This window comes from Paraburkholderia sp. RL18-085-BIA-A (assembly GCF_046027075.1).
In the GTDB taxonomy this organism is placed as follows: Bacteria; Pseudomonadota; Gammaproteobacteria; order Burkholderiales; family Burkholderiaceae; genus Paraburkholderia.
The window spans coordinates 55,391-110,969 of sequence record NZ_JARESU010000019.1 but is presented as its reverse complement, the minus strand read 5'-3'; the positions used below and the strand labels follow the sequence as shown (position 1 = coordinate 110,969).

The following is a 55,579-nucleotide window of genomic DNA, read 5'->3' as shown; positions in this document are numbered from 1 at the left end:
GTTATTGGCTAGCTGGAAAGGTGTGAAATAGGCTTCGAAAAAGGCTCGCGCGCTGGTGACGTCGAGATCGTCGATTTGTGCCGCCGCCGCGCAGGCCCGCGACCAGTTCGGTTGACGCGCGAGCCTCACGCAGTTCTGCCGCAGTGCGGCGGTCGCGCCGATCAGCGAGTCGTCCTGCCAACCCGGCACCTGCCGCCACGCGACCGCCGTGAGGCGCGTCGCGGCGATCTGACCAGGTATGATCGCCGCACCCGTGGGCGGCGAAACCGACGGCCGGACCGCGCCGCCCCCGCCGCACGACGCCAGCAGCACCGCAACCGAAAGCGCTCCGAGCCAGGCCCCGGCTGTGCGGACAAAACGCATACAATGTTCGTTCTTGATGGAAACCGCCATGTCTGATCTGTTCGACGAATACCCGATGCTCATCTTCGCGCTGGAGTCGCTCGTCGCGCTCTTTCTGCTCGTCTTCATCGTTGTGTGGACATCGTCCGGCAAGAAGAAAGCAAAGCGCGCCAACGCGAATGAGCAGCCCAGGCAGCAAAAACCGCAGTAACGCGCTGCGTCAAACCGCGGATTGAACCTCGTGTTGAGCCTGTCACGCATGCGCTCAAAACGCGTTTGACTGTGTTTAAAGACCGTGGGCCCGCGCCCCGGTTCAATGCAGCGTGCGCGGCATACGCAGAATGAACTCCGGCACCGGCGCGTCGAAACGCTCGCCGTCTTCCGCGACGCAGAAATAATCGCCGCGCATGGTGCCGACCGGCGTGGCGATGACCGCCCAACTCGTATATTCGAAATGCTCGCCCGGTTTGAGCAGTGGCTGATGGCCGACCACGCCGAGACCCTTCACTTCCTGCACATGATTCTCGCTGTCGGTAATCACCCAGTGGCGCGCTATGAGTTGCGCGGGCACCTGGCCGGTGTTGCGGATAGTCAGCGTGTATGCGAACGCATACTGGCGGCGCTCCGGGTCCGACTCTTCAGGCAGGTATTGCACCTGCGCCGAGACGCTGAATTCGTACTGGCTCATCCTGATTCCGGTCTGACAAAACTGGGGTGGGGAAAATCGCGGGAAGCCCCGAACGCCAATGGGTTGCGGCGCATTGGCGAAGCGGCGCGCATGGATTGGCATTCTCCTTGATGCGCGGCATGCCCGCAACCCGCTAAAACCTTTGGCCAGGGTCCGTTAGGACACTGGGGCGCCTGCGCGGCTCGGACGAGCCGCTGCTGAACGCCCGCGCTCCGCTCCAGACCCGCGCAAAACGGTAAAATGGCGCTTTCCCGCTTGCATCCGCTCACCGCCATGACGCAATTCCGCATCGCTCCCAGTATTTTGTCGGCCGACTTCGCCCGTCTCGGCGAAGAAGTCCGCAACGTCGTCGCCGCCGGCGCCGACTGGATTCACTTCGACGTGATGGACAACCACTACGTGCCGAACCTGACCATCGGCCCGCTCGTGTGCGAAGCGATCCGCCCGCACGTGGACGTGCCGATCGACGTGCATCTGATGGTGCGTCCGGTCGACCGCATCGTGCCGGACTTTGCCAAGGCCGGCGCGAACCTGATCAGCTTCCATCCGGAAGGCTCGGACCATATCGACCGCACGCTGTCGCTGATTCGCGACCACGGCTGCAAGGCCGGCCTGGTGTTCAATCCGGCCACGTCGCTGAACTATCTGGATCACGTGATGGACAAGCTCGACCTCGTGCTGATCATGTCGGTCAACCCGGGCTTCGGCGGCCAGTCGTTCATTCCTGAGGCGCTGAACAAGCTGCGCGAGGCCCGCAAGCGGATCGACGCGTACAAGGAGCGAACCGGCCGCGAGATTCATCTGGAAGTGGACGGCGGCGTGAAAGTCGACAACATCGCGGAAATCGCGGCGGCCGGCGCGGACACGTTCGTGGCCGGTTCGGCGATCTTCGGCCAGCCGGACCACAAGGTCGTGATCGACAAGATGCGCGCGGCGCTCGCCAACGTTCAGCACTAAACAGGCACGCTCAATGACCGCTCCGTTTCCCGCCCCGACCTTCACCGGCCCGCGCCTGCAAGGCGCGATCATCGACCTCGACGGCACGATGATCGACACCGCCGACGACTTCACCGCCGGCCTGAACGGCATGCTCGCGCAACTCGATGCGGAGGAAACGTCGCGCGAGGAAGTGGTCGGCTATGTCGGCAAGGGCTCGGAGCATCTGATCCGCAGCGTGCTCGCGCCGCGCTTCGAAGCAGACCATGCGCAAGACCGCTTCGACGAAGCGCTCGCGATCTATCAGGCTGAATACGCGAAGATTAACGGTCTGCACACGCGGCTTTATCTCGATGTCGAAGCCGGTCTGCGCGCGATGCGCGATGCCGGCCTCAAGCTCGCGTGCGTGACCAACAAGCCGCATCGGTTCGCGCTCGAACTTCTGCAGCAGTACGGGCTCGCGCAGTATTTCGGCGTCGTGCTCGGCGGCGACAGTCTCGCGAAAAAGAAGCCTGACCCGCTGCCGATGCTCACCGCCGCGGCCCAACTGGGCGTCGAACCGCAGGCCACCGTCGCGATCGGCGATTCGGAAAACGATGCGCTGGCGGGCCGTGCGGCCGGCATGGCGACGCTGACCGTGCCCTACGGCTACAACCACGGCCAAGCTATACAAACGATAAAATCCGATGGTATAGTTGCCTCGCTGCTCGACGCCGCCAAGGCGATCGCAGCGCACCAATCCACGACTTGAAAAGTCCTTCATCCTCATGTTTCTGAATAAAAAACGGAGTCTGATTAGCATCGACCGGGGAGCCTGGCCCTGGCGTCGCTGGTCGCGCTAACCTCGCCTGAGGTACGCTGAAGCTCGTCTTCGGCAACCGTTTTTTACTTCGCTGCGCTCACGCGTTTTTTCCATCATCTTGTTTCGCTGCACCGGTTGATTCGGCCTGCGAGTACCCGCAAAGTACAGCTGTGCGCTGAAATCCGCTGCTCGCGCCGATGGGAAACTCGCGCCGGTCCGTATCATCGTGTCGACGAACGCCCTGACCGGTCGCGCAACGCCCCGCTTTGTCCGGCGCACGCTGCCGCCGGACCACCGTACAGGATCGGAACATGACCGAACTCGAATTCCAGTCCCTCGCCAATGAGGGCTTCAACCGCATTCCGCTGATCGCCGAAGCACTGGCCGACCTCGAAACGCCGCTCTCGCTGTACCTGAAGCTCGCGCAGAGCGAGCGCAACGGCGCCAACTCGTTTCTGCTGGAATCGGTGGTGGGCGGCGAACGCTTCGGCCGCTATTCGTTCATCGGACTGCCCGCGCGCATGCTGCTGCGCACGCGCAACGGCGTGTCGGAAGTGGTGTGCGACGGCAAGGTCGTCGAAACGCACGAAGGCGATCCGCTCGAGTTCATCCAGCAATTCCAGAGCCGCTTCAAAGTGGCGCAGCGCCCCGGGCTGCCGCGTTTCGCGGGCGGCCTCGCCGGTTACTTCGGCTATGACGCGGTGCGCTACATCGAGAAAAAGCTCGCGCACACCGCGCCGAAAGACGATCTGAATCTGCCCGACATCCAGTTGCTGCTGACCGAAGAAGTCGCGGTGATCGACAACCTCGCGGGCAAACTCTATCTGGTGGTGTACGCCGATCCGACGCAAGCCGAGGCATATACGAAGGCCAAACAGCGTCTGCGTGAACTGCGTCAGCGCTTGCGCACGACCGTGCAGCCGCCGGTCACCTCGGCCAGCATGCGCACCGAAACCTATCGCGAATTCGCGAAAGACGACTATCTGGCCGCCGTGCGCAAGGCGAAGGAATACATCGCCGCCGGCGAACTGATGCAGGTGCAGGTTGGCCAGCGTCTGACCAAGCCGTACCGCGACAATCCGCTGTCGCTGTATCGCGCGCTGCGCTCGTTGAATCCGTCGCCGTACATGTACTACTACAACTTCGGCGAATTCCATGTGGTCGGCGCGTCGCCGGAAATTCTGGTGCGCCAGGAAAAACGCGGCGAGGATCGCATCGTGACGATCCGCCCGCTCGCCGGCACGCGTCCACGCGGCAATACGCCGGACCGCGACGCGGAACTTGCGACCGAACTGCTCAACGACCCGAAGGAAATCGCCGAACACGTGATGCTGATCGACCTCGCGCGCAACGACGTGGGCCGCATCGCGCAAATCGGCTCGGTGGTCGTGACCGACAAGATGGTGATCGAAAAGTACTCGCACGTGCAGCACATCGTGAGTTCGGTCGAAGGCAAGCTGAAGCCCGGCACCACCAATTTCGACGTGCTCCGCGCGACGTTCCCGGCCGGCACGCTGTCAGGCGCGCCGAAGGTCCGCGCGATGGAACTGATCGACGAACTGGAACCCGTGAAGCGCGGGCTGTACGGCGGGGCGGTCGGCTATCTGTCGTTCACCGGTGAAATGGATCTGGCCATCACGATCCGCACCGGCGTGATCGCGAACGGCAATCTGTATGTGCAGGCGGCCGCGGGTGTGGTCGCGGATTCGGTGCCGGAATCCGAATGGCAAGAGACCGAGAACAAGGCCCGCGCCGTGTTGCGCGCTGCCGAACAGGTTCAAGACGGCCTCGATAGCGACTTCTGACCGGAGACACACCATGCTGCTCATGATCGACAACTACGACTCGTTCACCTACAACCTGGTGCAGTACTTCGGCGAACTCGGCGAAGACGTGCGCACCTACAGGAACGACGAAATCACGCTGGACGACATCGCGAAGCTCAACCCCGAGCGCATCTGCCTGTCGCCCGGCCCCAGCAACCCGCAGCACGCGGGCATCACGCTCGACGTGCTGCGCGAATTCGCCGGCAAGATGCCGATTCTCGGCGTCTGCCTCGGCCACCAGGCGATCGGCGAGGCGTTCGGCGGCCGCGTGGTGCGCGCGCAAACCATCATGCACGGCAAGGTGAGCACGATCGAAACGGACTGCAAAGGCGTGTTCGCCGATCTGCCGAAGCATTTCGTCGTGACCCGCTATCATTCGCTTGCGATCGAACGCGAATCGCTGCCGGACTGCCTCGAAGTCTCGGCATGGACCGATGACGGCGAGATCATGGGGGTGCGCCACAAGGAACTCGCCGTCGAAGGCGTGCAGTTCCATCCGGAATCGATCCTGTCCGAACACGGCCACGCGCTGCTCGAAAACTTCGTGAAGCAGTCGAAGCTTGCCCAACGCAACGCCTGATAAAGAGAGAGACGAGATCATGTCGATTACGCCCCAGGAAGCGCTGCAACGGACTATCGAGCACCGCGAAATATTCCACGACGAAATGCTGCATCTGATGCGGCTCATCATGCGCGGCGAACTCTCGCCCGTGATGTCGGCTGCGATCATCACCGGCTTGCGCGTCAAAAAAGAGACCATCGGCGAAATCACCGCAGCCGCCACGGTGATGCGTGAATTTGCCCGGCACGTGGACGTGCAGGACAACTCGAACTTCGTCGATATCGTCGGCACCGGCGGCGACGGCGCGCACACCTTCAACATTTCCACCGCAACCATGTTCGTGTCGGCGGCCGCCGGCGCGAAGGTCGCGAAGCACGGCAATCGCGGCGTGTCGAGCAAGTCGGGCAGCGCGGACGTGCTCGAAGCGCTCGGCGTGAATATCGATCTGCAACCGGACCAGGTGGCGGCGTCGATTGCGGAAACCGGCATGGGCTTCATGTTCGCGCCGAACCATCATCCGGCAATGAAGAACATCGCCGCCGTGCGCCGCGAACTCGGTGTGCGCACGATCTTCAACATTCTCGGCCCGCTGACCAACCCCGCCGGCGCGCCGAACCAGTTGATGGGCGTGTTCCACGCGGACCTCGTCGGCATTCAGGTGCGCGTGATGCAGCGTCTGGGCGCAAAGCACGTGCTGGTCGTGTACGGTATGGACGGCATGGACGAAGTGTCGCTCGGCGCGGCGACGCAAGTCGGCGAGTTGCGTGACGGCGAAGTTCGCGAGTACGAGATTCACCCGGAAGACTTCGGCATGCAGATGGTGTCGAACCGCACGCTGAAAGTGGCCGACTCGAACGAATCCAAAGCGATGCTGCTCGACGCGTTGGACAACAAGCCCGGCGTCGCGCGCGAAATCGTCACGCTGAACGCGGGTACGGCGCTGTATTCGGCGAACGTGGCGTCGTCGATCGCGGACGGCATTCAACTGGCGCGCGAAGCGATCGCGAGCGGCAAGGCCCGCGCGAAGGTCGAAGACCTGATCCGCTTCACCCAGCAATTCAAGCAGTAATCAAGTAGCGAGACACTTATGAGCGACATCCTCGACCGCATCATCGCGGTCAAACGCGAAGAAATCCGCGCGGCCGAACAAAGTGCGCCGCTCGAAGAGTTGCGCCTCGAAGCGTCGTCGCGCGATATCCGCGATTTCGTCGGCGCGTTGCGCGCCAAGCACGCGGCGGGTCTCGCCGCGGTGATCTCCGAAGTGAAGAAGGCGAGTCCGTCCAAAGGCGTGCTGCGCGAGAACTTCGACCCGGCCGAGATCGCGCGTTCGTATGAGAAGCACGGGGCGGCCTGTCTGTCGGTGCTGACCGACGTGCAGTTCTTCCAGGGCAGCGTCGCGTATCTGCAGCAGGCGCGCGCCGCGTGCAAGCTGCCGGTGCTGCGCAAGGACTTCATCGTCGATCCGTACCAGATCGTCGAAGCCCGCGCGATGGGCGCCGACGCGATCCTGCTGATCGCCGCCGCGCTCGACACCGCGCAGATGCAGGACCTCGAAGCGCTCGCGCATTCGCTCGGTCTCGCGGTGCTGGTCGAAGTGCACGACAGCGACGAACTGAAGGAAGCGCTGACGCTGAAGACGCCGCTAATCGGCATCAACAATCGCAATCTGCGTACTTTCGAAACGTCGATCGACACCACCATCGGCATGCTCGACTCGATTCCCGACGACCGCATCGTCGTCACGGAATCGGGCATTCTGTCGCGCGCCGATGTCGAGCGCCTGCGCGCGATGGACGTGCACACGTTCCTGGTCGGCGAAGCGTTCATGCGCGCCGACGAGCCGGGCGTTGAACTGGCGCGGATGTTTTTCTAGGCACCGGGCCGGCAGAGCGAGCGAAGCAGATCATGGGCATGGAACGCGAAATCAAGCTGGCGCTGCCGGCTGAGCGGGTGCAAGAGGCGACGCAATGGTTCGTCGCGCGTACCGGTGTTGAGGGACGCCCCGTCAAGCTGGTGAATATCTACTTCGATACGCCCCAGCTCACGTTGGCGACGTCGAAGAGCGCGCTGCGCCTGCGTCAGACGCCGGACGGCTGGCTGCAAACCTTCAAGACGGTGGGCCATGCGATCAATGGCTTGCACAGCCGGCATGAATGGGAAATGCCCGTGGCCGGTGCGAAGCTGGAGATCGACGCCTTGCTGCGCGCCTGCGACGAGCCGGCCGCAGCCGATGCATTGCGCGAGGCGGCGCACACGTTGATCGACCTGTTCCGCACGAATTTCACCCGCACGCTGTGGCATGTAAAAGCGCACGGCGCGGAAATCGAAGCAGCGATCGATCTGGGCGACGTGCTTGCCGAAGTCGACGGCAAGACCCGCCGCGCGCCGATCTCCGAAGTCGAACTCGAACTGAAGTCCGGCGACGAAGCCGCGCTGCGCGCGCTCGCCGCGCACCTTGGCCAAGAAATAACCGGCCTCGCGCCCGACAACATCAGCAAGGCGCAGCGCGGCTATCGGCTGCGGGCGGGTTGAGCGGCTTCGACAAACGCAGCTCGCCGCACCTTGAGCCAGAGCGCGTTTGCTGCGACACTCCCCCGCCATGACCTCTGCTTCCCGAAACCGCCCCCAGCCGTCGCAGGCATCCCTGTTCGGTGACGCCGCAGCCGTACCGTCCAGCGACATGACCACTCAACCACAAAGCGCCGACGCCCCGCCGACACTCGAAGCCCAATTCGCCGCATTGCCTCCGGAATGGCGCGCGCATCTGAAGCCGTTCATCGAAAGTGACACGTACGCGCCGCTCTGCCGTTTCGTCGACGGGGAGCGCGCGGCGGGCAAGACCGTTTATCCCGCCGACGTGTTCCGCGCGCTGCGACTGACGAGCCCCGACGAGGTCAAAGTGGTGATCCTAGGCCAGGACCCCTATCACGGCGAAGATCGCGGCACGCCGCAAGCGCACGGACTCGCGTTTTCGGTCGCGCCGAACGTGCGGACGCCGCCGTCGCTGCGCAACATCTTCAAGGAAATCGCCACGAGTCTCGGCCACGAGCCGCCACGTCACGGCTGCCTCGACACATGGGCCAAGCAAGGCGTGCTGCTGCTGAACACGGTGCTGACCGTCGAGCGCGACAACGCGGCGAGTCACGCGAAACGTGGTTGGGAAAAGTGCACGGACACACTGATCCATGAACTGGCGATGCGCCACGACGGCCTCGTGTTCATGCTGTGGGGCGCGCATGCACAAGCCAAACGTGCGCTGCTCGGCGGAAAGTCCCATTTCGTGCTGGAGGCGCCGCATCCGTCGCCGCTGTCGGCGCATCGTGGCTTTCTCGGCTGCGGGCACTTTGCCAAGGCCAACGAATATCTCGTGAAGCACGGCCGCGAACCGATCGACTGGCGCTTGCCGGACGAAGCGCAAATGCTTGCGTAACCATGCGAACCGCGCCGCAATAAGAAAACGCCACGAACTCACGTCCGTGGCGTTTCTCATTGCACCGCTACCTGCCGCGTTGAAGCGGCAAGACCTTACGCAGCGGCGATCGCTTCGCGCGCGGCAGCCAGCGCTGCGTCCGCTGCGTCCGCGCCCATGTTCAGGCCTTCGGCGTAGATGAAGTTCACCTCGGTCATGCCGAGGAAGCCCAGGAAGCTCTTCAGATACGGCGTCTGGCTGTCGTTCGGCGTGCCGAGGTACTTGCCGCCGCGTGCCGACACGACGTGGACCTTCTTGCCCTTCACGAGACCTTCGGGGCCGTTCGCCGTGTACTGGAACGTGATTCCGGCGCGGGCAATGAAGTCGAAGTACGTCTTGAGCTGCGACGAGACGCCGAAGTTGTACATCGGCGCGCCGATCACGACGATGTCGGCGGCTTGCAGTTCGGCGATCAGCGCTTCGCTGCGCGCGGCGATCGCGGCTTGCTCGGCGGTGCGCTGGTCGGCCGGCGTGAAGAACGCGCCGAGGACCGCGTCGTCCAGATGCGGCAGCGGTTCGGCTTGCAGATTGCGGACGACGACTTGCGCGCCCGGATTCGACTGTTGCAGCTTTTCGGTCAGCTCGTTGACGAGCAGCGTCGAGTTCGCGCCTTGCGAGCGGGCTGCCGAGTTGATTTGCAGGATCGTGGTCATGTTTGACTCCAGTAGGGGCGCGCAGTGTTGCGCGAGTGGAGTCATTGTGTTTTTTTACCGGCTCGGGAAAAAGCCATCCAGCGACGACGGATTGTTGCACTGGTAGAACAATCCGCCGCCCTCGCGCGTTAATTGACGGCAGCGCCGATTACGATCAGCTTGCCAGCCAGCGCTCACGCGCCTTACGCGGGGCTGGTCGCTTGTCGCTGACCGCGAGCTTGTAGCGCGCCACCTCAGGCCCGTCCAGCTTGACTTGCGTGTTGCGCAGCTCGTCGCGGCGGAACGCGTGGATCTCAACTTTCGCGCCCGGCTGATAGCGCGTGAGCAGTCCGTCAAGATTCGCGCCGGTCACGCGCAGGCCGTCGAGCGCGATCAGCACGTCGCCGGCCGAGAGTCCCGCTTTCTGCGCCGCGCTGCCTTCATGGACCGCCGCCAGCGTGCAATCCGCGCCGCCGCGCAGACGCACGCCGAGCGACGGCTTGCCGTTCTTGTCGAATTCCGGCGCTAGCGAAACGCCGAACGGCGCGAGCAGCGCGTCGAGCGGCAGATCGGCCGTGCCGTGTACGCCATCCGCGAACAGTTCGCCTAGTTGAGCGCCGGTCGCTTCCGCGAAAATCGCCTCGATCTGGCTCTCGTCGACACCGACCGGTTTACCGCGATAGAAGTCTCGGCCGAAACGCTGCCACAGCAGACGCATCACGTCGTCGAGCGATTTGCGGTTGCCGGTCTGCTCGCGGATCGTCAGATCGAACGCGAGCGCGACGAGCGAGCCCTTGGTGTAATAGCTGACGATCGCGTTCGGCGCGTTCTCGTCCTGCCGGTAATATTTGACCCACGCGTCGAACGAGCTTTCGGCGACGGTTTGCTTGAGCCGCCCGCTGCCGCGCTGCACGCCGCCGATCACCTTGCCGAGCATGCCGAAATAGTCGTCCTGCGAAATCAGGCCGCTGCGCACCAGGATCAGGTCGTCGTAGTAGGACGTAAAGCCCTCGAACAGCCACAGCAGCGACGTGTAGTTTTCGACGCTCAGGTCATAAGGCGCGAACACGGCCGGCTTGATGCGCTTCACGTTCCATGTGTGGAAATATTCGTGGCTGCACAGGCCGAGGTAGGTTCGGTAGCCTTCGCTCATCGCGTCGCGGCCTTGCACCGGCAGATCGCCGCGATTGCAGATCAGCGCCGTCGACGCGCGGTGCTCCAGCCCGCCGTAACCGTCGGTGACGGCCTGCGTCATGAACACGTAGCGATCGACCGGCGCTTTCTTTGACTTCGGTTCGAACAACGCGATCTGCGCTTCGCAGATGCGCTTCAGGTCGGCGCAGAGGCGCGCCATGTCCAGCCCGACCACGCGACCCGCGATCACGATGTCGTGCGGCACGCCATGCGCGTCGAACGTCGCCAGCTCGAATTCGCCCAGCGTGACCGGATGATCGATCAGCTCGTCGTAGTTCTGCGCGCGGTACTCGCCAAAGCCGTAGCGCTTCGTGCCGCGCGCTTCCGGCAGCGCGGTCGCGACGCGCCAGTTGCGATATGCCGTGCCTGCCGGCTTCTGGATCTCCACTACACACTGCGCTTCCTCATGCCCGAGCGGCGACAGGAACTCGCTCGTGCCGTTGAAGAAACCGGTCGTATCGTCGAGATGCGCGGCGCGTACCGACAGGTCCCACGCGTACACCTCGTAGCGCAGCGTCAGCGCACCCTTGACCGGCGCGGCCTGCCACGTGTGCTTGTCGGTTTTCTCCACGGGCACCTTGCGGCCCGCGTCGTTCACTGCGCGCAGCGTGACGATGTTGCGCGCGAACTCGCGCACCATGTAGCTGCCCGGAATCCACACCGGCAGCATGAAACGCTGGCCGGCCGGATCGGGATCGGCGACGGTCACGGTGACTTCGAACAGGTGGGCGGCGGGTTGCTTCGGAACGATGGTGTAGCGGATCGGCTTCATCGGCGGCGAGTAGGAGGTGTGAGGCTGGAATATGCGGGGCTTGATGCGAAAGGAGGCGCCCTGCGCGCCTCCTTGTTTTTACGTGTGCCGCGTGCTCAATGCACGGCGGACATTTCCTTGTCCAGCCGGTCGGCCGGGACGGCGCCGGGCAGGCGGCGGCCGTCGGCGAGGAACACGGTAGGCGTGCCCTCGACGTTCATCGCGTGACCGAGCGCCAGGTTCTTGTCGATCGCGGCGGTGTCGCAGGTGGCGGCGGCGGTGGGCGCCTGATGGTCCTGCATCCACGACTCCCAGGCTTTCGCGCGATCCGCCGAACACCAGATCGACTTCGACTTGGCCGTCGAATCCGGCGACAGAACCGGATACAGGAACGTGTAGACCGTCACGTTGTCGAGCGACTTCAACGACGTTTCGAGTTGCTTGCAGTACGGGCAGTTCGGATCGGAGAACACAGCGATCTTGCGCGCGCCGTTGCCCCGCACGACCTTCACCGCGTTCGCAAACGGCAGGCTCGCGAAATCGATACGGTTGGTGTCCGACAAACGTGCTTCGGTCAGATTCTTGCGGGTCTTCGCGTCGACCATGTCGCCGAGCAGCAGATAATCGCCGTTCGCGTCGCTATAGACGATCTGCGTGCCCAGGTTCACTTCGTACAGCCCGGCGATCGGCGACTTCGTGATGCCCTTGATCTGCACGTCGGCCAGACGCGACTGCAGCGTGGCTTTGAGCTTGTCGGTGGTCTGGTCGGCCTGCGCCGAGCAGCCGATCGTGAAGGCGGCGATCGCGAGCGCGCCGGCCATCATGCGGAAGGTCTTTTTCATGCTGAATTCCTGGGTTCGATCGCGCGTCGTGCGCGGTGTGTCACGTGTCAGGTCCGGCTGGAACGGTGTCAATCTGTCCATGATACCTGTGTTGCAGGCCGCGGCCGCCGGCGCCGCGCTTTAGCCCAGCGCGGCCGACACCAGCCAGCGCTTGATGAACGGCTGCGCGCCGACAAACGCCATGCCGCTATTGCGCAGCGCCTTGGCGAGCGGACCGGGGACCGCGAAGAGTTTTTGCAGGCCATCCGTGGCAATCATCAGCGCGCGGATGTCTTCGCGGCGAGCGCGTTCGTAGCGGCGCAGCAGCACCATGTCGCCGAGATCGCGGAACGATTCCTTGCCGGCGACCGTGTCGGCGAGCGCCGCGACGTCGCGCAAACCGAGGTTCATGCCTTGCCCCGCCAGCGGGTGAATCAGATGCGCGGCATCGCCGACCAGCGCGACGCGCGGCGCCACCAGCCGGTCCACCGTTTGCAGCGCGAGCGGGAAGCCTTGCGCGGGCGTTACGCACTCGAGCGCGCCGAACTGGCCGCCGGTCACGCGTTCCACTTCGGCGGCGAGCTGCGCCGGATCGAGCGCGAGCAGTTGCCCGGCGTGCTCGGTGCGTGCCGACCAGACCAGCGACAGATGACCGTCCGGCATCGGCAGCAGCGCGACGATCTCGCCATCGCGGAACCATTGGTAGGCGGTTTCGCCGTGCGGCTTGCTCGCCTTGAAGTTAGCGACCACGCCGGTTTGCCGGTAGTCGCGCCGAATCATCTTCGCGCCGATCTGCGCGCGCACCCACGAATGCGCGCCGTCCGCGCCGACCACCAGATCGGCTTCGACGACGTTGCCATTCGCGAGACCGACGCTCGCGCTCTCGGCGGTGAAGTCCAACGCCTGAGCGCGCGTGTCGATCCACGTGAGATTCGGCTGGAAGCGCAGCGCCGCATCCAGCGCGCGCTCGATCACCGACGATTCGACGATCCATGCCAGCTGCGGCACCGACGCCTGGAACGCGGAGAAATGCAGTTCGGCGTGCGCGTCGCCGTAGACGCGCATGTCGTAGACGGGCCCGAGCCGCGACAGATCGAGCGCCTGCCAGACCCGCAAGCGCTCCAGCAACGCCTGCGAACTCGCCGACAACGCGTAGACCCGCGAGTCGAACACGGTGCCTGCGGGCAAGGCCGCGCAAGGCTGCGCGAGCAGCGCCACGCGCAGGCCGCCTTGCGTGAGCGCGAGCGCCGCGGTCTTGCCGACGAGCCCGCCGCCGATCACGGCGGCATCAAAGGTCTGGTGATGTGCGTTCATCCGCGCATTATAGCCGCGGGGGTTGCGGGGGACGGATCGGCGCGTGCAGCCTTCGCGCCCGGAAAAACAGCGGGCGCAGGCTAATGCGCACCCGACGTCAGCGCCACATTCGCCTCGCGCAGGCGCATGAAGTTGCGGTCCGATTGCAGAATGCTCCACGCGCTCGCTTCGAGCTGGGCTTTGCGCTCGCGCTGATCGCCTCGCACGGCGCAGTCGGGGAACACGCGGTCGTACACGCGCCACAAGGAATCGAAGTCGTTTTTATCGGCGAATTGCGCCATTTGGACCCGGTCTTCCGAGGTCAGGTGGTTCGTGAGGCATTCGACGGTCTGCCGGTCTGTGTTGGCCTGAGCTTCGTCGAAGCCCGGCGCCAGCCATGTGGCGACAATGCCGCCCACCAGCACCACGGCCAAGCCCGTTCCCAACCATCCAACTATGCGCATGCCTTTTCCCCGGAGAGAGTTCTGGCGGCCCCGAGCGGGCGATTTTACAGTGACCTTAAAGAAATCGGCTGAGGAAATCGATTGCGGCCGGGGGCCGGCAGCGTAGTGTTGCGGTCGCGCCTGCTGCCCGGCCAGCCTCGCTTTCCCGCCGCCGCACCGGTAAGCCGATCCGAACGGGTTACAATTGCGCTTTCCGTGAACACTCGCACTCAATCGTTGAGCCAACGCCCCGATTCGGTGACCTGTCCCGCTCCGCTACGATTGCCGCGCCACGCCAAACGCGCTGGCTTCCCGAATCCGCACACGGCGTCGAGCGCATCACGCAACTTACTGATTCACTGAAGGATTCCCATGAGCCTCAAATGCGGCATCGTCGGCCTGCCTAACGTCGGCAAGTCCACCCTGTTCAACGCACTGACCAAGGCGGGCATTGCCGCCGAAAACTACCCGTTCTGCACGATCGAGCCGAACGTCGGCGTCGTCGAGGTGCCGGACGCGCGTCTGAAGGCGCTCGCCGACATCGTCAAGCCGGAGCGCATCCTGCCTGCGGTGGTGGAATTCGTCGACATCGCCGGTCTCGTGGCGGGCGCCAGCAAGGGCGAAGGCCTCGGCAACCAGTTCCTCGCGAACATCCGCGAAACCGACGCGATCACGCACGTGGTGCGCTGCTTTGAAGACGACAACGTGATTCACGTCGCGAACAAGGTCGATCCGCTGTCGGATATCGAAGTGATCAACACCGAACTGGCGCTGGCCGACCTCGCCACCGTCGAAAAGGCGCTGACGCGCTATTCGAAGGCCGCCAGGTCGGGCAACGACAAGGAAGCCATCAAGAACGCCGCCGTGCTGGAAAAGGTGCGCGCGCAGCTCGACCAGGCCAAGCCGGTCCGTGCGCTCGATCTGACGGACGAGGAAAAGGCGACGCTCAAGCCGTTCTGCCTGATCACCGCGAAGCCGACCATGTACGTGGCGAACGTGAAGGACGACGGTTTCGAAAACAACCCGCATCTGGACGCGGTGAATAAATTCGCGGCGACGGAGAATGCGCCGGTCGTGGCCGTGTGCGCGGCGATCGAAGCGGAAATCGCCGACCTCGACGAAGCCGACATGGAGGTGTTCCTCGCCGACATGGGCATGCATGAACCGGGGCTGAACCGCGTGATCCGCGCGGGCTTCAAGCTGCTCGGCCTGCAAACCTACTTCACGGCCGGCGTGAAGGAAGTACGCGCGTGGACGATCCATGTCGGCGACACCGCGCCGCAAGCGGCGGGTGCGATCCACACCGACTTCGAGCGCGGCTTCATTCGCGCGCAGACGATCGCGTTCAATGACTTCATCACCTACAAGGGTGAGCAAGGCGCGAAGGAAGCGGGCAAGATGCGCGCGGAAGGTAAGGAATACGTCGTGCACGACGGCGACGTGATGAACTTCCTGTTCAACGTCTAAAAGTTGAAGGTTCAGCTGCGCAGCATGCGCGTTCAGGAAAGCCCGCTTCAAGCGGGCTTTTTTATTGCCGCCGCCCGATTGCGCAGGAGCGCGAACAACCCTCACGCGGGCCGCGACAAGCCCCCAGCGGCCGCGCGCCGCTACATCCCATCCCCCATCGCCGCGTGCCCCGATTGTTTCCGTTTCATAACAGCCGATGTTACATTGCCGCTTCCGACGCACATCGAACGCGGCCCGCGCCGCCTGGCCCATGACGCCGGACTGTCATCGAACACAAATAGAATCGCGCGATTCGCATTCGCGCCCGTTCCATACCATCTGGGGAGACAATCGATGAATTGCAAGCCGCTGTTCCGTTCGCTATCCGTTGCCGCCGTATTCGGTATCGGCATTAGTCAGGCTGCCCAGGCCGCCACTGAAATCCAGTTCTGGCACGCGATGGAAGCCGCCCTGGGCGAACGTCTGAGCGACATCGCCAACGACTTCAACGCGTCGCAAAGCGACTACAAGATCCTGCCGGTTTTCAAGGGCACCTATGACCAGACGCTCGCGGCCGGCATCGCCGCGTATCGCAGCGGCAACGCGCCGGCCATTCTGCAAGTCTACGAAGTCGGCACCGCAACGATGATGCAGGCGAAGAAGGCCGTGGTCCCGGTCACGGAAGTGTTCAAGCAAGCGGGCGTGCCGCTCGACCAGAAGGCGTTCGTGCCAACTATCGCAAGCTATTACAGCGACGCCAAAACGGGCCAGCTGATCTCGATGCCGTTCAACAGCTCGACACCGGTGCTCTACTACAACAAGGACGCGTTCAAGAAAGCCGGCCTCGACCCGAACCAGCCGCCTAAAACATGGGCCGAGTTGCAGACCGACTCGCAGAAGCTGAAAGCGTCGGGCATGGCGTGCGGCTATTCGTCCGGCTGGCAGAGCTGGATTCAACTCGAGAACTACAGCGCGTGGCATGCCGCGCCGTTCGCGTCGAAGAACAACGGCTTCGACGGGCTCGACGCGCAGCTCGAATTCAACAAGCCGCTGCAGATCGCGCACATCCAGTTCCTGCAGAACATGCAGAAGGACGGCACCTTCACCTATGTCGGCCGCAAGGACGAACCGGTGTCGAAGTTCTATAGCGGCGACTGCGGGATCATCACGAACTCGTCGGGCTCGCTCGCCACGATCAAGAAGTACGCGAAGTTCAATTTCGGCACTGGCATGATGCCGTACGACGCGAACGTGAAGGGCGCGCCGCAGAACGCGATCATCGGCGGGGCGAGCCTGTGGGTGTTGTCGGGCAAGGACCCGGCGGTCTACAAGGGCGTGGCGAAATTCCTCGCGTATCTGAGTTCGCCGCCGGTGGCCGCGAAGTGGCATCAGGACACGGGCTACCTGCCGGTCACGACCGCCGCGTACGACCTGACCCGCCAGCAAGGCTTCTACGAGAAGAACCCCGGCAGCGACACCGCGATCCGGCAGATGCTCAACAAGCCGCCGCTGCCGTTCACGAAGGGCTTGCGTCTGGGCAACATGCCGCAGATCCGCACGGTGATCGACGAAGAGCTCGAACAGGTGTGGGCGCAGAAGAAGACGCCGCAACAGGCGCTCGACGCGTCGGTATCGCGCGGCGACGAGCTGCTGCGCCGCTTCGAAAAAGCCGGCAACTAAAGCGTTCGCCGGCACGGTTCCGGCGCGCTCGCGCCGGAACCCATAGTTGCAGCCAAACCTTGGGACCCTCGATGGAAAAGCGCTCCAGCTTCGGCACTAGCCTGCTGCCCTATCTGCTCGTCGCGCCGCAACTCGCGATCACGGTTCTGTTCTTCCTGTGGCCGGCCGGCGAGGCGCTCTGGCAATCCACGCAAAGCCAGGATGCGTTCGGCACGTCGAGCGAGTTCGTGGGTTTCGAGAACTTCAGGCAACTGCTCGCCGATCCGCTCTATCTGTCGTCGTTCAATACGACGCTGATCTTCTGCGCGCTCGTCACGGTGTCGGGGCTCGTGATCTCGCTGCTGCTGGCGGTCTGCGCGGATCGCGTGACGCGCGGCGCGAAGACCTACCAGACGCTGCTGATCTGGCCTTACGCGGTCGCGCCCGCTATCGCCGCGGTGCTGTGGTCGTTCCTGTTCAATCCGAGCATCGGCCTCGTCACCTACGCGCTGGCGAAGTACGGCATCGTGTGGAATCACGCGTTGAATGCGGGCCAGGCGATGTTTCTGGTGGTGCTCGCGTCGGTCTGGAAGCAGGTCAGCTATAACTTCCTGTTCTTCTACGCGGGCTTGCAGGCGATCCCGCGTTCGCTGATCGAAGCGGCCGCGATCGACGGCGCCGGTCCGGTGCGGCGCTTCTTCGGCATCGCGCTGCCGTTGTTGTCACCGACCAGTTTCTTCCTGCTGGTGATCAACATCACCTACGCGTTCTTCGACACCTTCCCCGTGATCGACGCCGCCACCGGCGGCGGACCCGCGCAAGCTACCCGCACGCTGATCTACAAGATCTTCGCCGAAGGTTTCCAGGGGCTCGACATCGGCAGCTCGGGCGCGCAGTCGGTGATCCTGATGGTGATCGTTGTCGCGCTGACGGTCGTGCAATTCCGCTTCATAGAACGCCGGGTTCAATACTCATGATCGAGAACCGCCGCGGTTTTGACCTCTTCTGCCACGCGGTGCTGATACTCGGCGTCGCACTGGTGGTTTTTCCGGTGTACGTTGCGTTCTGCGCGGCGACGATGAGCGAGCATGAAGTGTTCAGCGTGCCGCTGTCGCTCGTGCCAAGCACGCATCTGTTCGAGAACATCGCGACCGTCTGGTCGCATGGCAGCGGCAATGCGGCGGCGCCGTTCGGGCGCATGCTGGTCAACAGTCTCGTGATGGCGCTCGTGATTTCGATCGGCAAGATCGCCGTCTCGATGATCTCCGCGTACGCGATCGTGTTCTTCCGTTTTCCGTTTCGCACGTTCGCGTTCTGGCTGATTTTCGTCACGCTGATGCTGCCGGTCGAAGTGCGGATCTTCCCGACCGTGCAGGTCGTGTCGTCGATGCATCTGAGCAATACGTATAGCGGTTTGACGTTGCCGCTAATCGCATCGGCCACTGCGACGTTCCTGTTCCGCCAGTTCTTCATGACGCTGCCGGACGAATTGATGGAAGCGGCGCGCATCGATGGCGCGGGCGCGATGCGCTTCTTCTGGGACGTTGTGTTGCCGCTGTCCAAAACGAACATGGCGGCGCTCTTCGTGATCACGTTCATCTACGGCTGGAATCAGTATCTGTGGCCGATCCTGATTACGAGTCAGCAGTCGCTGACCACCGCCGTGGTCGGTATCAGAAGCATGATCGCGTCCGGCGACACCGCGACCGAATGGCATCTCGTGATGACCGCGACGCTGCTCGCGATGCTGCCCCCGCTCGCCGTCGTGGTGACGATGCAGCGCTGGTTCGTGCGCGGGCTGGTGGATTCGGAGAAGTGATCCGCGTCGCCCGGGCGAGCTTCTTCCGACAATCGAGTACCCAACACCGCGCGAACGCGGCAAGCAACGAAAGGCTAAAACGGCATGGCTGCACTGACTCTGCAAGGCGTTAAAAAAACCTACGACGGCAAACAGTTCGTACTGCACGGGATCGACGTGGACGTGGCCGACGGCGAGTTCGTCGTGATGGTGGGCCCGTCCGGCTGCGGCAAGTCCACCTTACTGCGGATGGTGGCCGGACTCGAACGGATCTCCGAGGGGCGCATTTCGATCGCGGGCAAAGTGGTCAACGAGCTGGAGCCGAAGGACCGCAACATCGCGATGGTGTTCCAGAATTACGCGCTGTACCCGCATATGAGCGTGGCCGAGAACATGGGCTACGCGCTGAAGATCGCGGGCGTCGAGCGCGCGCAGATCGCGAAGCGCGTAGAGGCCGCCGCGCAGATTCTCGAACTCGAAGCGCTATTGCAGCGCAAGCCGCGCGAGTTGTCCGGCGGCCAACGACAGCGCGTCGCGATGGGCCGCGCGATCGTGAGAGAGCCGGCGGTATTTCTGTTCGACGAACCGTTATCGAATCTCGACGCGCGTTTGCGTGTGCAGATGCGCCTCGAAATCCAGCGCCTGCACGCGCGCCTCGCCACCACGAGTCTGTACGTGACGCACGATCAGATCGAAGCGATGACGCTGGCGCAGCGCGTGATCGTGATGAACAAGGGCCACGCCGAGCAGATCGGCGCGCCGACCGAGGTCTATGAGCGGCCGGCCACGGTGTTCGTCGCGAGCTTCATCGGTTCGCCGGGGATGACTCTGCTCGAAGGCCGCGTGTCGGATGACGGCGCGACGTTCGATGTCGCCGGCAACGGTCCGAAGCTGCCGCTGACGGGCGTGGCGTCGATTGGGCGCGAAGTCGCCAAGGGACGCGAATGGACGCTCGGGATTCGCCCCGAGCACATGAGCCCGGATCAGGCCGACGGCGGGCACGCGACGCTCACCGTCGACTCGTGCGAACTGCTCGGCGCGGACAATCTCGCGCACGGCCGCTGGGGCAAACACGATGTGACGGTGCGCTTGCCGCACGCGCATCGGCCCGCGGCGGGCGACGCGCTGCAAGTGGCGCTGCCGGCGCGGCATCTGCATTTCTTCGATCCGGCGACAGGACGGCGCGCGAACTGAGACCGAGCCGAAGCGCATGCGGTCCGAATGACGAACGGCGCGCGAATCGGGCCCGCGCCAACGCCCCTCGCCGCCCTCTGCCGCCCCACCCCTGCCCGCGAAGTACAATGCCACCTGAACTAACCGCCCGCGCGCGGCGCGTCGTTGAACTCGACGCCGGGCCGGCCGGCGCCGGGCGCTCCGCCCGGCCTCAACACCGATTACCCATCCACCCACGACTGCCCGCCTCCGCGCGACCGGCGTCGTCAACGTCTATTGCAAGCAAATGGCCCAATACGTCTTCACCATGAACCGGGTCGGCAAGATCGTGCCGCCCAAGCGTCAAATCCTGAAAGACATCTCGCTGTCGTTTTTCCCCGGCGCGAAGATCGGCCTGCTCGGCCTGAACGGCTCGGGCAAGTCGACGCTGATCCGCATCATGGCCGGTGTGGACAAGGACATCGAGGGCGAAGCCACGCCGATGCCGAACCTGAACATCGGCTATCTGCCGCAGGAGCCGCAGCTCGATCCGACCAAGACGGTACGTGAAGCGGTCGAGGAAGGCCTCGGCGACGTGTTCAACGCGCAGAAGAAGCTCGACGAAATCTACGCGGCCTATGCCGAGCCGGACGCCGACTTCGACGCGCTCGCCGCCGAACAGGCGAAGTACGAAGCGATCCTCGCCACGTCGGATGGCGGCAGCGCCGAGCAGCAGATCGAAATCGCGGCCGACGCGCTGCGCCTGCCGGCCTGGGACGCGAAGATCGAGCATCTGTCGGGCGGCGAAAAGCGCCGCGTCGCGCTGTGCAAGCTGCTGCTCGAAAAGCCGGACATGCTGCTGCTCGACGAGCCGACCAACCACCTGGACGCGGAATCGGTCGACTGGCTCGAACAGTTCCTCACGCGCTTCCCGGGCACCGTCGTCGCCGTGACCCACGACCGCTACTTCCTGGATAACGCAGCCGAGTGGATTCTCGAACTCGACCGCGGCCACGGCATTCCGTGGAAAGGCAACTACAGCAGCTGGCTCGATCAGAAGGAAGAGCGTCTTAAGCAGGAAGAATCATCGGAATCGGCGCGTCAGAAGGCGATCAAGAAGGAGCTGGAGTGGGTGCGCCAGAATCCGAAGGGCCGTCAGGCGAAGTCGAAGGCGCGTATCGCCCGCTTCGAGGAACTGAACAGCCAGGACTATCAGAAGCGCAACGAAACGCAGGAAATCTTCATTCCGGTCGGCGATCGTCTCGGCAATGAAGTGATCGAGTTCAAGAACGTCAGCAAGTCGTATGGCGACCGTTTGCTGCTCGACGACGTCAGCTTCAAGATTCCGGCGGGCGCGATCGTCGGCATCATCGGGCCGAACGGCGCCGGTAAGTCGACGCTGTTCCGCATGCTGACCGGCCGCGAACAGCCGGACTCGGGCGAGATCGTGCAAGGCCCGACCGTCAAGCTCGCTTACGTGGACCAGAGCCGCGACGCGCTCGACGGCTCGAAGAGCGTGTTCGAGGAAATCTCCGGCGGCGCCGACGTGCTGACGGTCGGCAAGTACGAAACGCCGTCGCGTGCGTACATCGGCCGCTTCAACTTCAAGGGCGGCGATCAGCAGAAGATCGTCGGCAATCTGTCGGGCGGCGAGCGCGGTCGTTTGCATCTGGCGAAGACGCTGATCGCGGGCGGCAACGTGCTGCTGCTCGACGAACCTTCGAACGACCTCGACGTCGAAACGCTGCGCGCGCTCGAAGACGCGTTGCTCGAGTTCGCGGGCTCGGTGCTGGTGATCTCGCACGATCGCTGGTTCCTCGACCGGATCGCGACGCACATCCTCGCGTTCGAAGGCGATTCGCAAATCACGTTCTTCGACGGCAACTACCAGGAATACGAGGCGGACAAGCGTGCGCGTCTCGGTGAAGAAGGGGCGCGGCCGAAGCGTCTGCGTTACAAGCCGATCACGCGGTAAGGTGGCGAGCCGCGGCCTGTTCTTGTGGGTTGGGAGCAGGCCGCGCTTTGTTGGTCCGCTTTGTTGGTCCGCTTTGTTGGTCCGCTTTGTTGGTCCGCTTTGTTGGTCCGCTTTGTTGGTCCGCTTTGTTGGTCTCGTTTGCAGGTCCATTTTTTCAGAGTCGCTTGACCGTCGTTCGCGCGCCTTGCCGCCAAGCGTTTCCTCTATCGCTTTTCCGGTAGTTGCGCGGGTTGTTGTTCCGGTCAAGCGCACGCCGCACATCCCTCGCATCACCGGAACAAGCGGAATAAACGGCATGAGCGGAATGCGCGCCAGGGCACACGTATTGCGTGCCACAGCGTGATACATGTCGTCGTTCCGCGAGCGCAGCCGTTCCGCCAGAATCAGCACGCGCAATAGCCAGTCACAGCCCACCACGCAAGTGATGACGAGGAGGCAAGCATGGCGATGTCGAAAGGCAACCGCTGGATCGTCGCCGTGGGCGGCGTATTGCTGGTGTTGATCGTCGTGGTGATCGGCGGCTTGCGGTTCGCGCAGCAGCAGGTCAAGGATCGCGTGGTGGCGGCGCTCGGGCCGCTCGGCAGCGCCGAAAGCGTCGACGTGAGCCTCACCGCGGTCCATCTCACGAACGTGCTCCTCAAGGCGCCGCCCAACTGGCCGGCCGGTGCCCCGCTCAGGGCGGACGAGATCACCCTCACTCCCGACATCCACGATCTGCTCGCGCGGCGCATGCATATCCGCAGCGTGGTGGTGCGCGGTTTCGACCTGGCCGTGCTGCGCACAAAGGACGGCTCGCTCAACTTGCTGCCGAATCTGCGGGAATCGCTGAACCGCCCCGATCAAGAAGCCGGCGGCCCGGTCGCACCCATTTCGAACGACAAGCAGGTCGATCACATCAGCTTCGAACAGGGCAACTTCCATTTCTACGACATGACCGTCGGGCCGCCCGCGTTCAAGGTGACGGTCAGCAACGCTAACGCGAGCGTCGACAACCTGCAATTGCCCGCGCTCAGCGAGCCGACCCGGGTCAGTGTCAGCGGCTCGATCAAAGGCCCGGCGCACACCGGCACCGTGTCGTTCGGCGGCTGGATCAAAATCGCCAGCCGGGATTCGCAGACCATCAGCAAACTGCACGGCGTCGATATCGTCACGCTCGATCCATATCTGCTGAAAAAGGCCGGCGCGAGAACCCAGGTGACAGGCGGCACGGTCGACCTGACGGTCGAGTCGACGGTACGCAACTATCAGTTGCACGCACCCGGCACGGTGACGGTCCACAATCTGCAACTCACCGACAGCGGCAATCCGCTCGATACCTTCCTGTCGATTCCGACCAAGGCAGCGGTCGCCGCGCTCAAGGCGCACAACGGCGACATCACGCTGCACTTCGTTCTGGATGGGGATTTGCGCGACCCGAAATTTTCGGTGCGGGACGGCATCATGACGCGCATCGGTACCGGCTTCGCAAAGGCGCTAGGCGTGAGCGTCGAAGACGTGGCCAAAGGCGCCGGGCAGACCGTGAAAGGGCTCGAGAACGCGTTGAAGAATCTGTTGGGTCAGTAGGCCGCATGCAAAACGGGCGCCGCGCGAACCGCAAGCGCCCTTCTCGGCATCAATCGGACCTGATCCTCAAACCGGCAATCCCAACTCGCGCAACTTCGCCTCGGTTTGCGCCGCGCTCGTGTGATGCACGCCGTGCCATCCGAGCGCCGTCGCGGCCTGCGCGTTCTTCGGATTGTCGTCGATAAAAACCAGTTCGGCTGGCTGAATGCCCGGCATTTGCGCGTCGATCCGCTCGCGCATGGCCGCGAAGATCGCCGGATCGGGCTTCACCAGCTTCACCCGTCCCGACACGACGATGTCGCGAAACCGTCGCAGCACCGGGTAATGCTCCCAAGCATACGGAAAGGTCTCGGCCGACCAGTTGGTCAGCCCGAACAGCGGCACGCCGGCGGCTTCGAGCTTTTCCATGATCGCGACACCCTCTTCCAGCACGCCGGCCACCATCTCGTGCCAGCGCTCGTAGAACGCGCGGATCAGCGCCGCGTGATCGGGAAACTTTGCGATCAGCTCGTCGGTGGCCTCGACGATCGGCTGGCCGCCGTCCTGGCGGATCACCCAGTCCATCGAGCAGACGTGAGTCAGAAACCAGTGGCGCTCGGTTTCGTCAGGGATCAGTTCGCGATACAGATACTCGGGACTCCAGTCGATCAGCACGCCGCCGAAATCGAACACCACTGCCTTGATCGCCATGCATTCTCCGTTAGCCAAGTCGTTGCCGCGCTCAGATGGGTTGCGTGCGCAACTCGAGCCACGCTTTCGCGTCGCCGGACACATGCGGCGACAGCCGCGCGCGCACCGTCTCGTGATACGCGTTGAGCCACGCGCGCTCGTCGTCGCGCAGCAGCGACAGGTCGAGGCAGCGCGTGTCGATCGGACACAGCGTCAGCGTCTCGAACCTGAGGAAGTCGCCGAACTCGGTCTTCCCGGCCGGCACGTTCAGCACGAGGTTTTCGATCCGCACGCCCCACTTGCCCGGCCGGTAGATGCCCGGTTCGACCGATGTGATCATCCCCTCTTCCATCGCGGTCCAAGGTTCGGCCGGCGCGTAATGCGAGATCACCTGCGGCCCTTCGTGCACGTTCAGGAAGTAGCCCACCCCGTGACCGGTGCCGTGGCCGTAATCGGCGCCGGCGTCCCAGATGGGCGCGCGGGCGATCGCGTCGAGCATCGGCGAACGGATGCCGCGCGGGAATTGCGCGCGCGACAACGCCATCGTGCCCTTGAGCACGATCGTGAAATCGCGCCGCTGCGCGTCGCTGGGGGTGCCGATCGGCACGACCCGCGTGATGTCGGTGGTGCCGCTCAGATACTGCGCGCCGGAGTCGATCAGCAACAGGCCGTTGCCCTCGATCACCGAATGCGCTTCCTGGGTCGCGCGGTAGTGCGGCATCGCGCCGTTCGCGTTGAAGCCCGCAATCGTCGCGAAGCTCAACGACACGAAGCCCGGACGACGCGCGCGCGCTGCCGTCAGGCGTTCGTCGATGGTCAGCTCGGTGATGGTCTCGCGGCCCAACGCACTTTCGAACCACGCGAAGAATTCGGCTAGCGCCGCGCCGTCCTGCTCCATCGTCGCGCGCACATGCTCGGATTCCGCCGCGGTCTTGCACGATTTGAAGAAAGTGGACGGATTGACGGCTTCGACCACCTTGACCGTCGACGGCACCGATTGCAATGATCCATAGGTGATGCGGCGCGGGTCGATCAGCAGCGTGCTGCCGGCGGGCAGCGCGGCGAGCGCGTCCGCGGCCTTCGCATACGCCTCGACGCTGATGCCGTCCCGCGCCAGCAAGTCGGCCAGCTCCGGCGACACTTTGCCGTCGGCGACGAAGAGCGCCACGCGATCGACGCCGATCAACGCGTGCGCGACGAATACCGGGTTATAGCTGACGTCGGCGCCGCGCAAATTCAGCAGCCACGCGAGGTCGTCGAGCGTGGAGACGAAATGCCATTGCGCGCCCTTGTCCGCCATTGCCTGGCGAATCCGCGCGAGCTTTTCCGCACGCTCGACGCTCGCGTGCGGCGCGGCGTGTTCGAACACGGTGGCTGTCGGCAGCGATGGACGCTGCGGCCAGATTGCGTCGAACAGATCGACGTCGGTGCGCAGTTGCACGCCGCGCGCGCTGAGCGCCTCGCTCAACGCCCGCGCCGCCGCCAGACCGAGCACTGCGCCGTCCACGCCGACCGTGCCGCCCGCCGCCACATTCTGCGCGAGCCAGTCGACATGCGGCGCGGTTTGCTGGCCGCCGGTCATCTTCATAAGCTGAACGCCGGTGCCGGCCAGTTGGGCGTTGGCCTGCTCCCAATAGCGGCTGTCCGTCCAGACGCCGGCGAAGTCGGCGGTGACGACCAGCGTGCCGGCCGAACCGGTGAAACCGGACAGCCACAGGCGTCCCTGCCAGCGCTCGGGCAGATATTCGGACAGATGCGGGTCCGCGGACGGCACCAGATAGGCGGCCACGCCTTCGCGCGCCATCGCGCTGCGCAAGCTCGCGAGGCGTTCGGGAATGGAGGAAGTTTCGGGGAGTCGGGCATTCATCGGATTCACCTGCAAGTATTTATCGACGGGAAAGCAAGCCGACCGTCGCGGCAACGGCGATCAATGCGATGGCGGTGCATACCGGCCATTCGAGCGTATCGCCGTCATGAAAGAGACCTGTCACGTTGCCGGCCATGCGCGCGACCGCCGCGCCGAGCACGCCGGCCAGCAGCGCCATCCACCAACCGGCGCGGCTCGCACGGCGCAGCGGATGGAACCACCACCCCGCCAGACCGATTGCCGCCCCCAACACGACGATGCCGGGCCACCCCATCAGCGAGCGGCCCCGCGCATTTTCAGATTCGTCTGATAGGCGCAGGGGTTGAGGACAGCTAGCATTTTTTGTCTCATTAACTTGAAGTTCAGCGCGGCGCTTTCCGCATAGCGGTTGAGTTTAGGGGTCGGGGTGATGTTAGGCAAGTTGGGCAGGCCTCACGGACAAGCCGCCTCCCAGTCGTCGCCAACCTGAAGCCGCGCCATGCGAATCGCCCTCATCGAACCGGATGTCCAACACGCCAAACTGGTCGACCGGCTGATCTTCGCCGGCGGCCATGTGTGCCAGCACTTCACCACCAGCGCGTCGTTCCTGCATCGCGCCAACGACGAATTCTTCGACCTTCTGATCACCGAAAACTGGGCCGGCGACCACCCGGCCGAAGACGTGATCCCGCGCGCGCGCTCCATCCTGCCAAGCCTGCCGGTCATCGTGCTGATGTCGGCGCCGCGCGAGAGCCAGATCGTCGCCGCACTGCATGCCGGCGCCGACGACTGCCTGAGCAAACCGGTTCGCGGCCCGGAGATGCTGGCGCGGGTGGACGCGCTCTTGCGCCGCGCGGGACTGCGGCGGCCGGCCAACCGGCGGCGCGACACCATCGGCGGTTATGCGTTCGACGCGGCGCACTTCGCCGTCACCTACCGCAACAGGACGGTGATCCTGACCCCAAAGGAATTCCGCCTTGCGTTGATGCTGTTCAACAATCTGGCGCGCCCGGTGTCGCGCGCGCATATTCTCGAAACCGTGTGGGCACGCCGTCGCGACGTGAAGTCGCGCACCATCGACACGCACGCGTCGCGCGTGCGCAGCAAACTTCAGTTGCGCCCCGAGCTTGGCTATAGCCTGACGCCGGTCTACGGCTACGGCTATCAGCTCGACGCCATCCCACAGGACGCCGCTGCGCAGGAAGACGCGTCCAAGATGTAAGAATCGTGGAAACGCTATAATGTTTAGCCAAACCATAGCTCCCCAAAATGCAGCTTCTAACGATCGGAATCAATCACCACACTGCGCCTGTCGCCTTGCGCGAACGCGTGGCGTTTCCGCTCGAACAGATCAAGCCTGCATTGGAGACGTTCAAAGGCGTCTGGCTCGGCCGCACGGCCCGCACGGCGCCGGAAGCGGCGATTCTGTCCACCTGCAATCGCACCGAGCTCTATTGCGCCACCGACGACCACGCCGCGCGCGAAGCCGCAGTCCAGTGGTTTTCGAAGTACCACAACCTGCCGATCGACGAACTGGCGCCGCACGTCTATGCGCTGCCGCAGTCCGAAGCGGTTCGCCACGCATTCCGCGTCGCGTCGGGGCTCGACTCCATGGTGCTGGGCGAGACGCAAATCGTCGGACAAATGAAGGATGCGGTGCGCACCGCGTCCGAAGCCGGCGCGCTCGGCACCTATCTGAACCAGTTGTTCCAGCGCACCTTCGCGGTCGCGAAGGAAGTGCGCAGCACGACTGAGATCGGCGCCCAATCGGTTTCCATGGCGGCGGCCGCGGTGCGGCTCGCGCAGCGCATTTTCGACAAGATTTCCAATCAGCGCGTGCTGTTCATCGGCGCGGGCGAAATGATCGAATTGTGCGCGACCCACTTCGCCGCGCAGCACCCGCGTGAACTGGTGGTCGCCAATCGCACGGCCGAGCGCGGTTCGCGTCTCGCCGAGCGCTTCAACGGCCGGGCTATTCCGCTGTCGGAACTGCCGACGCGCATGCACGAGTTCGACATCATCGTGTCGTGCACTGCGTCCACGTTACCGATCATCGGCCTCGGCGCGGTCGAGCGGGCGGTCAAAGCTCGTCGTCACCGGCCGATCTTCATGGTCGACCTGGCCGTTCCGCGCGATATCGAACCCGAAGCCGGCCAGCTGGAAGACGTATTCCTGTACACCGTCGACGACCTCGGCGCGATCGTCCGCGAAGGCAATGCGTCGCGGCAAGCCGCAGTCGCGCAGGCCGAGTCGATCATCGAAACGCGCGTGCAGAATTTCATGCAATGGCTCGACGCGCGCAGCATCGTCCCTGTCATCCGTCACATGCATACGCAGGCCGACGTGCTGCGCCGCGCCGAAGTCGAACGTGCACAGAAAATGCTCGCGCGCGGCGACGATCCAGCAGCGGTGCTCGAAGCGTTGTCGCAAGCGCTCACCAACAAGCTGATCCACGGCCCCACGCACGCGCTCAACCGCGCGAGCAGCGAAAACCGTGACACGCTCATCGAACTGATGAGCGGTTTCTACAAGCACTCCGGTTCCACGGAGCGTTAGCGGCGCAGTCAGCGCCGCGCTGTCGCGCCGCCCGCAAGTGGCGCGCGATGTGCTTCCGTTCAGGGCATCCGCCCACTTCCCCTAGTCGCCGTCCTTGCCGGAGCCCGCTCCGAAACCCGTCCGATGAAAACGAGCATGCAACGCAAGCTCGACCAGCTCACCACGCGGCTGGCCGAACTGAACGACCTGTTGAGCCGCGAGGACATCACCTCGAATCTCGACCAATACCGCAAGCTGACACGCGAACATGCCGAGCTTGGACCGGTGGTCGAGCATTATGCGCTGTGGCGTCATGCAATGAACGACGCTCAAACCGCGCAGGAACTGCTGGCGGACACCTCGATGCGCGACTTCGCGGAAGAGGAAATCCGCGCGGCGCGCGAGCGCATGGACAAGCTCGGCGCCGAGCTGCAGAAGATGCTGCTGCCGAAAGACCCGAACGACGACCGCAACATCTTCGTCGAAATCCGCGCTGGCACGGGCGGCGACGAGTCCGCGCTGTTCGCGGGCGATCTGCTGCGCATGTACCTGCGCTTTGCCGAGCGCAATCGCTGGCAGGTCGAGATGATGTCGGCGAGCGAATCGGATCTCGGCGGCTACAAGGAGGTGATCGTGCGGATCGCCGGTGAGGCCGCGTATTCGAAGCTCAAGTTCGAATCCGGCGGCCATCGCGTGCAGCGTGTGCCGGCCACCGAAACGCAGGGGCGCATCCACACGTCCGCCTGCACGGTCGCGGTAATGCCGGAAGCCGACGAAATCGGCGAAGTCGAGATCAATCCCGCCGATCTGCGCATCGACACGTTCCGCGCGTCGGGCGCGGGCGGCCAGCACATCAACAAGACCGACTCCGCGGTGCGCGTCACGCACTTGCCGACCGGCATCGTCGTCGAATGTCAGGACGACCGCTCGCAGCACAAGAACAAGGACCGCGCGCTGAAGGTGCTGGCCGCGCGCATCAAGGACAAGCAGTCGCACGAGCAGCAGGCGAAGGAAGCCGCCACGCGCAAGAACCTGATCGGCTCCGGCGACCGTTCGGAGCGGATTCGCACGTACAACTTCCCGCAGGGGCGTCTGACCGACCATCGGATCAATCTGACGCTCTATCGCCTCGACGCGATCATGGACGGCGATCTGGACGAGCTGATCGCGGCGCTGGTCAGCGAGCATCAGGCTGAATTGCTCGCCTCGCTCGGCGACGCGGACTGACGCTGCCAATGATGCCCGCCAAGCCAGACCACCCGGCCCATCCGGCCACACCGGAGACTTCGGCAACGGCCGACGCGCTGTTGCGCGCGTCGCCGCTGCCGCCATCAGAAGCGCGGATTCTGCTCACGCACGTGCTCGGCTGGAGGCGCACGCAGCTGATCACGCGCGGCGACGAACCACTCGAACGCGCGAGCGTCGAGCGTTACCAGGCGCTGGAAGCGCGGCGCATGGCGGGGGAACCGGTCGCACAACTGGTCGGCGCGCGGGAGTTTTTCGGTTTGGACTTCGAAGTCACGCCGCACGTGCTGATTCCGCGTCCGGAAACCGAATTGCTGGTCGAGACCGCGCTGGCCACACTCGAAAACATCTCGCGGCCCCGCGTGCTCGATCTCGGCACCGGCACCGGCGCGATTGCCGTGGCGATTGCGGCGACGCGGCCCGACGCGCAGGTGTGGGCGCTCGACCACTCCGCCGAGGCGCTGGCGGTGGCCGTGCGCAACGCCGCTCGCCTGCTGGATGCGAAACGCCAGGGCGGCGTCGTCGCGCTCGATCGAAGCGACTGGTACGACTCGCTCGACCCCGCGCTGCGCTTCGACTTGATCGTCAGCAATCCGCCGTATATCGCCTGCGGCGATCCGCATCTGTCGGAAGGCGATCTGCGCTTCGAGCCGCGCGGCGCGCTCACCGATGAAGCCGATGGCCTCAGCGCGATCCGCACGATCATTGCGGGCGCGCCCGCACGCCTCGCCGTGAATGGCGCATTATGGATCGAGCACGGCTACGACCAGGCTGAAGCCGTGCGTGGGCTGCTCAGCACGCAAGGTTTCGCGCGGGTATGCTCGGAACGGGATCTCGCCGGTATCGAGCGGATCAGCGGCGGCAGGCTCGGCGGCTAGCCTGCTGCATGATCTGAATACCCACAGTCGACACACGGACAAGACGTCCCTCGGCCACGCGTACCGAAATCCGCTATCATTTCAGCCTATTCCCCACACATCACGGAACCGCAAGGTCAGTCATGGATACGCAACAACGCATCAAGCAAATCGTCGACGATAACAACATCGTCCTCTTCATGAAGGGCACCGCCCAGTTCCCGATGTGCGGCTTTTCGGGCCGCGCTATCCAGATTCTGAAAGCGTGCGGCGCCGGCGAAATCAAAACCGTCAACGTGCTCGAAGACGACGAAGTCCGCCAGGGTATCAAGGTGTTCTCGAACTGGCCGACCATTCCGCAGCTCTACGTGAAGGGCGAATTCATCGGCGGTTCGGACATCATGATGGAAATGTACGAATCGGGCGAACTGCAGCAACTGTTCGCCGCGGCCTGAGCAGCTGCGCGCTCCACGTATCCGCATCATCAAGGCGCCGCAAGCCATGGAAACACGCCCAGCGGTGCCACACCGGCTGATCGTCGCGATCACCGGTGCAACCGGGGCCATCTACGGCATCCGGTTACTCGAGACGCTGCGTCGGCTAGGCGGCGTCGAGAGCCACCTGCTGATTTCGAACGCAGGCTGGCTCAATATCCAGCACGAACTCCAGTTGGGCAAAGATGACGTGCATCCGCTCGCGGATGTCGTCCATTCGGTGCGCGACGTCGGCGCGAGCATCGCGTCCGGCTCGTTTGCCACCGACGGCATGGTGGTCGCCCCCTGCTCGATGAAAACGCTCGCGAGCGTCGCGCACGGTTTTTCCGACAATCTGATCACGCGCGCGGCCGATGTCACGCTCAAGGAGCGCCGCCGCCTCGTGCTGCTTGTGCGCGAAACGCCGTTCAATCTCGCGCATCTGCGCAATATGACCGCCGTCACCGAAATGGGCGGCGTGATCTTCCCGCCACTGCCCGCGTTCTACAACCAGCCTGCGTCGATTGACGAAATGGTCGATCACACCGTCGCGCGTGTGCTGGATCTATTCGCGCTGGGGCCGGCTTTGTCACCCGCGTGGGCGGGTTTGCGGGGCGCTCAAGAGTAACGCGCGGGCTTCCTGTGGCATGGGGCGCGCATGCTCCACCCCGCGCCAATTGAAAACAGCCTCGACATAATCAATTCTGTTTTTGCCCGTTTATCAAACTACAGTGCGGGCTTATAGTGGTTGCAATACAACCTCTGCGCCGCGTCCTCGCGGCTGCGTTGCTGCCATGAACCGCCTACCCTCGCTTTTCCTTTCCCACGGCGCACCCACGCTGCCGATCGATCCGTCGATGCCGTCCGCGGAATTCGGCGCGCTGAGTGCCCAACTACCGCGTCCGGAAGCCGTGCTGATGTTGTCGGCACACTGGGGAACCGCCGAGCCGCTGGCGAGCACCGCCACCGCGCCGGAAACCATCCACGATTTCTACGGCTTTCCACGTCAGTTGTACGAAATTCAGTACCCAGCGCCGGGTGCGCCCGAGGTCGCGCGCCGCGCGGCCACGCTGCTCGGGGAGAGCGGCATCCTCGCGGACGTCCAGCCGCACGGGCTCGATCACGGCGCGTGGGTGCCGATGCTGCTGATGTTTCCGCATGCCGACTTGCCGATCGCGCAGTTGTCGATCCAGCCGCACAAGGACGCCGCGCACCATTTCCGCGTGGGCCGCGCGCTGCGCGCGCTGAAAGACGACGGCGTGATGGTGATCGGCTCCGGCCAGATCACGCACAATCTGCGCGCCGCCGACTTCTCCGCGCGCCCTGAAGATGCCGACCCGCGCGTCACTGAATTCACCGACTGGTTCGAGGCAAAGCTCGCCGCGCACGACGTCGACGCGCTGCTGGACTATCGGCGCCAGGCCCCGCACGCCGTGCTGATGCATCCGACCGACGAGCATCTCTTGCCGGTATTCGCTGCACTGGGAGCGGCGGACGACGATTATTTGCTGGCGATCCAGTCGCTCGGCACTTACCAGCGCTCGCTCGCGATGACGAACTACGTGTTCGGCACCACCTGACTCTGCACCGCCGGGCACTCACGAAAAAAGCCCGCCTGAGCAACTCAGGCGGGCTTTTTAACGTTTGGACCGAAGCGCGATCCGGCCGACTGGCTGAGCGCGGCGCTTAGTGCGCGCCCATGCCTTCGAGCACTTCGTCGTGGGTCTGACGCTCTTCCAGGTACTCGGAGCGGTAGCCGCTATTGACGCCCCAGTAGTAGAACACCAGCGAGAAAGCAATCACCACCAGCATGTCCCAGCCGTACGGCAGGATGCCGAAGCCGCCGAATTCCTTGCTGCCGATCAGCGACAGAATCGCCATGATGGGCAGGTAAGCGACCAGCCACCATGCCGCCTTCAGATCGCGGCCCCAGCCGGCAAAACCCGACTTCGCCTGGAAGTAGAAGTACACCGGCAGCGCGACGACCATCAGCAGAATGATTTCGCCGGTGAGCGGCCACCTGGCCCAGTACAGGATCAGCGACGCGCACACGAACGCGAACGGCGCGATCAGCTTCATGCCGACGATGTGCAGCGGACGCTCCAGGTCGGTCGCCGCGCGGCGCAACGCCATCAGGCTGATCGGCCCCGTCAGGTACGAGATCACGGTGGCGACCGAAATCACCGCCGCCAGCGAACTCCAGCCGCGGAAGAAGAACAGGAAAATAAACGACACGAACAGGTTGAACCACATCGCCTGACGCGGCACGCCATAGAATGGGTGGACGTTGCCGAACATCTTCGGCATCGTGTTGTTGCGCTCCATCGCGTAGATCATGCGGGTGGTGGTCGCCATATAGGTCGTACCGGTACCGCTCGGGCTGACGAATGCGTCGACGTACAGCAGGATCGCCAGCCAGTTCAGGTTGAGCGCGATCGCGAGTTCCGCGAACGGCGATGCGAAGTTGAAGTGGCTCCAGCCCTTCATCACGTCGCTCGGGTTCACCGCGCCGATATACGCGATTTGCAGCAACACGTAGATCACCAGCGCGAGCAGGATCGAGCCGATCACCGCGAACGGCACGCTCTTGGCCGGATTGCGCGCCTCACCGGCGAGGTTGATCGGGCTCTGGAAGCCGTTGAACGCGAACACGATGCCGCTCGTCGCCACCGCCGTCAGCACGGAGGACCAGCCATACGGCGCGAACGTGCTCACTTCGCCGAAGTTTTCCTTGTGGAAGCCGGTCAGCATCAAGCCGAGGATCGTCGCGCCGGGGATCAGGAACTTGAAGATCGTGATCGCCGAATTGGCGCGCGCGAACAGCTTCACGCCCCAGTAGTTCAGCAGGAAGTAAATGATCACGAGCCCGGCCGACAGCAACAGCCCGTTCGTGGTCAACGATCCGCCGACGAATAGCGCATGCGCCCAGGGATAGGGCCACGTACTCATATATTGAATGGACGCTTCCGCTTCGATCGGAATCACCGAAACGATCGCGATCCAGTTGGCCCACGCGCTGATGAAGCCGACCAGCGCACCGTGCGAATAGCGCGCGTAACGCACCATGCCGCCGGATTCCGGGAACATCGCGCCGAGTTCCGCGTAGGTCAGCGCAATCGCGAGAATCACGACCGCGCCGATGACCCATGCGCAAATGGCAGCGGGGCCGGCAATTTTTGCAGCCTTCCACGCGCCGAACAGCCAGCCCGATCCGATGATCGAACCCAAGCCGGTCAGCAAAAGCGCGAACGGCCCGATGTTCCGTTGTATAGAACTTTTCACATCTTCTCCTGTATCAGAACCATGTCGGCACCGCGTGACATCGCTTATGGCGTTGGGAGACGGGTGACGCGCATGCATACGCGACGGATACATTCTCGAAAGGTGCAACCGTCGCGCGGCGCGTAGTTTAACGGTTGCACCGTCTTGCTGCAGCGAAGGGTTCTCCCTGGTTAAAAATTCGGACGAATAGCAAGCTTTGTAAGCAAAAACCGTACCAAGAGCCCAAGTATTCGTAAAGATTTGAGGAGACTGTTGACCTTCTCTCAAAATCGCCGTATAACGTCCGGGCAGGATTTCAAGCGGCGAGTGAATTGGTCTTTCGTAGTTCGCCCATCAACGGTACTCCGGTTGGTCCCATTACCCCCTTCCTTGATTTTCATGCACCCTCTGGGCTTCGGCCTTATTTACCATCTTTAGGAACAAGTAATATGGAAACCGGTACCGTCAAGTGGTTCAATGACGCAAAGGGCTTTGGCTTCATCACGCCGGACGGCGGCGGCGAAGATCTGTTCGCGCATTTCTCGGAAATCCGCACGGAAGGCTTCAAGACGCTGCAAGAAAACCAAAAGGTTACGTTTGAAGTGAAGACGGGCCCGAAGGGCAAGCAAGCTGCTAACATCAAGCCGGTGTAAGCAACACGCTTCCTTCTGGACGCAAAAAAACCCCGCCTCGGCGGGGTTTTTTTATATCCGTCGGAACTGAATGCGCGGATTAACTCCGCAGTATGCGGCCGATTAGTTTGTGTTGGTTAACCGAACAAACGCCGCGCGTGAATACCGAGTCCCGTCGCGACGCTGGCGAGGCGATCGCCGAATACCGCTTTAGCATCCGGAAACGCCGCCGCCAATGCGCCCGATAGAAACGCCAAACCAGTCGAGCCACCCGTAAAGTAAATCGCGCCGACGTCGCGCGGCGCGACGCCGGCCGCCTGGACCGTGTCGCGCGCCGCCTGCACGATGCGCTGCGTTTCGTCCTGACCGGCCTGGATGAGCTGGGCTTCGTCGAACGCGAGGCGCAGGTCGTCTTCCACTTCGTCGAGATCGATCAAAGTCTCGCCGCCCGCCGCCACGCCGATCTTCGCCTCTTCCGCATGCGCCGCCAGCGCATGCCCGAGGCGGCGTTCCACGACGCGCATCAGGCGGTCGTGGTGCTTGACCTCGGTGAACAGGTGCCGCATCAACGCGAGTTCGCTGACGCGCTTCGGCGCATAGACCGTGTTGATCAGGTGCCAGGTCGCCAGGTCGAAATAGATCCGGTTCGGAATCTCGCGCCCTTCCGGATCGAGCGATTGATAGCCGAGTTCGCGCAGGATCGTCGCCAGTTCGACACGGCGGTCGAAGTCCGTGCCCGCGACGTGCACGCCGTGGTGGGCCAGCACGTCGTCCTTGCGCTCGACGCGCTTCATGCGCTCCGGCCCGACGCGCACCAGCGAAAAGTCCGACGTGCCGCCGCCGATATCGGCCACCAGCACCAGCCCCTCTTCCGTCAGATGCGATTCGTAGTCGAACGCGGCCGCGATCGGCTCATACTGAAAGTGAATCTCCCGCAGACCGGCCGAGCGCGCGGCGGCTTCGAGCTGCTGCTGCGCCATCTGATCGGCGCGCGGATCGTCGTCGACGAAAAACACCGGGCGCCCCAGCACTGCGCGATTGATCGGGCCACCGGCGCTCGTTTCGGCCGAGCGCTTCAGGTGATCGACGAAAATCGCGATCACATCCGTGTACTTGATCGCGGAGCCGTCGCCCAGATCCGTGGAGTTTTCGGCGAGCGGAGAGCCGAGGATGCTCTTCATCGAGCGCATCAGCCGGCCGTCGAAACCGTCGATGTAGGCGGCCAGCGCCGCCCGCCCGAATTCGCGGGTATCTTCGTCGGTATTGAAAAAGACCGAGGTGGGCAGCGTCGTGTAGGCGCCCTCGACCGGCGCGAGCTTCAGCAGAGCGCCGTCAGGCACGGCCACGGCCGAGTTGGAAGTACCGAAGTCAATCGCGCAATAGTTCATGGCAGGAATCGCCGCTCACGGCTGGCGCGGACAGAAAGGGGAGCGGCTTTGTATCACGAAAGCTCGATCAGCATCAACTTACGTTTTCACGACGGCCGCGGTATCGCAATGTGTCGATCGACGGAACGAATATTGCTCCTTTCGACAGGATACGCCGCCAAATTTCCGGATTGAGGAGATTTCAAGCAATGAGCGCGCCGCCGACTGCCGCTGTTCACGAGAAAACCGCCACAATTATCGAAACGGACCTGCCCTCGCGGCTCGACCGGCTGCCGTGGGGCCGCTTTCACTCGCTGATCGTGGTGGCACTGGGCGTGACGTGGCTGCTTGACGGTCTGGAGGTGACCTTGGCGGGCGCTGTCGCGAGTGCGTTGAAATCCAGCCCATCGTTGCACTTTTCCAACGCCGACGTGGGTCTCGCGGGCAGCGCGTATATTGCCGGCGCGGTGCTCGGCGCGCTCGGTTTCGGCTGGCTGACCGACCGGCTCGGCCGGCGTAAGCTGTTTTTCATCACGCTCGCGCTCTATCTGGCCGCCACCGCGGCGACCGCGTTCTCGTGGAATCTGGGTAGCTTCCTGCTGTTTCGTTTCCTGACCGGCGCGGGGATCGGGGGCGAATATACGGCAATCAATTCGACGATTCAGGAGTTCACACCGGCCCGGGTACGCGGCTGGACCGATCTGGGCATCAACGGCACGTTCTGGGTGGGCGCCGGCCTTGGCGCGGCGGGCTCGCTGGTGCTGCTCGATCCGAATCTCCTGCCTGCCGACTTGGGCTGGCGCGCGTGCTTCTTTATCGGCGCGGTGCTGGCGCTGGGGATTTTGCCAATGCGCATCTGGATTCCCGAAAGCCCGCGCTGGCTACTCACGCACGGTGACGAGCGCGACGCGCGCTCGATCGTCGAAGGAATCGAGGCGCGTTTTCACCGTGAAGGCCACGCGCTGTCCGACGACCAACTGACGCGACTGCGGCTGCGCGCACGCGGACATACGCCGCTGCGCGAGGTATTTCACACGCTTTTCAATGTACATCGACGCCGCGCGCTGGTCGGCCTAACGCTGATGACCGCGCAGGCGTTCTTCTACAACGCGATTTTCTTCACCTACGCGCTCGTGCTCACCGATTTCTATCAGGTGCCGGGCGATCACATCGGCTGGTATCTGCTGCCCTTCGCACTCGGCAATTTTCTCGGCCCGCTGCTGCTCGGCCGGCTCTTCGACGTGATCGGACGACGCAAGATGATCGCGGTGACCTACGGCATGTCCGCGATCCTGCTGACGTTGAGCGGCTATCTGTTCGAGCAGCAGATGCTCACCGTCGTCACGCAGACGATTGCCTGGATGGTGATTTTCTTCTTCGCGTCGGCGGCGGCGAGTTCGGCTTATCTGACGGTCAGCGAATCGTTTCCGCTCGAAATCCGCGCGCTGGCGATTGCGGTCTTTTATGCGTTCGGGACGGCGCTCGGCGGCATTATCGGGCCGGCGTTCTTTGGCCGGCTGATCGACACGCACCAGCGCAGCGAAGTGTTCTCGGGCTATCTGGTCGGGTCGGGGCTGATGCTCGTGGCAGCCGTGGTCGCGGCGATCTGGGGCGTGGATGCGGAGCGCAAATCGCTAGAGCATGTGGCGACGCCGCTGTCGAGCGTCGCGGACGGCGCGGAATAAAAAACGCGCGGACGGCGCCGCGCATTTTGCTTTGCACCGAGCGCGGCAAGCCGCTCAGAGGGCTTTTTTCCAGCCGCCGCCGTAGGCGATATCCGCCAGCGGCAGACGCTGGCGCACCGACTTCTCACGTTCGCGCAGCACCGGATCCAGCTTGTCGATCTCACCGTAATGGCCGAGCGAAATGATCGCGATTGCGTCCACGTCGTTCGGCAGCGCGAACGCCGTGCGGAACGCGTTCGGGTCGAAACCGCTCATCTGATGCGCGGCAAGTCCGAGCGCATGCGCCTGCAACACCAGCGCCATCGCGGCGGCGCCCGCGTCGTACTGGGCGCAGCGATTCACTTCGCCCTTGCTGGTCAGCGTGTGCACAGTCACGGCGATCAGCACCGGCGCGCGCGAATTCCAGCCCTGGTTGAACGGCACCAGCGTCGCGAAAGCCTGCTTGAACGAAACTTCGTCGACGCTGCGATCGAATACAAGAAAGCGCCACGGTTGCGCGTTGTACGAAGACGGCGCCCAGCGTGCTGCTTCGAGCACGGAGCGCAGATGCTCGCGGCTGACCGGCTCGCTCGAATACGCGCGCGGGCTCCAGCGGCCTCCAATAAGCTCGTGAATGGCAACTTCGGTAGGGGCGGGTTTGTTGGCCATGCGCTTCTCTCGGTCGAAATTCATGATCGCCGGGCGGCTGCCCGAGGTGACATAGCATAACCGGGCTTCGGCGCACGCGGTCCAATAAGCGAGCAGTTTGTTTCCACGTTGGCTGCAAAAAAACGGCCCGTTTGGGGCCGTTGCTTGTTGCTTTATCGCGCTCGCGGCGCCCAGCTTTATACCGCTTGGGGCTCCGGCACCTTCGCCGGCCGGTTGATCCGCAACACGATCACCGCGGCGACGAGGCACAGGCCACCCGAAATCATCGACGCCACCGTATAAGTGCCCAGGCTCGCGCGCAGCATGCCCGCGCCGAGCGCCGCGAACGCCGCGCCGAGCTGGTGGCCCGCGACCACCCAGCCGAACACTACCGGCGCCGATTCCTTGCCGTACACGTCCGTCGCGAGACGCACGGTCGGCGGAACTGTGGCGATCCAGTCGAGCCCGTAGAACACCGCGAACAGCGGCAAGCCAAAGAAGTCGATACCGAACGCATGCGGCAGATACATCAGCGACAAGCCGCGCAGACCGTAATACCAGAACAGCAGCACGCGGCTATTGAAGCGGTCCGACAGCCAACCCGACAACGTCGTGCCAAACAGATCGAAGATGCCCATCGCGGCGAGCAGCGACGCACCCTGCACCTCGGTCATGCCGTAGTCGCCGCACATCGCGATCAGATGGGTGCCGACATAGCCGTTGGTGCTCGCGCCGCAGATGAAGAAACTGAAGAACAGCAGCCAGAAATCGCGCGTCTTGCTCGCCATCGCGAGCGTTCCAAACGCAATGGCGAGCGGATTCTGTTTGGTGACGGTGCTCGTGACCGGTGCGTCGTGCGGTTCGCCATATGGGCGCAGTTTCATGTCCACCGGGCGTTCCGGCAACAGAAATGCGACCAGCGGAATCACGATCGCCGCCGCCAGCGCGACGACCCACACGACCTGGCGCCAGCCGTAATGCTCGGCGATGGCCGCGAGCATCGGCAGGAACACCAGTTGGCCGGTGGCCGAACTCGCCGTGAGAATGCCCATCACGAGGCCGCGGCGGGTCGTGAACCAGCGCGTCACCACGGTCGCCGACAATGACAGCGCCGCGACCCCCGTCGAGCCGCCGACCATCACGCCCCAGATCAACACCATCTGCCACGGATGTGTCATCAGCGATGACAGCGCCACGCCCGCGGCCATCGTGCCGAGCGCGACCAGCAGCGTGGGCCGCACCCCGAAGCGCTGCATCGCAGCCGCCGCGAATGGCCCCATCAGCCCGTACAGCGCGATGTTCACGGAAATGGCCAGCGAGATCGTCGCGCGGCTCCAGCCGAATTGATGCTCGAGCGGCACCATCATCACACTCGGCGTGGCGCGCGTTCCGGCCGCCGCCAGCAGTACCAGAAACACCACCGCCACGGTCAGCCAGCCGTAGTGGAAGCGTCCGCCAATCAGTCTCGCCGCCCAGTTCATTGGTTCTCCAGTCGACGCTTCGCCAAAACAGGCTTGCGTCGTTCGTATTATTACGGTTCGCGTAAAGGACTTGTGACAGATCAGTCACAATGGTGTTGCGATATTAGTTACTGGTCGGTAACATGTCAAGGCGTCAGTTCAATTCAGGTGGCCATCATGTCCGACAGCGAAACCCTCAAGCCGACCGGTGAGTCCCGCGCACGGCGCGCGCGCAGCGCGCAGACAGCCGGACCGCAGGCGCAGCAGAACTTGCTGCGCGCCGCGAGCGAGCTGTTCTATCGCGAGGGCGTGCGCGCGGTCGGCGTCGACGCGGTGGTCGAGCGCGCCGGCGTGAACAAGATGAGTCTGTATCGCCAGTTTTCGTCGAAGGACGAATTGGTGATGGCTTATCTGGAGCAAAAGGACGAGCAGTTCTTCGACTACGTGGAGAAGAGTTTCGCCCAACATCCGGGCGAACCGGCGCGCCAGCTTCAACAGTATTTCGACGACCTCGCGGTGCGAGCGTCGATCGACGACTATCGGGGTTGTCCTTTCGTGAATGTTTCGGTGGAGTTTTCCGACACCGCGCATCCGGCGCGCCAGTTCGTGTTCCGCAACAAGCAGCGCTTGATGGCGCGCCTCACCGAATTGACAACTGCAACGGGTGCCGATGACCCGGTGGCGCTTGCGGATGCGCTCGGTTTGATGATCGAGGGCGTGTATGCCTCGAGTCAGACCTACGGCCCGGGATGCGGGCCCATTCTGGCCGCGCCGAAGGTCGCCGCGCAGTTGATCGCCGCCGCATGCGGCGGGACGCGGGTGCAGTAAACCGAGTCGCGTCGCGTTATTCGACGCCACATTTGGCGCTGGACGCGAATCGCTGCGAACCCGCGCCGTTAGAATGGCACTTTATCCGCTGTGCCGCCCGCCATGCCGTTACCCGCCGAATCCCACGATACCGTCGTAGCCGCCACCCGTCACTGGCTGACCGAGGCGGTGATCGGGCTCAATTTGTGTCCGTTTGCGAAGGCCGTGCATGTGAAGGGGCAGATTCGCTATGCCGTGAGCGACGCCATCGACACGGAAGCCGTGTTGACCGATCTCGAAGCCGAGCTTCAGACACTGATCGCGACCGATCCGGAAGCCATCGACACCACGCTGCTGATCCTGCCGCGCGCACTCGGCGATTTTCTCGACTTCAACGATTGCCTGTTTTTCGCCGACCGGCTCATCAAGCAGCTTCGGCTCGAAGGGATCGTTCAGATCGCGAGCTTTCACCCGGCTTACCAGTTTGAAGGCAGCGAGCCCGACGACATCGAAAACTATACGAATCGGGCGCCCTATCCGATCCTGCATCTGCTGCGCGAGGACAGCATCGAGCGAGCCGTGCAGGCCGTCCCCGATGCGGAAGATATTTACGAGCGCAATCAGGCAACCTTGCGACGCATCGGACTTGCCGGCTGGAACGCGTTGATGAAGAGCTGATTCGCTCAAGAGCGGCGCCTCGCGAAGGGCGACACGACTGATAAAGAAGTTCTGCCGTTGCCCTGCTGCACGAAGGTCAGGCAGGAGCAAAAAACCGCTCTTTCAGTTCTTCAATGCCTAGCGTTTCCATCACCTCGTTGAGCCGTTCGGCCGGCCGGCGCCGCGGCAAATCCTTGTACTGCGCGATGATCAGTTCGTTCTTCATCGAGTGCTCCCACCCGACCAGCTCGGTCACGTTGACCTGATACCCGTGTGCTTCCAACTGCAAACAGCGCAACACGTTCGTGATCTGGCTGCCAAATTCGCGCGTGTGCAATGGGTGCCGCCAGATCTCCGTCAACGCGCTCGCGAGCGATTTTCCCTTGTTGCGCCGCAGCACGCCGGCCACCTCTGCCTGACAGCAGGGCACGACCACGATGTACTTCGCCTGTTTTTCCAGCGCGAAACGGATCGCGTCGTCGGTTGCGGTGTTGCACGCGTGCAGCGCCGTCACGATGTCGATCTGAGCAGGCAAACTCGCAGACGTAATCGACTCCGCCACCGACAGGTTCAGAAACGACATCCCCGTAAAGCCCAGCCGCGCGGCCAGTTCTTCGGACTTCGCAACGAGGTCTTCGCGCGTTTCAATGCCGTAAATGTGCGAAGCAGCACCTGCGGCACCCTGAAACTCCTTGAAGAAAAGATCGTAGAGGATAAAACCTAGGTATGACTTGCCCGCGCCGTGGTCGACGAGCGTCAAGTCGCCCTGCTTGTCCTTGAGGTCTTTGAGCAGCGGCTCGATGAACTGGAACAGGTGGTAGACCTGCTTCAGCTTGCGGCGGCTGTCCTGATTCATCTTGCCGTCGCGCGTGAGGATGTGGAGTTCTTTCAACAACTCGACGGACTGGTTCGGACGGATTTCGTGGGTTTTGCTGGACATCTTGTGGACCGTCGTCAATTGCACCGCGAACGTGCGACAGATGACGGAAAAAGGGAAAAGTTGCTGCCAGTTTACCTAATGTGCGGGTCGCTCACCCAAGGAGCTACGCAAACCATGTAAGAAATGCGGTCAACCCGGAACGCTTCCTGCTCGAAAAAGCATCGCGCGAACATTTCGGAAGTGGCCAAAAAATCAGCTTGCGCAGCGGCCGAGCCCAATCGCGCAAGCCGTGTCGCCATAACAAGACGCTGCCGGGCGTGACGACGCTCACGCGAACCGAATGCATGTGGGGAGGACGGACCCGGAACACGGGCCAAATGTTACGTAACCAGCAGCGCGCCGAGACATCAACCGGGACGCGCGCTCGGATGATAGAAGAGGCGGCAATGGACACGGTACCCAACGGAAACGTCGAACAAAAATTTCAGGAAATGCTGGCGAAGCTCACCGCGACGCCCGTCTGGTCGGAGAAGCAGCAACTCGAACTGGAGATGGCGCGCGATATCTCCACGGAAATGCTACGTCTTGCCGAGGTCATGCGCGATGGCAACGTCGACATGGAAACGTGTCTGACCATGCTCAAGTACGCCAAAGTGCTCGACTTCGTGATGACCACGCTCGCGTCGCGGCGCGACATCAAACCGCAAACGCTGCGGGTTATCTTCAAGCTCGCCGGGCTGAAGGTGGACGAGGCTTACCCTGGTTGATGATCGGGACACCCCCGCAGGTTGCACGACAACGCCGCGACCCGCGAACGGTACTACGCCGCTCGCACGGGTCGGCCGGCGCCTTCCGTCCGCGCAGGACTGCCACTCACGCGCTGGGTGCTTCGACCGGCGGCGTGCCTTCATGAAACAGCGTCTTCAGTTGCGAACGCAATTCCGGTGAATCCGTGTGTTTGTGGATGGCGACCGCGTGCTGTACGGCCGCTTCGAGCAATTCGCTCTCAGTGTCGGCAGATAGCGCGACGGTGCAGTTCATTTCGCTCGGAAACTCGCGACAGTCGATGTACTTGCGGCTCATGGCAGGCTCCTCGATCCAGACGATCAAACCTTCATGCGGACAACGGACGCGCGAACCGCGTCGCCGACGATGACCCTGGCTGCGATCGCAGGCACGGCCAAACCGGCGGCAAGCAGGCGGTGGACTGGTTTAACGCGAGGGAAAGACGCGGACGGCATTCGATGGAAGGCGTTCTGAAAGTATAGTTCGCACGGGTCGAGAACAAAGACGCGGATGCGCGTCCCGATGGATGCGAAAACGCCCGAATCCGGCTTATTTCGACTCCCTGTGCCGCCAGCACGTTTGCCCTGCGCCGTCGGCGGTGTGAAAATAGCGCCCTTCGTGCCGTCCATCGTCATTCGATCAGGCCGGCGCGCCGCCTCCTCCTTCCGCTTATCCGCAGGACCGCATGCCATCCTCCTTCGATTCCGCCCGTGTCGCCGTGATAGGCGGCGGCCCCGCCGGCCTGATGGCGGCCGAGGCGCTCAGCGGGCGCGGCTTGCAGGTCGACCTCTATGACTCGATGCCGTCTGTCGGCCGCAAGTTCCTGATGGCGGGCAAAGGCGGCATGAACATCACGCACTCGGAGCCGCTCGAACCGTTCCTCGGCCGCTACGGTGCCCGCCGCGAGAGGATCGCTCCGCTGCTGGACGTGTTCGGACCCGACGCACTGCGAGCCTGGTTGCAGGGGCTGGGCATCGACACCTTCGTCGGCAGTTCCGGACGGGTTTTCCCAACCGATATGAAAGCGGCGCCGATGCTGCGCGCGTGGCTGCATCGACTGCGGGAAGCAGGGGTGCACTTTCATATGCGGCACAAGTGGAGCGGTTGGGTGACGGATGCAGGCGATGGTGCTCACTCCGCCCCCGCCGCACACACGCTGCGCTTTGCAACGCCCGACGGCGAACACAACGTGACCTGCCAGGCCGTGGTGTTCGCGCTCGGCGGCGCAAGCTGGCCGCGCCTCGGATCGGACGCTGCGTGGGTGCCGCTGATGGCCGCGCGTGACGTGCTGGTGACGCCGTTGCGGCCCGCCAACTGCGGCTTCGATGCCGACTGGAGTCCGTATCTGCGCGAGCGTTTCGCGGGTCAGCCAGTCAAGCCGGTCGCCATTTCACTCACTGACGTAGACAATAAAGTCCATAATCGACAAGGTGAAATACTTCTGACCGAAACCGGCGTCGAGGGGAGCCTGCTTTACGCGTTGTCGGCAGCAATCCGCGAGCGAATTCTGGCCGACGGCGACGTGACGATCGCGCTGGATCTGGCGCCAGGCTTGACGCTCGAGCGAGTGGTCGCCGAAGTCACGCGGCCACGCGGTTCACGCTCGATGTCGAGTCATCTGCACGGCCGGATCGGCATTGGCGGCGTGAAACTGGCCCTGCTGCACGAGATTCTGTCGAAGGAGGCCTTCGCCGATGCGCACGGCCTCGCGCATGCGATCAAGGCGCTGCCGGTGCGACTCACGCGCGCGCGGCCCATCGCGGAAGCGATCAGCACCGCCGGCGGGATTCCGTTCGAAGCGCTCGACGCGCAGTTGATGATCGAGCAGCTGCCCGGTGTGTTTTGCGCGGGAGAGATGCTCGATTGGGAAGCGCCGACCGGAGGCTATTTGCTGAGCGCCTGTTTTGCCAGTGGATTGGTGGCCGGGCGGGGAGCGGCGGCGTTTCTCGAGGTACCGAAGGGGCGCGGGGCGTCGGTTTGACGCGCCGCCGCGCGACTTTGCTGTGGCACGGCAATGTGTCTCGTTGCCGTCTCACGCGCCTGTATATCTCAAAGCGCTGAAGTCGCGCGGTGTATCGGCGCAACGCGCCCCAGCCGTTCCCCACGTCACGGGTAGCGCCCCTCACCGCCTCGCAACTCAACTCGCCTTAAGGCGCCACAGCGACGTCACTTCAGCCACCCGGGCCTTATGCAGCGCGTCGGTTTCATCGGTCGACTTCGGATGCCGAGGACGAATATCCTCGCGCCCCACTAAAGTCAGCCCCGCCTTTTCAATCGCGGCAAGCAGCCACTCGCGCGTGCGCAAGCCCAAATGCTCCGCGAAGTCCGACAGGATCAGCCACCCCTCGCCGCCCGGCGACAGATGTTCCGCTAGGCCATTCAGGAAGCCGAGCAGCATGCGGCTTTCCGGATCGTAGACCGCATATTCGACCGGCGATGCGGGCCGTGCCGGCACCCACGGCGGATTACAGACGACCAGCGGCGCCCGGCCTTCCGGAAACAGATCCGCCTGCACGACGTCGACCTGCTGGTTGTAGCCGAGACGTTCGAGGTTCTCGCGCGCACAGGCGAGCGCTCGCGGGTCCTGGTCCGTGGCGACGATTTTCTTCACACCGCGCTTGGCCAGCAGCGCGGACAACACGCCCGTGCCCGTGCCGATATCGAACGCCTTGTTCAGCGACGGCAGCGGCGTGCGCGCGACGAGATCGACATATTCCCCGCGCACCGGCGAAAACACGCCGTAGTGCGGGTGGATGCGATCGCCCAGTGCCGGAATCTCGACACCCTTCTTGCGCCACTCATGAGCGCCGATCAGTCCGAGCAGTTCGCGCAGCGACACGACCGACGCTTCGTCGGCGGACGGTCCATAGGTTTCGATGCACGCCTGCTGCACGTCGGGCGCACGGCGCAGCGGAATACCGTAGGCGGCGTCGAGCGGAATCAGGATCATGCCGAGCGTGCGTGCGCGCTGCGACTGCGCCTGCCGATGCAGGTTGAACGCGTCGATCGGCGTTTCGCCCTGCTTGCGCGGTTTGCGCTCGAGCCGTCGCGTGACCGCCTGGAGCAATTGGCGAGCGTTCTGGAAGTCGCCGTTCCACAACAGCGCCGTTCCTTCGCAGGCGAGGCGGTAGGCCGAGTCGGCGGTCGTGCGGTCATCCGCGACGATCACGCGTTTGGGCGGCGGCACGGCCGCTTCGGAGCGCCAACGCGCGGTGCGGGGGCCGTCGGCTTCGGGCCAGGTAATGGTTGCAGGGCTGGTCATGATGAGGTGGGATTGGTGTTGCGGGAGTGACGCGATGAGACTCCGCGTCGTCGGGGGCGTTGCCCGCCGGGGTACTTTGATAGCGATGCCGACTGACGCCCGAATAGTACCTCCGTCGTAAGGGTTCGCGGTGGGCTATTCGTCGGCGGCTCGGCCTTGCAGAGGATGGAGGCGCGAAGCGCGGACAAAAAAGTCTACTATCGACAAGGTGAAAGAGATATGGCGATTTTGCCCCCCTTGCAGCCGCACCGACGCTGCGGCTATTGGCGCCGCCGGGGCATGTCGATCGACGGGCTGCCTTTAGACTGAAAAACGCTGAGTCAATCGTCAGTTTCACCGTGCCCGATTTAGCAATGGCTCGATCCGCGTGCTATCGAACGCGGTCGTCCTGATTTCTAAAAAAATGCCAAATGAATAAATGGTCCACCTGATCTGCCATTACTCGATACCACATTTCAACGGACTTCCCGATCAGAAAATAGACAGCTCCAGATCGGCTCGGTATAGTTCTCAACAAGCAGGAATACAGCTGACCAAGAGAACCTGAGAGATCAACAGCGGCGCGGCATGTCAGCTTGCGCAGCGCCCGCTCGAAAAGTAAATATTTAGTTGCGGACATTTCTATGTCCGCAACTCATCTTTTCTCACTGCATGATCGCCGTCACTGTGTCATTGGCATTGACGCATTCAGGCTCATTTATTTCGGGAGTACGCGCGCGATTTTCCGCGCCGCCGGATTTTAATAATCGCGCGCTAATTAATTGCAACGACTAACGGCGACGCAAATAAAAAACGGGGTTTCTGACTGATCAGAAACCCCGTTTCGTACTTCTGGTGCCGGCTGCAGGACTCGAACCCGCCACCTCATGATTACAAGTCAAGCGCTCTACCTGATGAGCTAAGCCGGCATGAGGCCGTGATTTTACTTCATTTCACGATCTTAAGGCGAGCCCTTCCGCCACCTTTCGATCCATCGTCGTCAGGCTGGGAGTCATCCGTCACACTCTCGGTCTTCGCGGCAGCCGCATCGGCCGCCGATGACTTCTCTACCGCACGCGGCGCAGCCGGCGCATCTGTCTCGTCCGCCAGTTCCGCGTCGGCGCCGGAGTCCTGCGCTTCGCCGCCCGCCGACTCGACCGGGAACGCCATTCCTTGCCCGTTTTCGCGCGCATAGATCGCGAGAATATTGGCGACCGGCACTTCGATCTTGTGCGACTTGCCGGAGAAACGCGCGCTGAACTCGATCCACTCGTTGCCCATCTGCAACTGGCTGGTCGCCTCGAAGCTGATGTTCAGCACGATTTCGTTGTCGCGTACAAACTGGCGCGGCACGCGCGTCTGGTTGTCGACCCGGACCGCGATGTGCGGCGTGTAGCCGTTATCCGTGCACCACTCGTACAGCGCACGCAACAGATAAGGCTTGGTGGAAATTTCTTGCATCAACAGTCCTTTTACGGGCGTGGGCCCGCACAAGCGTGCGGCGCCCTCACCCCAAAGCCAAACTCAACGACGCATCACCTTTTCCGAAGGCGTTAGCGCTTCGATGTAAGCCGGGCGGCTGAAAATGCGCTCGGCGTACTTCATCAGCGGTGCGGCGTTCTTCGACAGCTCGATGCCGTAGTGGTCCAGACGCCACAGCAGCGGCGCGATCGCGACGTCGAGCATCGAGAACTCTTCGCCGAGCATGTATTTGTTCTTCAGGAAGATCGGCGCGAGCTGCGTCAGGCGATCGCGGATCGCGAGGCGGGCCTTTTCGTGATTCTTCTCGGCGGCCTTGCCCTTTTCGTTTTCGAGCGTGCCGACGTGGACGAACAATTCCTTCTCGAAGTTCAGCAGGAACAGGCGGGCACGGGCACGCTGCACCGGATCGGCCGGCATCAGCTGCGGATGCGGGAAGCGCTCGTCGATGTACTCGTTGATGATGTTCGATTCGTACAGAATCAGGTCCCGTTCGACGAGAATCGGCACTTGACCATACGGATTCATCACGGCGATGTCTTCCGGCTTGTTAAACAGGTCGACGTCGCGGATTTCGAAGTCCATGCCCTTTTCGAACAACACCAGCCGGCAACGCTGGGAGAACGGGCAAGTTGTGCCGGAATACAGAACCATCATGTTTACGTTTCCTCAAAAAGCTGAAGGGCCAGCGCGCGGAAAAACCGTTCAGCAGGTTTTTCCTGGCGCCGGCCCCACACCGTGTGACGGCGTGATTATTTGATATGTTTCCAGTACGCGGCGTTCAGTCGCCAGGCGAAAAAGCTCAGGATACCGAGGAACAGCAGCACCCACACGCCAAGCTGTTTGCGGGTTTTCTGCGTTGGTTCGGACATCCATGACAGGTACGACACGAGGTCGGCCACAGCAGAATCATAATCTACCGGCGACATGGTCCCCGGAGTGAGCTGCTGGAAGCCGACAAATTTGTGTACCGTCTCGCCGGTTTTTTCGTCGGTTTCGTCACCGAACTTCGCTGTACGTTGCCCCTGAAGCTGCCACAGCACGTGAGGCATGCCCACGTTCTCATACACCAGATTGTTCCAGCCGGTCGGCCGCGTATCGTCGCGATAAAAAGTGCGCAGATACGTGTAGAGCCAATCCTTGCCTCGCGCCCGGGCTTCCACCGACAGGTCCGGCGGCGTCGCGCCGAACCACGCTTTCGCGTCGTCCGGGCGCATCGCCACGGTCATAGTGTTGCCGACCTTGTCGGTGGTGAACAGCAGGTTCGCCTGAATTTCGCTCGGCGTGATGCCGAGGTCGGTCAGCCGGTTGTAGCGCATCAGGTTCGCGCTGTGGCAATTCAGGCAGTAGTTTACAAACAATTGCGCGCCGTGCTGCAAAGAAGCGAAATTCTCCGCGTTATCCGGCGCGCGGTCGAGAGGGAAATTCTCGTCCGCGTGAGCCGGGGCGGTCAGCACCGCGAGCAGTGTCGCGCCGATCAGCGCGCACGTCGAAAGCAGTTTTTTCATTTCGTGTTCTCCTGGCTCGCGATTAGTGAGGCTTGAACCGCACCCGTTCGGGCGGCTGCTTGAACGTGCCAAGCCGCGTCCAGAACGGCATGCCGAGGAAAAACGCGAAGTAGATCAGCGCACACACCTGGGCAATCAGCGTCGAAGCAGGCGACGGCGGCTTAGTGCCGAGGAAGCCCAGCGTCAGGAAAGCGAGCACGAAGATCCCGTAGAACACCTTGTGAAAAAACGGCCGGTAACGGATCGACTTGACCGGCGAGCGGTCGAGCCAGGGCAGGAAGAACAGCGAGATCACCGCGCTGCCCATCACCACCACGCCCCAGAACTTCGATTCGGTGAAGGCCATCGCCAGAATCACCAGCACCGCGAGCACCGGCAAGCCGAGCTTCCACTTGCCGCGCGCGCGCACCAGCGCGAGCAGGCCGAGTAGCGCGATCACGATCATCAGCACGATCTTGAACGGATCGGTGGTGGCGCGCAGCATCGCGTAGAAGGCCGTGAAGTACCACACCGGCGCAATTTCCGGCGGCGTTTGCAGCGGATTGGCGGGCACGAAGTTGTTGGCTTCGAGGAAGTACCCGCCCATTTCCGGCGCGAAGAAGATGATCGCCGCGAAGATCAGCAGGAACACCGTCACGCCCATGAAGTCGTGCACCGAGTAGTAGGGGTGGAACGGAATGCCGTCGAGCGGGATGCCGTCCGGGCCCTTCTTCGCCTTGATCTCGATGCCGTCCGGGTTGTTCGACCCCACTTCATGCAATGCGACCAGGTGCGCGATCACCAGCCCGACGAGCACCAGCGGAATCGCGATCACGTGAAACGCGAAGAAGCGATTGAGCGTCACGTCCGAGACGACGTAGTCACCGCGAATCCACAGCGACAGATCGGGCCCGATGAACGGAATCGCCGAGAACAGATTGACGATCACCTGCGCGCCCCAGAACGACATCTGCCCCCACGGCAGCAGATAGCCGAAGAAGGCCTCGGCCATCAGGCTCAGGAAAATCAGGCAGCCGAAAATCCACACCAGTTCGCGCGGCTTGCGATACGAGCCGTACATCAGCCCGCGGAACATATGCAGATACACGACGACGAAGAACATCGACGCGCCCGTGGAGTGCATATAGCGGATCAGCCAGCCCCACGGCACCTCGCGCATGATGTACTCGACCGACGAGAACGCGAGCGTCGCGTCGGGCTTGTAGTTCATCGTGAGGAAGATGCCGGTGACGATCTGATTGACCAGCACCAGCAACGCGAGCGAACCGAAGAAGTACCAGAAGTTGAAGTTCTTCGGCGCGTAGTACTCGGAAACGTGCTTTTTCCAGGTGGCCGTCATAGGAAAGCGCCGGTCTATCCAGCCGGCCAGCCCGGTCGTCTCTACTTCGTGGTCCATCGCCATTACGCTTCTCCTTTCTCGTCCTTCCCGATCACGAGGCCGGTGGCCGACGTGAACATGAAGCGCGGGATGTCGAGGTTCTGCGGCGCAGGTTTGTTCTTGAAGACGCGGCCGGCCATGTCGTAGGTCGAACCGTGGCATGGGCACAGAAAGCCGCCTGGCCAGTCGTCCGGAAGATTGGGCTGCGCGCCCTCCTGGAAGCGCGGCGTCGGCGTGCAGCCCAGATGGGTGCACACGGCGACGGCGACTAAAAGATGCTTGTTCTCGGCGCGTGAACGGAATTCGTTATTGCAGTAATCCGGCAACGGCATGGAGAAGGGATTCGTGGTGTGGGGGTCGGCTACCTGGCTATCGGCTTTCTGGACATCGGCGAGCATTCTGTCGGTGCGGTTGATGATCCACACCGGCTTACCGCGCCAGGCGACGGTCATCATGTCGCCAGGCTTGAGATTGCTGAAATCGACTTCGACCGGGGCACCTGCTGCCTTGGCCCTTTCAGATGGTGCAAACGAACTAACAAAGGGTACGACAATGGCAACGCCTCCTATGCCACCTGCTACGGTCGTGGCGACCAGCCAGTTACGGCGGCTGCCGTCGACGCGTTCATCTTCCTTGTCTCGCATCACACGCCCCACTTCTGAGTTGGATTTTTCCTTCACGTCGCTTCTACCGCCGCTAGTTTGCGCGAATGGAGTCGCCATTTACAAGGGCCGATTGCCAAAAACCGTGCGAAGCCCTTGATAACTCAGGGTTTCTCCGTACGGATCGCAAACTTTTTCACACATCCTTTTAAGTGCCCTCTGCGTTATTCGCGCCTTTTTCTTCTTTAATGCAATTCGCAATTCAAACGGGATTAGGGATATCGATAAACACGTGTTCGATATCGAACTGCTCCGACAGATGTTTGCCCACCGCCTGCACGCCGAAGCGTTCCGTCGCGTGATGCCCCGCCGCGAGAAACGCGACGCCGCTTTCCGCCGACGTGTGCATCACCGACTCCGACACTTCGCCGGTCAGGTAGACGTCGGCGCCCGCGTTGATCGCCGCGTCGAACATGCCCTGCGCGGCGCCCGTGCACCAGCCCACGCGGCGCAGCTCGCGATCCGGGTCGCCGAACACGAGCGGCGTACGGCCGAGCGTCTGTTCGATTTCCGCGGTGAAGTGCGCGAGCGTGATCGGCATCGGGAACGTGGCGAGCCAGCCGAGATCGTTCTCACCGAAACGCGCGTCGCTGATCCAACCCATCTTTTCGCCGATCTGCGCGTTGTTGCCGAACTCGGGATGGTCGTCGAGCGGCAGGTGATACGCAAACAGGTTCAGATCGTTGCCGATCAGCAGTTTCAGGCGCGCATGTTTGCGGCCGGTAATCTGCGGTGCTTCGTTGCGCCAGAAGTAGCCGTGATGGACCAGCACGGCGTCCGCGCCCCAGTCGAGCGCCGCCTCGAGGAAGGCCACCGACGCGGTCACGCCGGTCGCGAGCTTGTTGATCCGGCGACGCCCTTCGACCTGCAATCCATTGGGGCAATAGTCCTTGAAGCGCGCAGTTTCAAGAAGATTGTTCAAGTACAATTCAAGTTCGATCCGATCCATATAATCCTCTAGTCTTCAGATGCTTAGACGCTTTTGGCTGTTCTTTGCCCAAGCGGTGACTGTGCTGTTGGCGCTGATGTTTATCATTGCGACCCTCAAACCGCAGTGGCTCCAGCGCCAAGGGCAATTCGGCAAGCAACTGGCCGAACCGATCGTCGCCCTGCGGGAAGTGGCGCCAGGCATCGGCGGCGGGCCAGCCCAGACGTCCTATGCGGACGCCGCACAAAAGGCCATGCCCGCGGTCGTCAACGTGTTCTCCAGCAAGGATGGCTCGCTGCCGCCCGATCCGCGCGCGAAAGACCCGCTGTTCCGCTACTTCTTCGGCGACAAGAACCGCAAGCAGCAGGAGCAACCGGCATCCAACCTCGGCTCCGGGGTGATAGTGAGTTCGGAAGGTTACATTCTAACGAACCAGCACGTCGTCGACGGCGCCGACCAGATCGAAATCGCTTTGGCCGACGGCCGCACCACCAATGCGAAGGTGATCGGCATCGATCCCGAAACGGATCTGGCCGTGCTGAAGGTCAACATGACCAACCTGCCCACCATCACGCTCGGCCGCATGGACCAGACGCGCGTGGGCGACATCGTGCTGGCGATCGGCAATCCGTTCGGCGTCGGCCAGACGGTGACGATGGGCATCGTCAGCGCGCTCGGGCGCAATCACCTCGGCATCAATACGTTCGAAAACTTCATCCAGACCGACGCGGCGATCAACCCGGGCAACTCGGGCGGTGCGCTGGTCGACGTGAACGGCAACCTGCTCGGAATCAACACCGCGATCTATTCGCGCTCGGGCGGCTCGCTGGGCATCGGCTTTGCAATCCCGGTGTCGACGGCGCGCAGCGTGCTGGAGAGCATCATCACCACCGGTTCGGTCACGCGCGGCTGGATCGGCGTCGAGCCGCAGGACGTGACGCCAGAGATCGCCGAGTCGTTCGGGCTCGACCAGAAGTCGGGGGCGATCGTCGCGGGCGTGCTGAAGAACGGCCCAGCCGACCGTGCAGGCATCAAGCCGGGCGACATCCTGACGAGCGTGAACGGCCAGGAGATCACCGACACCACGCGCTTGTTGAACGTCATCGCCCAGATCAAGCCGGGCACGGCCGCGAAGGTGCATCTGGTGCGCAAGGGCCGCGCGATCGATCTGGACGTGACGATCGGCAAGCGCCCGCCGCCGCCGAAGCAACCAGCCGAAGACAACGGCGGCGATCAGCCGGACGATGAAGGCGGTTGAGGCAACGGAAAACTACTGCAAGCCATAGCGGCCAATAACGCCGGTGCAAAACAAAAAGGGCAGTCCAACCATGGACTGCCCTTTTTGCATGCCTGCCGTTTCGCGCAAAGCGCCGAGCGCTATGTCAACTCGACGGCGGACTCGCATCCTCAATCACCGCTGGCCGCTTGCTGACAAAGAGCCGTGCCGCAATGATCCCCGCTTCATACAGCACGATCAGCGGAACCGCCAGGATCAACTGCGAGAACACGTCCGGCGGCGTCACCACAGCCGAAATCACGAACGCGCCGACGATCACATAAGGACGAATTTCCTTCAACTTCTTGATGGTCACCACGTTCATGCGAACCAGCAATACCACGACGATCGGCACTTCGAACGTCACGCCGAACGCAAGGAACATGGTCAGCACGAAGCTCAGGTAATTGTCGATGTCAGTGGTCATTTCCGCGCCGAGCGGCGCGTTGTAATGCGCCATCACACGGAAGATGGTCGGGAACACCACGAAATACGCGAACGCCATGCCGCACAGGAAGAGCGTATAGCTGCTAGCCACCAGCGGCACAACCAGCTTCTTCTCGTGCTGATAGAGACCCGGCGCGACGAACGCCCAGATCTGGTACAGCACGACCGGCAACGCGATCACGAAGGCGACCAGCATCGTCACCTTCATCGGCACGAAGAACGAGCCGGTGACATCGGTGACGATCATCTTGCCGTCCTTCGGCAGATTCTGCATGAGTGGGCGCGCCAGCAGCCGGAAAATGTCCGGCGCCCAATACACGAGCCCGATGAACACCACGATGACGGCAAGGCCCGCGCGGATGATGCGGTCGCGCAATTCAACGAGGTGGGAAATGAAGGTCTCTTCAGTGCCTTCGTCCTGGTTTTGCTGGGGGTCGCTCACACCGGCCCTCGGTTAGGGATTGTCGTTCTGATCATCAGAAGAACCGCGTCGGACGACGCATCGTGGCAGGCGTATGCCGCGCGACGCGCGCAGCACCCGACTGCACGCGCGTACGACGCGTGGTTGCGCGCTTGTACCACGTGGGCATCGCCGTCTGCTTGACGCGCCAGTTCTTGCGCCTGGGCGCCGCAGCCGGTGTGCTGGTCGGCCACGACGAATTGCCGACGTCTTCGAGCGCGCCGCCGGCAATGCTCGGCGACACCGACGCGCCGCTGTTCCACGCGTCGTTCAGTTCACTCTCGTGCTTGCGCAGATTGTCCTTAACGGTGGTTTCGACATTGCTCGCCGCCGTTTCGAACTCGGTCTTCATGCGACGCAATTCGTCGAGTTCGATTTCGCGCGTGACTTCGGACTTCACGTCGTTGATATACCGCTGCGCGCGGCCGAACAGCGCGCCAGCCGTGCGGGCGACGCGCGGCAGGCGCTCAGGTCCGAGTACGACCAGCGCGACGACGCCGATCAGCGCCATCTTGGTTAGACCGAGGTCCAGCATGAAGTGGAATGTCCGTCAGTAACGCGGGTCAGCCGCGGCTTAGCGGTAATCGCCGGACCGCGGCGTCTTTTCCTTCGCTTCCACATCCACCGCTCCGTTGCGCGGCAGTTCGCGCTGCTGCTGCGCGTCGCCGGCCGGCGTTTCGGCTTCCTTCACGCCTTCCTTGAAGCCCTTCACCGCGCCACCCAGATCAGCGCCGATATTGCGCAGCTTCTTCGTGCCGAACACGAGTGCGACGATCAACAACACGATCAACCAATGCCAAATGCTCAATGAACCCATGACTACTCTCCTTAACCCCGACACCGCATCGCGATGCGGTAAATTTCGTGCGCCTGGCGGCGTGACCTGAAGCGCTGACGCTTCACCTATACGATACCGCTGGCTGTTCCGATTCGACCGGTGGCATACCCAGCACCATTATGGCCGGACGACCACGTCGGCGTTATTACAAAGCGGTAAAAACGACGGCCGCGCTATTGTCCCCGACCAAAAGTCGCAGCAAAATCCGCGATCCCGCTTTTCC

Annotated in this window: 57 protein-coding genes and 1 tRNA gene (1 of these 58 only partly in view); 30 read left to right on the top strand and 28 right to left on the bottom strand. The window is 63.1% G+C overall.

Annotated features, from left to right (window positions below):
• A protein-coding gene (gene mltA, locus P0D89_RS16030) for a murein transglycosylase A (RefSeq protein WP_408367469.1) crosses the window boundary here: on the bottom strand, positions 1-363 show its beginning. The gene continues 762 nt to the left of window position 1, outside the view; only the first 363 of its 1,125 coding nucleotides appear in the window; the start codon lies at positions 361-363; the stop codon falls past the left edge of the window.
• A gap of 28 nt (positions 364-391) precedes the next feature.
• On the opposite strand from mltA, the gene P0D89_RS16025 reads away from it, so the two are divergent.
• Positions 392-553, top strand: a complete 162-nt coding sequence (locus tag P0D89_RS16025) for a hypothetical protein (RefSeq protein ID WP_408367467.1) — start codon at positions 392-394, stop codon at positions 551-553.
• 102 nt (positions 554-655) lie between these two features.
• On the opposite strand, the gene apaG is transcribed toward P0D89_RS16025, so the two are convergent.
• Entirely contained in the window at positions 656-1,030 is a 375-nt protein-coding gene (apaG, locus tag P0D89_RS16020; protein WP_408367465.1) for a Co2+/Mg2+ efflux facilitator ApaG/CorD, read from the bottom strand.
• A gap of 273 nt (positions 1,031-1,303) precedes the next feature.
• On the opposite strand from apaG, the gene rpe reads away from it, so the two are divergent.
• From rpe to P0D89_RS15980, 8 genes are all read left to right on the top strand, one after another.
• Positions 1,304-1,987, top strand: a complete 684-nt coding sequence (rpe, locus tag P0D89_RS16015) for a ribulose-phosphate 3-epimerase (protein WP_149673096.1) — start codon at positions 1,304-1,306, stop codon at positions 1,985-1,987.
• 13 nt (positions 1,988-2,000) lie between these two features.
• Positions 2,001-2,717 carry a phosphoglycolate phosphatase gene (locus P0D89_RS16010; RefSeq protein WP_408367463.1) on the top strand — a complete coding sequence of 239 codons (717 nt, stop codon included), beginning with the start codon at positions 2,001-2,003 and terminating at the stop codon, positions 2,715-2,717.
• Positions 2,718-3,079: 362 nt separating this feature from the next.
• Positions 3,080-4,573 carry an anthranilate synthase component I gene (gene trpE, locus P0D89_RS16005; RefSeq protein WP_408367461.1) on the top strand — a complete coding sequence of 498 codons (1,494 nt, stop codon included), beginning with the start codon at positions 3,080-3,082 and terminating at the stop codon, positions 4,571-4,573.
• A 13-nt stretch (positions 4,574-4,586) separates the two neighbouring features.
• The gene (locus P0D89_RS16000; RefSeq protein WP_408367459.1) at positions 4,587-5,174 is read left to right on the top strand and encodes an aminodeoxychorismate/anthranilate synthase component II; all 588 of its coding nucleotides are present in this window, start codon (positions 4,587-4,589) and stop codon (positions 5,172-5,174) included.
• Between the two features lie 19 nt (positions 5,175-5,193).
• Positions 5,194-6,225 (top strand): anthranilate phosphoribosyltransferase, encoded by a 1,032-nt coding sequence (gene trpD / locus P0D89_RS15995; protein WP_408367457.1) that lies wholly within the window; start codon positions 5,194-5,196, stop codon positions 6,223-6,225.
• Between the two features lie 18 nt (positions 6,226-6,243).
• Complete coding sequence (gene trpC / locus P0D89_RS15990) at positions 6,244-7,029, top strand: indole-3-glycerol phosphate synthase TrpC (protein WP_408376904.1); 786 nt, start codon at positions 6,244-6,246, stop codon at positions 7,027-7,029.
• 32 nt (positions 7,030-7,061) lie between these two features.
• A complete protein-coding gene (locus P0D89_RS15985; protein WP_408367453.1) occupies positions 7,062-7,688 on the top strand; it encodes a CYTH domain-containing protein in 627 nt (208 codons plus the stop codon).
• Between the two features lie 67 nt (positions 7,689-7,755).
• Complete coding sequence (locus P0D89_RS15980) at positions 7,756-8,586, top strand: uracil-DNA glycosylase (protein ID WP_408367451.1); 831 nt, start codon at positions 7,756-7,758, stop codon at positions 8,584-8,586.
• 95 nt (positions 8,587-8,681) lie between these two features.
• Here the strand turns inward: P0D89_RS15980 and P0D89_RS15975 are convergent, their stop codons facing one another.
• From P0D89_RS15975 to P0D89_RS15955, 5 genes are all read right to left on the bottom strand, one after another.
• Positions 8,682-9,278 (bottom strand): FMN-dependent NADH-azoreductase, encoded by a 597-nt coding sequence (locus P0D89_RS15975; protein WP_408367449.1) that lies wholly within the window; start codon positions 9,276-9,278, stop codon positions 8,682-8,684.
• 154 nt (positions 9,279-9,432) lie between these two features.
• Complete coding sequence (locus P0D89_RS15970) at positions 9,433-11,223, bottom strand: M61 family metallopeptidase (protein WP_408376902.1); 1,791 nt, start codon at positions 11,221-11,223, stop codon at positions 9,433-9,435.
• Positions 11,224-11,318: 95 nt separating this feature from the next.
• Positions 11,319-12,044 (bottom strand): DsbC family protein, encoded by a 726-nt coding sequence (locus tag P0D89_RS15965; RefSeq protein ID WP_408367445.1) that lies wholly within the window; start codon positions 12,042-12,044, stop codon positions 11,319-11,321.
• Between the two features lie 120 nt (positions 12,045-12,164).
• Complete coding sequence (locus tag P0D89_RS15960; RefSeq protein ID WP_408367443.1) at positions 12,165-13,337, bottom strand: UbiH/UbiF family hydroxylase; 1,173 nt, start codon at positions 13,335-13,337, stop codon at positions 12,165-12,167.
• 80 nt (positions 13,338-13,417) lie between these two features.
• On the bottom strand, positions 13,418-13,780 hold the full coding sequence (locus P0D89_RS15955; protein ID WP_408367441.1) for a hypothetical protein: 363 nt from the start codon (positions 13,778-13,780) through the stop codon (positions 13,418-13,420).
• Between the two features lie 351 nt (positions 13,781-14,131).
• Between P0D89_RS15955 and ychF the strand changes: the two genes are divergently transcribed.
• From ychF to P0D89_RS15920, 7 genes are all read left to right on the top strand, one after another.
• Positions 14,132-15,226 (top strand): redox-regulated ATPase YchF, encoded by a 1,095-nt coding sequence (gene ychF / locus P0D89_RS15950; protein ID WP_408367439.1) that lies wholly within the window; start codon positions 14,132-14,134, stop codon positions 15,224-15,226.
• Between the two features lie 333 nt (positions 15,227-15,559).
• Positions 15,560-16,885 carry a sn-glycerol-3-phosphate ABC transporter substrate-binding protein UgpB gene (gene ugpB, locus P0D89_RS15945; protein WP_408358070.1) on the top strand — a complete coding sequence of 442 codons (1,326 nt, stop codon included), beginning with the start codon at positions 15,560-15,562 and terminating at the stop codon, positions 16,883-16,885.
• A 71-nt stretch (positions 16,886-16,956) separates the two neighbouring features.
• Positions 16,957-17,841: a sn-glycerol-3-phosphate ABC transporter permease UgpA gene (ugpA, locus tag P0D89_RS15940; protein WP_408358069.1), complete on the top strand. Its 885-nt coding sequence runs from the start codon at positions 16,957-16,959 to the stop codon at positions 17,839-17,841.
• Positions 17,838-18,683, top strand: a complete 846-nt coding sequence (gene ugpE, locus P0D89_RS15935; RefSeq protein ID WP_408358068.1) for a sn-glycerol-3-phosphate ABC transporter permease UgpE — start codon at positions 17,838-17,840, stop codon at positions 18,681-18,683. The genes ugpA and ugpE overlap by 4 nt, the downstream gene beginning before the upstream one ends.
• Positions 18,684-18,767: 84 nt before the next feature.
• Positions 18,768-19,856 carry a sn-glycerol-3-phosphate import ATP-binding protein UgpC gene (locus P0D89_RS15930; RefSeq protein WP_408358067.1) on the top strand — a complete coding sequence of 363 codons (1,089 nt, stop codon included), beginning with the start codon at positions 18,768-18,770 and terminating at the stop codon, positions 19,854-19,856.
• Between the two features lie 265 nt (positions 19,857-20,121).
• Positions 20,122-21,789, top strand: a complete 1,668-nt coding sequence (gene ettA / locus P0D89_RS15925) for an energy-dependent translational throttle protein EttA (protein ID WP_408236639.1) — start codon at positions 20,122-20,124, stop codon at positions 21,787-21,789.
• Between the two features lie 441 nt (positions 21,790-22,230).
• Positions 22,231-23,352: a DUF748 domain-containing protein gene (locus tag P0D89_RS15920; protein ID WP_408358066.1), complete on the top strand. Its 1,122-nt coding sequence runs from the start codon at positions 22,231-22,233 to the stop codon at positions 23,350-23,352.
• A 66-nt stretch (positions 23,353-23,418) separates the two neighbouring features.
• On the opposite strand, the gene P0D89_RS15915 is transcribed toward P0D89_RS15920, so the two are convergent.
• From P0D89_RS15915 to P0D89_RS15905, 3 genes are read right to left on the bottom strand one after another with little or no spacing between them, the layout of a single operon-like run.
• A complete protein-coding gene (locus tag P0D89_RS15915) occupies positions 23,419-24,042 on the bottom strand; it encodes an HAD family hydrolase (protein ID WP_408358065.1) in 624 nt (207 codons plus the stop codon).
• Positions 24,043-24,073: 31 nt separating this feature from the next.
• Complete coding sequence (locus P0D89_RS15910; RefSeq protein ID WP_408358064.1) at positions 24,074-25,888, bottom strand: aminopeptidase P family protein; 1,815 nt, start codon at positions 25,886-25,888, stop codon at positions 24,074-24,076.
• Positions 25,889-25,907: 19 nt separating this feature from the next.
• Positions 25,908-26,162 carry a hypothetical protein gene (locus P0D89_RS15905; protein ID WP_408358063.1) on the bottom strand — a complete coding sequence of 85 codons (255 nt, stop codon included), beginning with the start codon at positions 26,160-26,162 and terminating at the stop codon, positions 25,908-25,910.
• A gap of 204 nt (positions 26,163-26,366) precedes the next feature.
• Between P0D89_RS15905 and P0D89_RS15900 the strand changes: the two genes are divergently transcribed.
• The 7 genes from P0D89_RS15900 (at position 26,367) to P0D89_RS15870 (ending at position 32,557) form a co-directional block, all read left to right on the top strand.
• On the top strand, positions 26,367-27,089 hold the full coding sequence (locus P0D89_RS15900; protein ID WP_408358062.1) for a response regulator transcription factor: 723 nt from the start codon (positions 26,367-26,369) through the stop codon (positions 27,087-27,089).
• Positions 27,090-27,136: 47 nt separating this feature from the next.
• The gene (gene hemA / locus P0D89_RS15895) at positions 27,137-28,423 is read left to right on the top strand and encodes a glutamyl-tRNA reductase (RefSeq protein ID WP_408358061.1); all 1,287 of its coding nucleotides are present in this window, start codon (positions 27,137-27,139) and stop codon (positions 28,421-28,423) included.
• Positions 28,424-28,546: 123 nt separating this feature from the next.
• Positions 28,547-29,629 (top strand): peptide chain release factor 1, encoded by a 1,083-nt coding sequence (gene prfA / locus P0D89_RS15890; RefSeq protein WP_408358060.1) that lies wholly within the window; start codon positions 28,547-28,549, stop codon positions 29,627-29,629.
• An 11-nt stretch (positions 29,630-29,640) separates the two neighbouring features.
• Positions 29,641-30,525, top strand: a complete 885-nt coding sequence (gene prmC / locus P0D89_RS15885; protein ID WP_408358087.1) for a peptide chain release factor N(5)-glutamine methyltransferase — start codon at positions 29,641-29,643, stop codon at positions 30,523-30,525.
• Positions 30,526-30,647: 122 nt separating this feature from the next.
• Positions 30,648-30,959, top strand: coding sequence for a Grx4 family monothiol glutaredoxin (grxD, locus tag P0D89_RS15880; RefSeq protein WP_408358059.1), 312 nt, complete (start codon positions 30,648-30,650; stop codon positions 30,957-30,959).
• A gap of 46 nt (positions 30,960-31,005) precedes the next feature.
• On the top strand, positions 31,006-31,605 hold the full coding sequence (locus tag P0D89_RS15875; protein ID WP_408358058.1) for a UbiX family flavin prenyltransferase: 600 nt from the start codon (positions 31,006-31,008) through the stop codon (positions 31,603-31,605).
• 166 nt (positions 31,606-31,771) lie between these two features.
• A complete protein-coding gene (locus P0D89_RS15870) occupies positions 31,772-32,557 on the top strand; it encodes a DODA-type extradiol aromatic ring-opening family dioxygenase (RefSeq protein ID WP_408358057.1) in 786 nt (261 codons plus the stop codon).
• Between the two features lie 106 nt (positions 32,558-32,663).
• Here P0D89_RS15870 and P0D89_RS15865 read toward each other — a convergent pair whose 3' ends face one another.
• Positions 32,664-34,259, bottom strand: a complete 1,596-nt coding sequence (locus P0D89_RS15865; RefSeq protein ID WP_408358056.1) for an APC family permease — start codon at positions 34,257-34,259, stop codon at positions 32,664-32,666.
• 428 nt (positions 34,260-34,687) lie between these two features.
• Here P0D89_RS15865 and P0D89_RS15860 point away from each other — a divergent pair, with 428 nt between their 5' ends.
• Positions 34,688-34,891: a cold-shock protein gene (locus P0D89_RS15860; protein WP_007180251.1), complete on the top strand. Its 204-nt coding sequence runs from the start codon at positions 34,688-34,690 to the stop codon at positions 34,889-34,891.
• A 116-nt stretch (positions 34,892-35,007) separates the two neighbouring features.
• Here the strand turns inward: P0D89_RS15860 and P0D89_RS15855 are convergent, their stop codons facing one another.
• Positions 35,008-36,258 (bottom strand): Hsp70 family protein, encoded by a 1,251-nt coding sequence (locus P0D89_RS15855; RefSeq protein ID WP_408358055.1) that lies wholly within the window; start codon positions 36,256-36,258, stop codon positions 35,008-35,010.
• Positions 36,259-36,446: 188 nt separating this feature from the next.
• Between P0D89_RS15855 and P0D89_RS15850 the strand changes: the two genes are divergently transcribed.
• Positions 36,447-37,922 carry an MFS transporter gene (locus tag P0D89_RS15850; RefSeq protein ID WP_408358054.1) on the top strand — a complete coding sequence of 492 codons (1,476 nt, stop codon included), beginning with the start codon at positions 36,447-36,449 and terminating at the stop codon, positions 37,920-37,922.
• A gap of 54 nt (positions 37,923-37,976) precedes the next feature.
• On the opposite strand, the gene P0D89_RS15845 is transcribed toward P0D89_RS15850, so the two are convergent.
• Positions 37,977-38,570: a nitroreductase family protein gene (locus P0D89_RS15845; RefSeq protein WP_408358053.1), complete on the bottom strand. Its 594-nt coding sequence runs from the start codon at positions 38,568-38,570 to the stop codon at positions 37,977-37,979.
• A 176-nt stretch (positions 38,571-38,746) separates the two neighbouring features.
• Positions 38,747-40,030 (bottom strand): MFS transporter, encoded by a 1,284-nt coding sequence (locus tag P0D89_RS15840; protein ID WP_408358052.1) that lies wholly within the window; start codon positions 40,028-40,030, stop codon positions 38,747-38,749.
• A 156-nt stretch (positions 40,031-40,186) separates the two neighbouring features.
• Here P0D89_RS15840 and P0D89_RS15835 point away from each other — a divergent pair, with 156 nt between their 5' ends.
• Both P0D89_RS15835 and P0D89_RS15830 read left to right on the top strand, forming a co-directional pair.
• A complete protein-coding gene (locus P0D89_RS15835) occupies positions 40,187-40,837 on the top strand; it encodes a TetR/AcrR family transcriptional regulator (RefSeq protein WP_408358051.1) in 651 nt (216 codons plus the stop codon).
• 102 nt (positions 40,838-40,939) lie between these two features.
• Positions 40,940-41,494, top strand: coding sequence for a DUF1415 domain-containing protein (locus tag P0D89_RS15830; RefSeq protein ID WP_408358050.1), 555 nt, complete (start codon positions 40,940-40,942; stop codon positions 41,492-41,494).
• 76 nt (positions 41,495-41,570) lie between these two features.
• Here the strand turns inward: P0D89_RS15830 and P0D89_RS15825 are convergent, their stop codons facing one another.
• Entirely contained in the window at positions 41,571-42,413 is an 843-nt protein-coding gene (locus P0D89_RS15825; protein ID WP_408358049.1) for a class I SAM-dependent methyltransferase, read from the bottom strand.
• Between the two features lie 386 nt (positions 42,414-42,799).
• Between P0D89_RS15825 and P0D89_RS15820 the strand changes: the two genes are divergently transcribed.
• Positions 42,800-43,120 carry a type II toxin-antitoxin system HicA family toxin gene (locus P0D89_RS15820; RefSeq protein ID WP_408358048.1) on the top strand — a complete coding sequence of 107 codons (321 nt, stop codon included), beginning with the start codon at positions 42,800-42,802 and terminating at the stop codon, positions 43,118-43,120.
• 106 nt (positions 43,121-43,226) lie between these two features.
• Here P0D89_RS15820 and P0D89_RS15815 read toward each other — a convergent pair whose 3' ends face one another.
• Both P0D89_RS15815 and P0D89_RS15810 read right to left on the bottom strand, forming a co-directional pair.
• On the bottom strand, positions 43,227-43,436 hold the full coding sequence (locus P0D89_RS15815) for a DUF1059 domain-containing protein (RefSeq protein ID WP_408358047.1): 210 nt from the start codon (positions 43,434-43,436) through the stop codon (positions 43,227-43,229).
• Between the two features lie 23 nt (positions 43,437-43,459).
• Positions 43,460-43,768: a hypothetical protein gene (locus P0D89_RS15810; RefSeq protein WP_408358046.1), complete on the bottom strand. Its 309-nt coding sequence runs from the start codon at positions 43,766-43,768 to the stop codon at positions 43,460-43,462.
• Positions 43,769-43,824: 56 nt separating this feature from the next.
• On the opposite strand from P0D89_RS15810, the gene P0D89_RS15805 reads away from it, so the two are divergent.
• Positions 43,825-45,120, top strand: a complete 1,296-nt coding sequence (locus P0D89_RS15805; RefSeq protein ID WP_408358045.1) for a TIGR03862 family flavoprotein — start codon at positions 43,825-43,827, stop codon at positions 45,118-45,120.
• 156 nt (positions 45,121-45,276) lie between these two features.
• Here P0D89_RS15805 and P0D89_RS15800 read toward each other — a convergent pair whose 3' ends face one another.
• The 8 genes from P0D89_RS15800 to P0D89_RS15765 all read right to left on the bottom strand — a co-directional run bounded on the left by P0D89_RS15800 (position 45,277) and on the right by P0D89_RS15765 (position 52,356).
• Positions 45,277-46,401, bottom strand: a complete 1,125-nt coding sequence (locus P0D89_RS15800; protein WP_408358044.1) for a methyltransferase — start codon at positions 46,399-46,401, stop codon at positions 45,277-45,279.
• A gap of 832 nt (positions 46,402-47,233) precedes the next feature.
• A tRNA-Thr gene (locus P0D89_RS15795) sits at positions 47,234-47,309 on the bottom strand.
• 19 nt (positions 47,310-47,328) lie between these two features.
• Positions 47,329-47,841 (bottom strand): ClpXP protease specificity-enhancing factor, encoded by a 513-nt coding sequence (locus P0D89_RS15790; protein ID WP_408358043.1) that lies wholly within the window; start codon positions 47,839-47,841, stop codon positions 47,329-47,331.
• Positions 47,842-47,904: 63 nt separating this feature from the next.
• Positions 47,905-48,516, bottom strand: coding sequence for a glutathione S-transferase N-terminal domain-containing protein (locus tag P0D89_RS15785; protein ID WP_006052302.1), 612 nt, complete (start codon positions 48,514-48,516; stop codon positions 47,905-47,907).
• A 95-nt stretch (positions 48,517-48,611) separates the two neighbouring features.
• Positions 48,612-49,367 carry a cytochrome c1 gene (locus P0D89_RS15780; RefSeq protein WP_408358042.1) on the bottom strand — a complete coding sequence of 252 codons (756 nt, stop codon included), beginning with the start codon at positions 49,365-49,367 and terminating at the stop codon, positions 48,612-48,614.
• Positions 49,368-49,389: 22 nt separating this feature from the next.
• On the bottom strand, positions 49,390-50,769 hold the full coding sequence (locus tag P0D89_RS15775) for a cytochrome b (protein ID WP_408358041.1): 1,380 nt from the start codon (positions 50,767-50,769) through the stop codon (positions 49,390-49,392).
• Positions 50,769-51,389, bottom strand: a complete 621-nt coding sequence (gene petA, locus P0D89_RS15770) for a ubiquinol-cytochrome c reductase iron-sulfur subunit (RefSeq protein WP_408358086.1) — start codon at positions 51,387-51,389, stop codon at positions 50,769-50,771. Before petA ends, P0D89_RS15775 begins: the two co-directional genes overlap by 1 nt.
• 220 nt (positions 51,390-51,609) lie before the next feature.
• Positions 51,610-52,356 (bottom strand): Nif3-like dinuclear metal center hexameric protein, encoded by a 747-nt coding sequence (locus tag P0D89_RS15765; protein WP_408358040.1) that lies wholly within the window; start codon positions 52,354-52,356, stop codon positions 51,610-51,612.
• A 19-nt stretch (positions 52,357-52,375) separates the two neighbouring features.
• On the opposite strand from P0D89_RS15765, the gene P0D89_RS15760 reads away from it, so the two are divergent.
• Positions 52,376-53,593: a Do family serine endopeptidase gene (locus tag P0D89_RS15760; RefSeq protein WP_408358039.1), complete on the top strand. Its 1,218-nt coding sequence runs from the start codon at positions 52,376-52,378 to the stop codon at positions 53,591-53,593.
• Between the two features lie 124 nt (positions 53,594-53,717).
• Here the strand turns inward: P0D89_RS15760 and tatC are convergent, their stop codons facing one another.
• From tatC to tatA, 3 genes are read right to left on the bottom strand one after another with little or no spacing between them, the layout of a single operon-like run.
• On the bottom strand, positions 53,718-54,500 hold the full coding sequence (gene tatC, locus P0D89_RS15755) for a twin-arginine translocase subunit TatC (protein WP_408358038.1): 783 nt from the start codon (positions 54,498-54,500) through the stop codon (positions 53,718-53,720).
• A 34-nt stretch (positions 54,501-54,534) separates the two neighbouring features.
• Complete coding sequence (gene tatB / locus P0D89_RS15750) at positions 54,535-55,053, bottom strand: Sec-independent protein translocase protein TatB (RefSeq protein WP_408358037.1); 519 nt, start codon at positions 55,051-55,053, stop codon at positions 54,535-54,537.
• A gap of 39 nt (positions 55,054-55,092) precedes the next feature.
• Positions 55,093-55,335: a Sec-independent protein translocase subunit TatA gene (tatA, locus tag P0D89_RS15745; protein ID WP_408358036.1), complete on the bottom strand. Its 243-nt coding sequence runs from the start codon at positions 55,333-55,335 to the stop codon at positions 55,093-55,095.
• Positions 55,336-55,579 lie beyond the last annotated feature (244 nt).

Coding starts and splice junctions, on each gene's coding strand:
- P0D89_RS16025 (WP_408367467.1), top strand. CDS start 392: ATGTCTGATCTGTTCGACGAATACCCGATGCTCATCTTCGCGCTGGAG.
- apaG (WP_408367465.1), bottom strand. CDS start 1,030: ATGAGCCAGTACGAATTCAGCGTCTCGGCGCAGGTGCAATACCTGCCT.
- rpe (WP_149673096.1), top strand. CDS start 1,304: ATGACGCAATTCCGCATCGCTCCCAGTATTTTGTCGGCCGACTTCGCC.
- P0D89_RS16010 (WP_408367463.1), top strand. CDS start 2,001: ATGACCGCTCCGTTTCCCGCCCCGACCTTCACCGGCCCGCGCCTGCAA.
- trpE (WP_408367461.1), top strand. CDS start 3,080: ATGACCGAACTCGAATTCCAGTCCCTCGCCAATGAGGGCTTCAACCGC.
- P0D89_RS16000 (WP_408367459.1), top strand. CDS start 4,587: ATGCTGCTCATGATCGACAACTACGACTCGTTCACCTACAACCTGGTG.
- trpD (WP_408367457.1), top strand. CDS start 5,194: ATGTCGATTACGCCCCAGGAAGCGCTGCAACGGACTATCGAGCACCGC.
- trpC (WP_408376904.1), top strand. CDS start 6,244: ATGAGCGACATCCTCGACCGCATCATCGCGGTCAAACGCGAAGAAATC.
- P0D89_RS15985 (WP_408367453.1), top strand. CDS start 7,062: ATGGGCATGGAACGCGAAATCAAGCTGGCGCTGCCGGCTGAGCGGGTG.
- P0D89_RS15980 (WP_408367451.1), top strand. CDS start 7,756: ATGACCTCTGCTTCCCGAAACCGCCCCCAGCCGTCGCAGGCATCCCTG.
- P0D89_RS15975 (WP_408367449.1), bottom strand. CDS start 9,278: ATGACCACGATCCTGCAAATCAACTCGGCAGCCCGCTCGCAAGGCGCG.
- P0D89_RS15970 (WP_408376902.1), bottom strand. CDS start 11,223: ATGAAGCCGATCCGCTACACCATCGTTCCGAAGCAACCCGCCGCCCAC.
- P0D89_RS15965 (WP_408367445.1), bottom strand. CDS start 12,044: ATGAAAAAGACCTTCCGCATGATGGCCGGCGCGCTCGCGATCGCCGCC.
- P0D89_RS15960 (WP_408367443.1), bottom strand. CDS start 13,337: ATGAACGCACATCACCAGACCTTTGATGCCGCCGTGATCGGCGGCGGG.
- P0D89_RS15955 (WP_408367441.1), bottom strand. CDS start 13,780: ATGCGCATAGTTGGATGGTTGGGAACGGGCTTGGCCGTGGTGCTGGTG.
- ychF (WP_408367439.1), top strand. CDS start 14,132: ATGAGCCTCAAATGCGGCATCGTCGGCCTGCCTAACGTCGGCAAGTCC.
- ugpB (WP_408358070.1), top strand. CDS start 15,560: ATGAATTGCAAGCCGCTGTTCCGTTCGCTATCCGTTGCCGCCGTATTC.
- ugpA (WP_408358069.1), top strand. CDS start 16,957: ATGGAAAAGCGCTCCAGCTTCGGCACTAGCCTGCTGCCCTATCTGCTC.
- ugpE (WP_408358068.1), top strand. CDS start 17,838: ATGATCGAGAACCGCCGCGGTTTTGACCTCTTCTGCCACGCGGTGCTG.
- P0D89_RS15930 (WP_408358067.1), top strand. CDS start 18,768: ATGGCTGCACTGACTCTGCAAGGCGTTAAAAAAACCTACGACGGCAAA.
- ettA (WP_408236639.1), top strand. CDS start 20,122: ATGGCCCAATACGTCTTCACCATGAACCGGGTCGGCAAGATCGTGCCG.
- P0D89_RS15920 (WP_408358066.1), top strand. CDS start 22,231: ATGGCGATGTCGAAAGGCAACCGCTGGATCGTCGCCGTGGGCGGCGTA.
- P0D89_RS15915 (WP_408358065.1), bottom strand. CDS start 24,042: ATGGCGATCAAGGCAGTGGTGTTCGATTTCGGCGGCGTGCTGATCGAC.
- P0D89_RS15910 (WP_408358064.1), bottom strand. CDS start 25,888: ATGAATGCCCGACTCCCCGAAACTTCCTCCATTCCCGAACGCCTCGCG.
- P0D89_RS15905 (WP_408358063.1), bottom strand. CDS start 26,162: ATGGGGTGGCCCGGCATCGTCGTGTTGGGGGCGGCAATCGGTCTGGCG.
- P0D89_RS15900 (WP_408358062.1), top strand. CDS start 26,367: ATGCGAATCGCCCTCATCGAACCGGATGTCCAACACGCCAAACTGGTC.
- hemA (WP_408358061.1), top strand. CDS start 27,137: ATGCAGCTTCTAACGATCGGAATCAATCACCACACTGCGCCTGTCGCC.
- prfA (WP_408358060.1), top strand. CDS start 28,547: ATGAAAACGAGCATGCAACGCAAGCTCGACCAGCTCACCACGCGGCTG.
- prmC (WP_408358087.1), top strand. CDS start 29,641: ATGCCCGCCAAGCCAGACCACCCGGCCCATCCGGCCACACCGGAGACT.
- grxD (WP_408358059.1), top strand. CDS start 30,648: ATGGATACGCAACAACGCATCAAGCAAATCGTCGACGATAACAACATC.
- P0D89_RS15875 (WP_408358058.1), top strand. CDS start 31,006: ATGGAAACACGCCCAGCGGTGCCACACCGGCTGATCGTCGCGATCACC.
- P0D89_RS15870 (WP_408358057.1), top strand. CDS start 31,772: ATGAACCGCCTACCCTCGCTTTTCCTTTCCCACGGCGCACCCACGCTG.
- P0D89_RS15860 (WP_007180251.1), top strand. CDS start 34,688: ATGGAAACCGGTACCGTCAAGTGGTTCAATGACGCAAAGGGCTTTGGC.
- P0D89_RS15855 (WP_408358055.1), bottom strand. CDS start 36,258: ATGAACTATTGCGCGATTGACTTCGGTACTTCCAACTCGGCCGTGGCC.
- P0D89_RS15850 (WP_408358054.1), top strand. CDS start 36,447: ATGAGCGCGCCGCCGACTGCCGCTGTTCACGAGAAAACCGCCACAATT.
- P0D89_RS15845 (WP_408358053.1), bottom strand. CDS start 38,570: ATGGCCAACAAACCCGCCCCTACCGAAGTTGCCATTCACGAGCTTATT.
- P0D89_RS15840 (WP_408358052.1), bottom strand. CDS start 40,030: ATGAACTGGGCGGCGAGACTGATTGGCGGACGCTTCCACTACGGCTGG.
- P0D89_RS15835 (WP_408358051.1), top strand. CDS start 40,187: ATGTCCGACAGCGAAACCCTCAAGCCGACCGGTGAGTCCCGCGCACGG.
- P0D89_RS15830 (WP_408358050.1), top strand. CDS start 40,940: ATGCCGTTACCCGCCGAATCCCACGATACCGTCGTAGCCGCCACCCGT.
- P0D89_RS15825 (WP_408358049.1), bottom strand. CDS start 42,413: ATGTCCAGCAAAACCCACGAAATCCGTCCGAACCAGTCCGTCGAGTTG.
- P0D89_RS15820 (WP_408358048.1), top strand. CDS start 42,800: ATGGACACGGTACCCAACGGAAACGTCGAACAAAAATTTCAGGAAATG.
- P0D89_RS15815 (WP_408358047.1), bottom strand. CDS start 43,436: ATGAGCCGCAAGTACATCGACTGTCGCGAGTTTCCGAGCGAAATGAAC.
- P0D89_RS15810 (WP_408358046.1), bottom strand. CDS start 43,768: ATGGACGGCACGAAGGGCGCTATTTTCACACCGCCGACGGCGCAGGGC.
- P0D89_RS15805 (WP_408358045.1), top strand. CDS start 43,825: ATGCCATCCTCCTTCGATTCCGCCCGTGTCGCCGTGATAGGCGGCGGC.
- P0D89_RS15800 (WP_408358044.1), bottom strand. CDS start 46,401: ATGACCAGCCCTGCAACCATTACCTGGCCCGAAGCCGACGGCCCCCGC.
- P0D89_RS15790 (WP_408358043.1), bottom strand. CDS start 47,841: ATGCAAGAAATTTCCACCAAGCCTTATCTGTTGCGTGCGCTGTACGAG.
- P0D89_RS15785 (WP_006052302.1), bottom strand. CDS start 48,516: ATGATGGTTCTGTATTCCGGCACAACTTGCCCGTTCTCCCAGCGTTGC.
- P0D89_RS15780 (WP_408358042.1), bottom strand. CDS start 49,367: ATGAAAAAACTGCTTTCGACGTGCGCGCTGATCGGCGCGACACTGCTC.
- P0D89_RS15775 (WP_408358041.1), bottom strand. CDS start 50,769: ATGGCGATGGACCACGAAGTAGAGACGACCGGGCTGGCCGGCTGGATA.
- petA (WP_408358086.1), bottom strand. CDS start 51,389: ATGCGAGACAAGGAAGATGAACGCGTCGACGGCAGCCGCCGTAACTGG.
- P0D89_RS15765 (WP_408358040.1), bottom strand. CDS start 52,356: ATGGATCGGATCGAACTTGAATTGTACTTGAACAATCTTCTTGAAACT.
- P0D89_RS15760 (WP_408358039.1), top strand. CDS start 52,376: ATGCTTAGACGCTTTTGGCTGTTCTTTGCCCAAGCGGTGACTGTGCTG.
- tatB (WP_408358037.1), bottom strand. CDS start 55,053: ATGCTGGACCTCGGTCTAACCAAGATGGCGCTGATCGGCGTCGTCGCG.
- tatA (WP_408358036.1), bottom strand. CDS start 55,335: ATGGGTTCATTGAGCATTTGGCATTGGTTGATCGTGTTGTTGATCGTC.